The sequence below is a fragment of the Bacillus cereus group sp. BfR-BA-01408 genome (assembly GCF_022663305.1).
Classification (GTDB): Bacteria; Bacillota; Bacilli; order Bacillales; family Bacillaceae_G; genus Bacillus_A; species Bacillus_A pacificus.
Window position 1 is genome coordinate 57,672 of the sequence record NZ_JAKUFF010000007.1, and the last position, 51,203, is coordinate 108,874.

A 51,203-nucleotide genomic window follows, 5' to 3' on the forward strand; every position below is an offset into this window, starting at 1 on the left:
ATTCGGTAAGAGATAAATCAATACGGTATGGTACGAGTAGTTCTTGTACTTCTTGTGCTACTCGTCCTACTTTATCACGGAAGTATTCATAATTAATACGTTCCTGCGCAGCATGTTGGTCAATCATATATAAGCCTTTATCATTTTGAGCGAAAATATATGTTCCATGCATTTGTCCAATTGGATAAAGTGGTGGTAAGTCATTACCGTTCATTTCGATCTCTTTGATTTCCTGAACTTCTTCTTCCAATTCCTCTAATTCAAAGTCTTCATCGTTACTGTCCCACGATTTCTCTTCTCGAATCGGTTCTTCTATTATCGATTTTGTAGATGGTTGCCAACTTTGTTCTTCCCTTACGAGCGATTGTGGTGGTTGCCATTCTTGCTTCGGCGGTTGCCACAGTTGTGCTGGCTGCTTCACTGCCAGCGGTTCTTCTTGTTTTTCATCCATGCCTGTCGGTAAAATAATTTCCGGCATAGATGGCTCCTTCGGCTTCGCATGCTCAAACTTGAACTGTTCTTGCACACTTTCATCTTTTTCTTTTTTCTTCGTTGTCACACCCGCATCTGGAATGAGCTGTATTTTTTTGAATGCTGCTTGCAATGTTTCTTCGATAAGCTTTAGCAATTCTTGTTCTTTACTAAAACGAACTTCTAATTTCGCAGGATGTACGTTAACGTCAACTAGCATTGGATCCATTTCAATCGATAAGAAGCCGATTGGATATCGTCCGACTGGCAATAATGTATGGTATCCTTGCTGAATAGCTTTCATTAATACGAAATTTCGAACGTAACGACCATTTACAATCGTTGACATATAATTTCGAGATGCTCTCGTTACTTCTGGTAATGTTACATAGCCTTTAATTGTGAAATCTAAAGATTCCGCTTCAATTGGAACAAGCTTCTTCGCAACTTGAATGCTATAAATCGATGCAAGTACTTGTCTTACATCACCGTTTCCTGATGTATGAAGCAATTTCTTTTCATTATGAAATAGCTTTAACGATACTTCTGGATGTGACATTGCAATACGATATACGATATCTGTAATATTACCAAGCTCTGTATGAATGGTTTTCATATATTTAAGACGCGCTGGTGTATTAAAGAATAAGTTTTGTACTGTAATATCTGTTCCTTTTCGGCTCGCTGTTTTCTCCTGCTTTATAATGTCTCCACCTTTAATAATAAGGTGCGTACCAGGTGCATCACCTGTGCTAGTGATTAATTCTAATTCACTAACTGAGGCAATACTCGGCAATGCCTCACCGCGGAAACCGAGTGTTCTTATGCGAAACAGATCGTTTTCATCTTTAATTTTGCTCGTCGCATGTCGTTCAAAAGCGACAATACAATCTTCTTCTGCAATACCATCACCGTTATCAATGATACGAATTTTCGATAACCCAGCTTCTTCTAAGTGGATTTCAATAGATGTACTATTCGCATCGATAGAATTTTCCACAAGTTCTTTTACAACTGAGGCAGGACGCTCTACTACTTCCCCTGCCGCAATTAAGTTTGAGAGTTGGTCATCGAGTTTGCGAATTTTCCCCATCTACTTACTCATCCTTTCTTTAACTTTTTCTGTAAGCGATACAGTTCATTCATCGCTTCTAAAGGTGTCATATCAAGTAAATCAATTTTTTTAATTTGCGCAAGTACTGCCGTTTCTTTTGTATCTAGAACTGGCTTGTCTTGTTTTTTCGGGGACTGTTCTCCACCAAAGAATGATAGTTGTGATTCTTCTTCATTCTCTACCTTTGTTTCTTCTATTTCTACTGGCGCTTCTTTTACAACTACAGGTTCTGGAATTACTTCTTGCTCTTGCATTTTCACTTCTACACGCTTTGGAATAATAATTTCTTCTTGTCCTTCTAATTGCGCTAACACTTCTTTCGCACGAGCAATTAAGCTATCTGGAAGCTCCGCAAGTTGCGCAACGTGAATTCCGTAACTTTTATCTGCTGCCCCGTCTTGAATTTTATGAAGGAATACTACTTTTCCGTTCTCTTCAATAGCTGAAACGTGTACATTCTTCAGTTGATCCAAACTTTCTTCTAGCACTGTCAATTCATGATAATGTGTAGAGAATAACGTTTTTGCACCAATTTGGTCGTGAATATGTTCAATGATCGCTTGTGCAAGTGCCATACCATCATACGTAGATGTACCGCGTCCAATTTCATCGAATAAAATTAAACTTCTTTCTGATGCGTTTGCAATGGCATTTTTCGCTTCTAACATTTCGACCATAAATGTACTTTGACCTGAAATTAAATCATCTGCTGCGCCAATTCTCGTAAAGATTTGGTCAAATACAGGTAATACTGCTTCTGTTGCTGGTACGAAACAACCGATTTGCGACATAACTGTTACAAGTGCTAATTGTCTCATATACGTACTTTTACCAGACATGTTCGGTCCTGTAATTAAAAATACATCCATATTCTCTGGCATAATACAATCATTCGGTACATACAATTTCCCGTTCAATACTTTTTCTACGACAGGATGACGACCATCTTTAATAAAGATTTCGCGCTTCGTTGTTAGTACAGGTTTTACAAACTGTTCTTCTTCACTCACTGTCGCAAAACTTTGCAGTACGTCTAATTCACTGATTACTTTCGCTAGATGCTGTAATTTCGGAATAAATACTTTTACTTCTTCACGAAGTGCTGTAAATAGATCATATTCTAGTTGTACAATTTTTTCTTCTGCTTCTAAGATTAATGTTTCTTTTTCTTTTAGTTCATCTGTAATGAAACGTTCCGCATTAGCAAGCGTTTGTTTACGCTCATAGCGGCCTTCTGGTAATGCTCCAAGGTTTGCTTTCGTTACTTCAATGTAGTACCCGAAAATACGGTTGTATCCGATTTTTAACGATTTAATTCCTGTAATATCACGCTCTCGTTTTTCAAGCTCAGCAATCCACGTTTTTCCGTTTTTACTCACGTAACGATATTGATCAAGCTTGTCATTATAACCATCTTTAATAATATCTCCATCTTTAATAGAAAGTGGTGGATTTTCTTGAATACTTCTTCCTAGTAATTCTGTTAAGCTCTCACATGGATCTGCACCTTGAATTAATCTCGCTGCATACGCGTTATCTAACAAACTAATCGCTTCTAAAATAGCTGGCACTTGCAGTAACGAGCGTCTTAACTGCAATAAGTCCCGTGCATTCACATTACCAAATGCAACTTTCCCTGCTAAACGTTCTAAATCATATACTTCTTTTAACTTTTCTTTTAAATCTTCACGCAAGAAGTAATCATTTACAAACGTTTCAACCATTTCTAAACGCTCTTCAATTCGTTCCTTCTGTATAAGTGGACGTTCCATCCACTGTTTTAACATACGACCACCCATAGCAGTCTTCGTCTTATCTAATAGCCATAATAATGATCCTGTTTTTTCTTTCGTTCGAAGTGTTTCTGTCAGCTCTAAATTTCGCTTTGAATGCACATCAATCTTCATAAATTGATTCGTATAATAAATTTCCACAGGCTGCAAATGATCTAATGAACGTTTTTGCGTTCTTATTACATAGTTAAATAAGCGCCCAACTGCTTTAATTAACTTTGCTTGTGAAACATTTTTCACAAGATGTTCTAATCCTTCAGGAATTGCCGTTGCATCTTCATATGAAATCGTCATTTTTAACGTTTCAGTTAACTTGTTTAGTTCATCTTTAGAAAAGGAAGAATCTACAACAATTTCTTTCGAACCAGTTGCATACACTTCTAATAAAATATCTTCTACTGAACCAGTCAATAACGTTACTGTATTTTGCCCAGTCGTTAAATCGTTACAAGCTAACGCATATGATCCATCTTCAAAATGTGTTAACGCGGCTAAAAAGTTATTTTCTTTCTCATCAATCGTACGCCCTTCCATCATCGTTCCTGGCGTAATTAATTGTACGACTTCACGGCGCACTACACCTTTAGCTGTTTTTGGGTCTTCTACTTGCTCACAAACCGCTACTTTATATCCTTTTTCAACAAGTTGTTCAATATAGTTTTTAGCCGCATGATACGGTACACCACACATCGGTATACGTTCACTACTACCACCGTCTCGGCTCGTTAATGTAATTTCAAGTTCGTGGGCTGCTTTAACCGCATCCTCAAAGAACATTTCATAAAAATCACCTAAGCGGAAAAATAAAAAGGCATCTTGATAGTCTGCCTTAACTTTTAAATATTGCTGTATCATAGGCGTATATTGCGTCATACTTATCCTCCATAATTCTTACATAATAATCTATATTCATATATGTCACATTTCACGGACACTCTTATCTCCTATTTCAGGAGTCTTTCTTCATTATAGCACATTTCATTAGCAATCATGTTCATCTAAGCACCACTTATGTAAAGTAAAAAGCTAGGAAGAACTTCTCCCTAGCTTTCTATTACTCTTCTTCTGCATCAACGATAAAGTTCGGATCTAACTCTTCAAACTCATCATCTTCAATTTGGAAAGCATCATCTGATTCTACACAACCTTCAGGGTTTACACTTACACAAATTTTCGTTTCGCCAACTACTTCTGTTACAAATTCACGTTCTACCGTTACAACAATTTTATTACCATTTGGTGATACAAGAGCTTCTAAACAATTTGGTGGCTGAATGACACGAGCAATAATTTCTAAATCATCACCAGAAAAGTTTTTATCACGATATCCAATGCTTACTTCATCTGTGTAGTTTACACGTTCTGTTACAACTTCTGTCTTTGTATTGCCATCGAATGAATACCAAGTGTTCACATCGTAGAAACCTTCAATTTCCACATGTTTTCCATTCTTTCTTGCTTCGTACGAGTGGTTAATTACCCAGCACCCTAAAATACTTGTTGGCTCATTATTCGATTCACATGTATGCGTTGACTTTGTATACTTACGTCCTTTTCCAACCACTGCTTTTGTAATAATCTCTCTAAATTCGGACATTCGTAACCCTCCTCAATCACTATTCACTTAATCATATGCGTGACAATAGCGGAATGTGTCATTCTTTTTTTGAGAAGAACTTACGTTTAATCCACTAAAAAAAGAGATGTCAATTCGACATCTCTTTAACAACCACAATTTCCTTTTTTACTTTCTACCGCTGCGCCCGTTTCACCCTTCAATACATCGCCATTAGTTGAAATTAATATTTCATCTGTTACGTTGTTAGAAATCGTACTTGCAACTAGCTGTAGTAAGTCATTTACATATGTTTGTGAAGATTTAAATTCTTGTACAACTGGGATACTATCTAACTTATCTTGCAGGGCATCAATTTCAGCTTCTACTTTTTTCAAAGCTTCCCATTTCCCGTAATGTTGCAAGTTTACTGCTTGTTTTTGCAGTGCTTTAATTTCATCAATTGCGCGCTTCACATTTTCATTTTTATGAATTTGCGCCTCTGCTTTCTTAAAGAAATCAACTTCTTCTGTTTCAGAAATCATTTTTGCTAATTCTTTCGCTTGCTCAACAATTTCATCTTTCGAATATACTTTCATCTATTATTCCACCTCAATCGGCTCTTCAACTAATTCTCCGTTAAGAGACCAAGTTTTTGCATCCGTTACTTTTACTTTCACAAGCTGACCAATTAAAGACTTTGGAGCAACGAAATTTACAAGTTTATTCGTACGAGTATAACCTGCAAGTACTTCTGGATTATTTTTACTTTCCCCATCAACTAACACTTCTACAATTTGACCTTTATAACGATTATTCTTTTCAATTGCCAATTTATTTACTAATGCATTTAAGCGTTGCAGACGTTCTTTCTTTACTTCCATCGGTACATTGTCTTTCATTTTTGCAGCTGGTGTACCTTCACGCGGAGAATAAATAAAGGTAAAGGCAGTATCAAACCCTACTTCACGATATAACGACATCGTTTCTTCAAATTGCTCATCTGTTTCATTCGGGAAACCGACGATAATATCAGTTGTTAATACCGCATTTGGAATTGCTTCTTTAATTTTTCTTACAAGCTCTAAATAATGCTCACGTGAATATTTACGCGCCATAATTTTTAACATTTCTGTGCTTCCAGATTGAACTGGTAAGTGAATATGTTCTACTAAGTTGCCACCTTTTCCAAGCACTTCAATTAAGTGATCATCGAAATCGCGTGGATGGCTCGTTGTAAAACGAATACGGGCAATATCAACTTTACGGAGTTCGTCCATTAAATCGCCAAGACCGTATTCTATATCTTCAAAGTCTTTACCATATGCATTTACGTTCTGTCCAAGTAACGTAATTTCTTTATAACCATTCGCAGCTAAATGACGAATCTCTTGGATAATGTCTTCTGGACGTCTGCTTCGCTCTTTTCCGCGTGTATACGGTACGATACAATATGTACAGAACTTATCACAGCCATACATAATATTTACCCAAGCTTTAATATCACCACGACGTACTTTCGGAAGATTTTCAATTACGTCTCCTTCTTTGGACCAAACTTCAACTACCGTCTCCTTCGAGAACATTGCATCTTTTAGAATGTACGGTAATCTATGAATATTATGCGTTCCAAACACCATATCTACATGCTGATTTTTTTGCATAATTTTATTTACAACTGATTCCTCTTGGGACATACAACCACATACACCAATTAAAAGATCCGGATTTCTTCGTTTTAGTGCCTTTAAATGCCCTAGTTCACCGAACACTTTATTTTCAGCATTTTCACGAATAGCACAAGTATTTAATAATACTACATCTGCTTCTTCAGTTGAAAAGGTTGGTTCATATCCAAGTGCAGTGAAAATACCTGCCATTACTTCTGTATCATGCTCATTCATTTGACAACCATATGTACGAATATAGAACTTTCTTCCTGTACCGAAATTGCGAAACTCTTCAGGTAAGCCAAAATCCCGTTCAATTTTAACTTCTTCTTTCCCTCGTTTTTTCGCCTCTTTTAAGGAAGGTGGTTGGTATACACTTTCAAAGTATTTACTATAATCTTTCTCTTCTTTTTTCTTAGAGGAATTTGCTTGTTGACTTGCTAATCGTTGTTGCTCGTTCATCGGTAATCTCCTTTCACCCTTAACTATACACACTTTATAGTCCATTTTAATGCACTTAGACCCACCTCAAAAATGGTTAGATAGCTTGAGAGATAACTTGTCCTTTGAAACTTGAGTAACCAATCTAATCATCTATAAGAATGAAGTCTTCCCCACACAAATAGACATTCCCTTTTTATATTTCTTTTTGTCCTACTAAAAAGCATATTGCTTTATCCCTATAAACATTACCATAGTATGAAGCGTTTCGCCAATTTTAACAAAAAATTGGCGCTGTCTTATCTTACATTTTATTAGCAATGAACTTGCCATTTCCATACAACGATTTACATATTATTGTACCATTCTGAATTTTCTAAGTAAATAAGACTACCTTATTTTCACTCATAAAAAAAGGTTGCCAAATGGCAACCTCCTCTTCTTATATTACATAAATTCAGCAACAAGTTCATCAAACATTTTCTGATCCATATTTAAATCAGATTGCACTAAAGGCTTCTCACTATATCCTTTTACTAGTTCTTGGTATGAAGGTTGCGCTGTATTTTGATAAATTAAACCTGTTACTAATCCGTTATTTTCCATTAATGTTTGCATAGCCATCATGCGATTAGACGGATCATATCCCTCTACTGTACTTAGTTTTGTTAAATTCTCTTTAAACCAATCGTAAGTATTTACTTTATTGTAAGTAACACATGGGCTGAACACGTTAATTAATGAAAATCCTTTATGATTAATACCAGCTTCAATAATTTGTGTTAATTCTTTTAAATCACTTGAAAAGCTTTGCGCCACAAATGTCGCACCAGCTGTTAAAGCCATTTCCATAACATTTAGTGACGGTTCGATTGAACCTTGTGGTGTACTTTTCGTTTTGAATCCAGCTTCACTACGTGGTGAAGTTTGCCCTTTTGTTAATCCGTAAATTTGGTTATCCATTACGATGTACGTAATGTCAATGTTACGACGAATAGAATGGATCGTATGTCCCATACCAATCGCAAATCCATCACCGTCACCACCTGATGCGATAACTGTTAAATCACGGTTTGCCATTTTCACACCTTGCGCAATTGGAAGGGCACGACCATGAATACTATGCACACCATATGAATTAATATATCCTGAAATACGACCTGAACAGCCGATACCAGAAATAACAGCAAGTTCATCTGGATTTAGGCCAACGTTAGCTGCCGCACGTTGAATTGCAGCTTGCACTGAGAAGTCTCCGCAACCTGGGCACCAGTTTGGTTTTACACTGTTACGAAAGTCCTTAAATGTTGCCATTTAATACAACCCCTTTTTTGCATTCGTTGTAAATCTCTTTCGGCAAGAATGGGTTCCCATCATATTTTAAAAGACTAGAAATTTTCTCACCGTTACCAAGATTCATTTTCATAATGTTAGCAAGTTGACCTGTTGCATTGTTTTCTACCACTACAACACGCTTCGCATTTTTCACAAGTGGATCGATTTCAGCTGTTGGGAACGGGTGAATTAAACGCACATGAGCATGGTTTACTTTCATACCCTCTTGTTCTAAGCGTTCCATTGCTTCTTCGATCGCACCACGAGTTGAGTTAAATCCAACAAGCAATACGTCTGCTTCTTCATGCTTAACATTTTTATAAACAGGGGTATTAAACTTCAAGTTCTCCATTTTACGGAAACGTTTGTCCATTTGATCTTTACGGTTTATAGCTGATTCAGATGGTTTACCCGTTTCATCATGTTCTACACCTGTAACATGGTGAACACCATTTTTCATACCAGGTAAAACACGTGGTGAAACGCCATCTTCTGTTACTTCATAACGCTTGAAGTATGCTTTATTTTCACGTTCTGGTAATTCCGCTTCTAAATCAAGCTTACCGCGACGAATTTCCACTTTATCTAACTTAAGTGGTTCTACTGTCTGTTTCCCTAAAGAAAGCTGTAAATCTGTTAAGAAAATAACAGGTACTTGATATTCTTCAGATAAGTTAAACGCTTCTACAATATCATAGAAAGCTTCTTCCACTGTACTTGGCGCCATTACGATTTTTGGAATTTCACCGTGCGTACCGTAAATCATTGCCATTAAATCAGACTGCTCTTGTTTCGTAGGTAATCCTGTACTTGGGCCACCGCGTTGTGTATCAACAATTACTAATGGCGTTTCTGTAATACCTGCTAAACCGATTGCTTCCATCATTAAGGATAGACCTGGACCAGCAGATGCAGTTAATGTACGAACACCAGCATAGTTTGCACCGATTGCCATTGTACAAGCTGCGATTTCATCCTCAGTTTGGATTACTGTTCCGCCGACTTTTGGCAATTTTTTAATTAAGTATTCCATAATTTCTGATGCAGGTGTAATTGGATATGCAGACATAAAGCGAGCACCACCAGCTACTGCACCAAATGCAATTGCATCGTTCCCAATCATAAACATGCGTTTCTGACCATCAGCTTTTTCAAGCTGCATCATGTTTACTTTTTCACCTAGTAACTCTTTCATATATTGAGAGCCGCGCTTAATTGCGTCCATGTTTTTTTGAACGACTTGCTCTCCTTTACGACCAAAGATCTCTTCAACAACATCTAAATAAGCTGTTTCATCTAATCCTAATACCGCACTTGATGCTCCAACAGCAACCATGTTTTTCATTAATGATGTGCCTAATTCTGAAGCAATATCTGTAAACGGTATCACATATAGATTTACATCTGTATTGTCAGGTATTGTCGGATTAAATTTCGCATCTGCAACTACAATCCCACCTGGACGTAATTCGTGGAAGTTAAAATCAATTGTTTCTTGATCAAAAGCAATTAAAATATCTAAATCATCTGAGATCGCGCGTACTTCTGTTGTACTTACACGAATTTTATTATTTGTATGGCCGCCTTTTATACGTGATGAGAAGTGGCGGTAACCGTATAGGTAATATCCTAATCGGTTTAATGCAATACAGAAGATTTCTCCTGTACTTTCAATTCCTTCACCTTGTTGGCCTCCAACTTTCCATGAAAGTTGACTAATCATCTCCTACACCCCTTTTGGCTGCATTCATTGTAGTGTATTTTTTTACAGTAATAGTTTAGCATTTTTTATGCAAATAAACTACAATGGACGCAAATTATGCCTCTTCTGATTTCCCTGAATCTTTAGTATAAAGCTATTTTGTTTTTCATTCTAGTATTAGGTCTTAAAAAAAGCAATAATATCAAATGAATTAATTCTAATTTTTCTGGATTTTTAAAACAAAAATTTTAAAAGCTTATATGTTCAACAAAATTATCATATAAAAATCGCTCTACAGTAGATGCAGCATAGTGTTTACAAAGCTCGTTAATTACATTTTCATAATCTCCATACGCTGATACATCTACAACCGTTTCTAATATCCCATCAAAATCCGAACCAAATCCTATATTGTTCTCTCCCCCCAACGAACAAATATATTCGATATGTCTTATTATATCTGTTATATTCGCTTGTTTTTCACTTGTTAGGAACTGTGGTACAAAAGTAACACCAATCACGCTATTTCGCTTTATAAGAACTTTAAGTTGTTCATCATTTAAATTACGTGGATGCTGACAAAGTTTCCTACAATTTGAGTGGGAGGCAATTGGATTTCTTGCAATTTCAATCACATCCCAAAAACTTCTTTCATTCAAATGAGAAACATCAGTCCATACATGTAATGTATTAAATTCTTGTACAACATGTTTACCAAAAGTCGTTAAACCCGCCCCACGCGTCTCTAGCGCACCATCAGCTAATAAATTGGCATAATTCCATGTTAGTCCAAAAGAACGTACTCCTAGGCGATAAAACAACCGTAATTTCATTTCATCTTTTCCAAGTGCTTCGCATCCTTCTAGTGTTAATATTGCTCCAATCTCGTCCTGTTTTAACATGTTCATATCATCTTTTGTCCGAATAAACTTTACACCCGGTAGTGATAAAATTTCATTATAAAAAATATCTACCATTTGTAATGCCACTTCAAATCGTTTTTCATACGCCACTGTTTCTGGAACATATATAGCAAAACATTGTATACTTCCTTTTCTTCTCTTTAACTGTTCAAACGTAATATGTAATTGCGAATCATGTTTAAAATCCTTTTTCCCCTTCGCATTCCATAACTGAAAGAGTACATCACAATGGGCATCAAATATTTTCATTTCCATTCCTCCATTATAAAAACAACCTGTTTGCATACTGCAAACAGGTTGTTTAAACTTAACGAGGTTCTACAATTAATTTTATTGCTGTACGCTCTTCCCCATCAATCATAATATCCGTAAACGCTGGGATACAAATCAGGTCCAAACCACTAGGCGCTACAAATCCTCTTGCAATTGCTACTGCCTTTACCGCTTGGTTCAATGCACCTGCACCAATGGCTTGAATTTCTGCTGTTCCGCGTTCGCGAATAACACCTGCAAGTGCACCAGCTACAGAATTAGGGACCGACGTTGCTTTAACTTTTAATATTTCCATTCCGCGTTTCCTCCTCGTTTCTATAAAAAGTATTAGCAATTATTTCACTTTAACTTATATTCACGAGGAATGACACGTATTCCTGCTAAATTTCTGTAATTTTTCTAAAAAATTAAAAAATAATAACTTATCTAAATTTTAATGGAAATTACTCAAAAAATGGCTGATCATCATTAATTAAGATACGCTCAATTTTCTTAGCTTTTCCTGTATTAGGATCCACATCAATTAGCACTGCACTTAATTGTGTTCTACCATTTGTCACTTCAAATCGTACTGGTAAGTTTGTTAAAAACTTCTTCAATACTGCTTCTCGGTCCATACCTAAAATTCCATCGTACGGCCCTGTCATACCAACATCTGTGATATATGCCGTTCCGCTTGGTAAAATGCGATTATCTGCTGTAGGAACATGCGTATGTGTACCTACTACCGCTGTAGCACGACCATCTACATACCAACCTAACGCTTGTTTTTCGCTTGTAGTTTCCGCATGGAAATCAACAAAAATAATATTCGTACGTTTTTTCGCAATGTTAATTAATTCATCCACTTTACGGAATGGACAATCAATTGGAGGAAGGAACGTACGTCCTTGTAAGTTAATAACTGCAACTTCTGTTCCATTACAGTTCACAAAAATAAGCCCTTTTCCTGGAGTTCCTTCTGGGAAGTTAGCTGGTCTTGCAAGATATTTTGCATCATCAATAAATTCAAATACTTCACGGTTATCCCAAGCGTGATTTCCAAGTGTAACCGCTTGTGCTCCGCATTCTAAAAAGTTACGATATATTTTTTCCGTAATTCCACGTCCACCTGCTGCATTTTCTCCATTAATAATGGTTACTGTAGGTGTATATTTCTTCTTTAGTGCCGGTACGTATTGTTGAATCATACCTCTACCAGGAGATCCTACTACATCCCCAACAAATAATATTCTCATATGTCTTACCCTTCCTATGTACTACATTTTTTATTACTATAGCTTCAAGTAATTATCTTACAATATATTTATTATAAGTTTGTTTCACTTGTATGCTAGGTATAACTAATTTCCTTTATTTTAACCAATTCCAACACAAAAAAATAAAGTGGTGTTTCACCACTTTATTTTGCGTATTCCACTGCACGTGTTTCACGAATAACAGTTACTTTAATATGCCCTGGGTAATCCAGTTCATTTTCAATACGTTTTCGAATATCACGAGCTAAACGATGAGCTTCTAAATCATCAATTGTATCTGGTTTTACCAGAATACGAACTTCTCGTCCTGCTTGAATTGCGAAAGATTTTTCTACGCCTTCATAAGACTCTGAAATCTCTTCTAACTTTTCAAGACGACGAATATAGTTCTCAAGTGTTTCACTACGAGCTCCAGGTCTTGCAGCTGATAATGCATCTGCTGCTGCAACTAAAACTGCAATGATAGAAGTTGGTTCTGTGTCTCCGTGGTGAGATGCAATACTGTTTATAACTACAGGATGCTCTTTATATTTCGTTGCAAGTTCAACACCAATTTCAACGTGGCTACCTTCTACTTCATGGTCAATCGCTTTACCGATATCATGTAATAGACCAGCACGTCTTGCTAGTTTTTCATCCTCACCAAGCTCTGCCGCCATAAGTCCAGTTAAATATGCAACTTCCATAGAATGTTTTAAGACGTTTTGTCCGTAACTTGTACGGTATTTTAAACGACCTAAAATCTTAATTAAATCTGGATGTAATCCGTGAACACCCACTTCAAACGTTGTTTGCTCTCCGACTTCGCGAATATACTCGTCCACTTCACGTCTTGATTTTTCGACCATCTCTTCAATACGCGCTGGGTGAATACGTCCGTCCTGTACTAGTTTATCAAGAGCGATACGAGCTGTTTCACGACGAATTGGATCGAATCCAGAAAGGATAACCGCTTCTGGTGTATCATCGATAATTAGGTCAATACCTGTTAACGTTTCTAACGTACGAATATTTCGACCTTCACGCCCGATAATACGTCCCTTCATTTCGTCATTTGGAAGATTTACAACCGAAACGGTTGTTTCAGCAACATGATCAGCTGCACATCTCTGCATTGCAAGAGATAAAATCTCTTTTGCTTTCTTATCTGCTTCTTCTTTCGCACGAACTTCACTTTCTTTTACCATTACGGCAATTTCATGAGAAACTTCACTTTCTACTTTACCAAGAATAATTGCTTTCGCTTGTTCGCGTGTCAGATTGGAAATGCGCTCTAATTCTGTTTGTTGCTTTTGAACTAACTCTCCCACTTTGCTTTCCAACTCTTCAATCTGTTGTTGTCTCGCTACAAGAGAATCCTCTTTCTTTTCTAACTGTTGCTCGCGTTTATCGAGCGTTTCGTCTTTACGATCAAGGTTCTCTTCTTTTTGCATTAAACGATTTTCTTGTTTTTGTAATTCGCTTCTACGGTCACGAATTTCTAATTCAGCTTCTGTACGAAGTGTATGAATTTCATCCTTTGCTTCTAAAAGCGCTTCTTTCTTAAGTGCTTCAGCCTCACGATTCGCTTCGTCTAGAATACGTTTCGCTTCATTGGCTGCACCATTAATCTTCGCTTCAGCAATAGACTTTCGAACAAAAAAGCCAACAACTGCACCGACTGTTGCAAGCAAAATGGAGATGAGTATCCAAACTGTACTACTCATGATTTCACCTCCCCTTGCTATGAATGAAAAAAGACTGTCGGCATGTACATTGAATACCAACATACAGCAAAGACCGTCGTCCCGCTTTTTTAAGGGACTTTCTTCATTTCACAATTAAAATGTCATATTATTATTTCGGCAAGATTTAAGTCTTACTCCGAATATTACTTCTCTTCTTGAGAAGAGTGTTTCGTATATAAGAAAAAATATACATTCTCATTGTATCTATCGCAATTTTCATTGTCAAGCGTTGTCTACTTTTACTTTCTTTACCTTCAGCTCTAATTTATATAGGAATGTAAAAAGCAGAGAGCATATTATCCTGGAAAACCTTAGTAAATTCCAGTTTATTCATGTAAAACACGCATATATCCCTCTGTACACATAATGTTTTAGATGGATTAAATATTTTATCTCCAACGATATACAACGCTTTCATAATGATACAAAAATAAAAGACACGAAGCCGTGTCTTTTATCCCACTTTAATCAAGAAGACTTGGATCTTCCATATCTTCAGCACCTGAATCTTCGCTAATTCCGTGATGCTCACGAATAAAGAAGGCAATTTCTTCTCTTAAATCCGTATTTTCTTTTAAGAACTGCTTCGAATTTTCACGACCTTGTCCTAAGCGTTCTTCATTATAAGAGTACCAAGCACCACTCTTTTGAACGATATCAAGTTCAGAAGCCATATCTAAGATTTCACCTTCTCTTGAAATACCTTCTCCGTACATAATATCAACTTCCGCAACACGGAATGGTGGTGCCACTTTATTTTTAACTACTTTTACTTTTGTTTTATTACCAACAATGTCGTTACCTTGTTTTAATTGCTCCGCACGACGTACTTCAAGACGAACAGTTGAATAGAATTTCAACGCACGACCACCTGGAGTTGTTTCTGGCACTATCTATAGATTTTCCATCTCTATAGTCCGGACTATCTCTTCATCTCTTTACAGAGAGCCTTGCACTTCCAGCAGTAGCCTATCATCTGCCGTACCCTACTCAGTTAACTAAAAGTCCTTTTCGGTAGTCTCTACACCTTCCCCATATCACTATGGAGCTTGGCACGGTATTACCCTAAATAATGGTGGGCTTCACCGTTAGCAACTATATGAATAGTTACACCCTTAGGCAATAAGGTTCACAAGGTTTTTTAACATGCTATCACTAGCAAGGGAAACCCATGGTAAACTCCTTAATCTTTACGATTAAGCAACTTGTAGTTGATTTCCGAACATAACCCCAACTTTTTCACGAATTTGGTTAATAAAGATTGCGATTGTTTTTGATTTATTGATTGCACCTGAAAGTTTACGAAGTGCTTGAGACATTAGACGAGCTTGTAAACCTACGTGTGAGTCACCCATGTCTCCTTCAATCTCAGCTTTTGGTACAAGAGCTGCTACAGAGTCAATTACGATAATATCAACCGCACCACTTCGTACAAGTGCCTCTGCGATTTCTAAACCTTGCTCCCCTGTATCAGGTTGTGATAATAGTAATTCATCGATGTTAACACCTAATTTTTGTGCATATACAGGATCCATTGCATGCTCAGCATCGATGAATGCCGCTTGTCCACCTTGGCGCTGTACTTCTGCAATTGCATGTAATGAAACTGTTGTTTTACCTGAACTTTCAGGTCCGTAAATTTCGATAATACGGCCACGTGGGTATCCGCCTACTCCTAGTGCCACATCTAGTGCTAAAGAACCACTAGAAACCGTAGAAACTTTACGCTCTGCTTGTTCTCCTAATTTCATAATTGAACCTTTACCGAATTGCTTCTCTATTTGTTTTAACGCCATATCTAACGCTGCTTGACGATCACTCATTCAAAATTCCTCCTTAACTGAATTGCTAATCTTATTATACCTATTTTCAATTCAATTTGCCAACAAAAATCGAACATTTATTCGATTTTTTTATTTTTCATTAAATATAACCGCATTTAACCATTAAAAAAAGCTAAAAGAGACTTATATCTCTTCTAGCTTTTTATACAAATGATAAAATCCATATTTTGCTGAGCGTTCCCTAATTTGTTGACGACTTCCGCTTAAATTTAGAGGAAAGACTACAGTTGGTTCATCTTTAATCGCCAATCCAACAAATACAGTTCCCGGCTCTTTATGTTCTGAAGCATCTGGTCCTGCTACCCCAGTGAAACTAATTCCGATATCCGCTTTTAATAATTCTTTAACATTTTCAGCAAGATAACGAGCACATTCTTTACTAACTGCACCGTCAGTAGACAACACTTCCTCAGGTACATGTAATACATGTTGCTTCACATCATTATGATAACAAATGACACCGCCTTTAAATACGGAAGATACACCAGCACTTTCTGTTACTTGATTACCGAAGAGACCACCTGTTAAACTTTCCGCACACGCTAAAGTTAATCCTTTTTTCTTCAATAACTCTATCGCCTTATAATGCAGAAACTCTTGGTCATACCCGTAGAAAAACTCTCCTACTCTTTCTAAAATCAAATCTTCCACATGCTGAATGAGTTTCTCTGCTTCATCAACATTTTGATGTTTAGCAGTTAAACGTAATGTCACTTCTCCATCATTGGCAAGCGGGGCAATTGTCGGATTCGTTTGTCCATCAATTAAATCTTGAACTTTCACCTCTAATTGAGATTCCCCAATTCCGAAGAAGCGAAGCACGCGAGAATAAATGTTTTCTCCTGTTGTAAAGTTACGTAAAAAAGGCTCTACATAACTTACATACATTGGCTTCATCTCTTTCGGTGGTCCTGGTAATAAAATATAAACTTTTCCGTTCTTATTTAACCCCATACCAGGTGCCATACCGTGATCATTTGCAAATACATTTGCCCCATTCAAAACGAGTGCCTGCTTTTTATTATTTTCAGTGAACTCACGACCTGTACGCTTAAAATAATCGCTTATTAATGCTAATGCATTTTCGTCATATACAAGCTCTTCCCCTAAGCTAGACGCAATTGTTTCCTTCGTCAAATCATCTTTTGTCGGGCCTAATCCACCTGTAAAAATAAGCATGTCCGCACGCTCTTCTGCAACTTCAATCGCCTGCTGTAATCGTTTGTTATTATCTCCAACTACAGTATGGTAGTACACATTAATGCCAATTGAAGCTAACTTTTCAGATAAAAACTGGGCGTTTGTATTTGCAATTTGTCCAAGTAATAATTCTGTTCCAACCGCAATAATTTCAGCATTCATCCCAATTCCCCCATAAACTTCTATTTTGAGTTTACAAAAGCAGCTCTATTTTTCCAGAAATAATCCCATCCTGAAATAACAGTAAAAATTAATGCAATCCATATAAAAATATCAGCAACTGGAATATGGATTAAATTTAAAGGCACATCGTGTAATAAATATGCCGCAATCGCGATGATTTGTGTCCACGTCTTAATTTTCCCTAGTTGATTTGCCGCAACTACTTCCCCTGTTCCAGCAAGTACAAGACGTAAACCAGTGACCGCAAACTCACGGCTTATAATGACAATAACGATCCAAGCAGGTACGTATTGCATCTCAACTAACGTGATAAGTGCCGCTGAAACAAGTAATTTATCAGCTAACGGGTCAAGGAACTTCCCTAAATTCGTTACAAGATTATACTTTCTTGCGTAATGTCCATCAATCCAATCTGTAGCCGAAGCAACAATAAAGATAAGCGCTCCTACTAAATGTTGAATTGGTAAATCAACATCACCAATTGTGTATGAACCCCAATCAAAGGGCGCTAACATAATTACCATAAAAATTGGAATTAAGCAGATTCTAGATATTGTAATTTTATTTGGTAAATTCACAGCTATTCCTCCATCATATCAAAAACATTTGTTCATTGAAAAAAGTCATCGAAGCGATGACTGTTATTGTGCAGGTTGCTCTATCCCTAGATTTTTAATCAAGAATTTTTGATGATAATTCTCTTCTGGATTCAACGGGAATGTAACGACTTGGCCATTTAATTTAAATTCAACATTCGGTGCACTTCCTATATTAAGGTTTACCACTTTCGCTGTTGATAAATCATATTTTTGAGTTTGGCCTTCCTCTATTGTTCCACTAAAGATATCATTTCCTGCCTCATTTTTAATACCTACATAACTTGCGCCTTTTGTTGTAATTTCTAGTTCTAACGTTTTATTATTATGAATTTCCAAAGTGGATTCCTTACCAGTTGTCCCAATTACTTTGATTTCTTGTTGTCCCGTTTGTTGCGCTGGTTGTTCTTCTTTCTTTGGCTCTTCTTTTTTCGGTTCTTCTTTTTTCGGCTCTTCCGCTTTCACTTCATCTTTCTTCGTATCTAACGGAGAGTTTTCCGCTTTTTTAACTTCAATTTTCTCGCTTTGAGCATTCGGAACTTTCTCATCATCTTTTCCAGTCAACGCTTGGAAAACAAACCAAATTACTACTCCAATTGCAATAACTAACAGCGCAACTAAGATTTTTGGCATATGATCTGCAATTGGCCATGATGAAGACTTTTGCATTGTTTCTTGCGTTTTTTGTCCAGTTGATACTTGTGGAACGTCACGTTTTTCAGATTGCGGTATCGTACTCTGATATTCCACAAGCAGTTCTTCTCCATTTAATCCAACCGCATCTGCGTATTGTTTAATGAATGCACGCGCATAAAAAGCTCCTGGCAATACATCATAATTGCCTTCCTCAATCGCTACTAAATGGCGTTTTTGAATTTTTGTAATCTCATGCAGCTGATCAATAGACAAGCCTTTCGTTCCTCTTGCTTCTTTCAGCTTTTGTCCTAATTCTGTCACTACTAACACCTCAATATTTCTTTAAAAGTCAAACATAGAGAAATTATTTTGCGTACCTTGCTCAATTTCATCTACTAAATTATATTGAATCTCTTCATCATAATCGTTACGCAACTCGATAATATAATCAAAATCATCCAATGTGTATTCTGACTGACTCACAAATACGTCAGGATGTTCCACAACTTTCGTTGCAGGCAATCTCATAATTTCACGAACAAGCTGCCAATGCCTTTCGTTAGCACGCTTTGTTGACACGATTCCATCTAAGATGAAAATATTGTCGTCGCTATACTCATCTTCAATCAATTGACTACGAACAGTTTGCTTAATAAGAGTAGACGATACAAATAACCATCTTTTATTTGCACAAACACTTGCGGCAACAATGGATTCTGTTTTTCCAACACGAGGCATTCCTCGTATACCAATTAGCTTATGGCCTTCTTTTTTCATTATTTCAGCCATAAAGTCTACAAGTAACCCTAATTCATCACGCACAAACCGAAATGTCTTCTTATCATCTGCATCTCGTTGTATGTACCTACCATGTCTAACCGCTAGCTTATCTCTTAGCTTTGGCGGACGATATTTCGTTACCGTTATGTTATCCATCGTATTTAAAATTGATTCAAGTCTAGAGATTTGCTCTTGATTATCACACATAAGGAGTAATCCACGCCTTGCATTATCTACACCATTAATTGTGACAATATTAATGCCGAGCATACCGATTAACGAAGAAACGTCACCAAGCAAGCCAGGTCGGTTTTTATGTATTTCATATTCAAAATACCATTCAATCATCCAAGATCACTCCCCTTGCTTACTTTACACCTACGTACTATATTATATGATTTCACCTTAATAGGGAAGCTAAATGTATAATCTATCCCTTTCAATTATTATACAAAAAAAATAGAGAGGAGAATCTCCTCTCTATTTTTTACTTATGTTGTACAAACTTTACCATTAAGTTTGCGATTGTATGTTGCTCTTGTTCGTCAGCAACTTTCCAAAGCTCAGCTAATAGTTTCTCTTGATCGTTGCGTGCTTCTACTTCATTCGCTAAATAGTCACCAACACGAAATGCCATATCTGATACAGCACCACCATCAAGACCTTTTCCTTGCGCTTGCTCTAAACGTTCTCCTAAAAAGCTCTTCCATTGATCAAAATTATCTAAAACTGACATGTGTAAGCACCTCACTACTTAGTAATAGAATCATGCTTAATTTGTACAGTTTTTCATTTTTTATGTAAGAAATTTTTAACAATGCCAACCGCCGTTCACTCCGATAATTTGTCCCGTTATATAAGATGCACCTGGAGATACAAGAAATGACACTGTTTTTGCTACTTCTTCTGGCAATCCCAGCCTACCTAACGGAATCTCTTCTGCAATTTCATTCTTATCCTCTTCTGAAAATACGTTTAACATTTCCGTTTCAATTGCACCTGGCGCCACCGCGTTCACCCTTATTCCACTTAATGAAACTTCTTTTGCTAAAGCTTTCACATATGAATTTTGCGCACCTTTTACCATCGAGTAAAGCACTTCACATGATGCACCAATTTGTCCCCATATAGACGAAACAAGTACAATATTACCGCTTCTCCGCTGAATCATTGAAGGCAGTGCCATTGATAATAATTTATAGATACTCTTCACTTGAAGTTCTACCATATCATTCAATTCATCGTTCGTTACATCTGTTACGAGTCCAAATATACTCTTCCCAGCTGCATATACGATAACATCAAGAGGATGTTCAATTTGTTTCCACAATTGCTCTGCCCCATCAGTAGAAGCTAAATTCGCTTGAACAGGAATTACTTCATCCCATTCTTTCTGTAACTCATTCACTTTCTCTTCACTGTTATTATAATGAACATATACTGTATATCCATCTTGAATTAATTGTTTCGAAATAGCAGAGCCAATCCCTCCGCTTCCTCCAGTTACTAATGCATACTTTTTCATACTATTCCTCTCTTATCTCAAAAAATCTTTTCCCCACAAATAAATAATACCCTCATCTTACAATTTATCAATGATAAGATGAGGGTATTATTGTGAAACCTTTTATTTTTTCGGTAAAACTTGACAAACGCTCATTTTTTCTTCTGATAATAATAATTTTGCTACTTCTTGTAAATCTTGAACCGTTAAACTTTCTAATACAGTCAATGCATCAAACAGACTCGACTCATTAAACGCATATCGTGTAAATTGATTTGCAATATATTCTGGTGAATTCAAGGAGCGTAAAAAGCCACCTATTTTCTTTTTCTTTACTCGTTCTAATGCCGCCTCATCTAATTGATCATAATTTGTGTTTAATAAAATACCTTTCAAACGCTCTTCCAGTTCATCAGGTTGCTTCGTATCGCCGCCAACCATTGCAAAACCGAAGTTATTCTCTTCCGTATAATCATACGAGAACGAATCATCAATGAGTCCTTCATTATATAAAGATTCGTAATGAACAGAACTTTTCCCAAATAAATAATCTAAAAGTAACGTAAGCGCAATTTCTTGTTTTAAAAGGGCTTCTCCTTTTTCTTTTAAGTTTGTCGCTTTAATACCAACTAAACATTTCGGTGTTTGTACAGGCATTGAAATAATTTTCTTCTTTTCATTTACCTCATCTGGTTCTTCTTCGAATGAACGTACTATTTCCGGTTGATTTTTATAATCTTTTTTCGCTTGATTTTCACGTATCAAATCCATCGTTTTCTCTGGATCGATTGCACCTACAACAAACATTAACATATTACTTGGATGATAAAACGTTTCATAACATTCATATAGTAGGTCTTTCGTAATTTTACTAATAGACTCGATTGTACCCGCAATATCAATTTTAATCGGGTGCTTTACAAACAAGCTATCAATTAACCCAAAATATAAGCGCCAATCTGGATTATCTTGATACATTTGAATTTCTTGCCCAATGATACCCTTCTCTTTTTCAACTGTTTTTTCAGAAAAGTAAGGCTCTTGTACGAAATTTAACAATGTATTTAAATTTTGTTCTACATTTGATGTACATGAAAAAAGGTAAGCTGTTCTTGTGAATGATGTGAAAGCATTTGCCGATGCCCCTTGTTTACTAAACAATTGGAACGCATCGTGATCTTCTTTTTCAAATAATTTATGCTCAAGAAAATGAGCAATCCCATCCGGCACACGAATCATCTCTTCTTTACCTAGTGGTACGAATGTATTATCCACAGAACCATATTTTGTCGTAAACGTTGCAAATGTTTTATTAAATCCTTGCTTCGGTAAAATATATACATCTAATCCATTAGGAAGTTTTTCATAATAGAGTGTCTCTTTTAATTGCTCATAAACAATTTTCTCCATTTATTCTCCCTCCGTTCCTTGTAAAAAGTAAATTGTATCTAGTTCAATATTTTTAGCAACTTTCACAATCTCTTCTTTCGTCACACTTTCAATACCTGTAAGCCATTCTTCAACCGGACGCGTACGATCTGAAATAATACCATGATACAGCATTTCCACAAATCCGCGCGGTGTATCAATCGCTTCTAATATTTGATTTCGAATGACACTTTTCGTTTGATGCATCTCCTCTTCAGAAAAATCACCATTTTGCATTGCAAGCATTTGCTCTTTAATAATCTCAACCGCTTTTTCATAATTTTTCGCTTCGATTCCTGACATGACAAATAATAAACCTTTATGACTTTCAAAGCGAGATGCTGCGTAGTACGCTAAACTATTTTTTTCACGAACGTTAACGAATAACTTCGAATGAGAAAATCCTCCAAACAATCCATTGAACAATTGCAGTGCAAAATAATCTTCATCTTTATACGTAATAAACGTACGATAACCGATGTGTAATTTACTTTGTTTTAATTCTTGTTTTTCCACAACTTCTTTTTCTTCATTATTTCTCTTATGAAGAAGTACATTTCTTTCTCTCGCAGGACGCGCTGAAATAGAAAAATACTTACTTACAAGATCCACTGCGTTTTCTGAAATATCACCAATAATGTATAGATCCATTTCATCCTCTGCTAACACTTTTTGATAATATTGATACAAACTTTCATTTGTAATAGAAGAAACACTCTCTTTTTTCCCATTTGCGCTTAAACGATACGGTTCTACTTTGCACATTTCTTCAATTAAACGCTCGTTTGCATAACGCATTTTATCATCATAAGTCGCTTCAATTCGTTGCAAGAGCGCTCTCTTTTCACTTTCCACGATAGAAGGTAGAAAACCATTCCCCTCTGTCGCTGGATGCAAAACGATATCAGATAACATAGAAAGCGCTTTTTCAAATAACGGTGGTGCATCATGTAAATATACTTCATTTGCAATGTCTACATAAATAGAGATAATATGGTCTTCTCCTTTTTTACTTACATCTACTGCCAAAGAAGATCCATATAATTCTTCTAAATATTGACGAAGACGAATTACAGAAGGAAGCTTTTCTGTCGCACTTTGCAATACGTATGGCAATAGGGCACGCTCTGTCACCGTCTCCTCATTTAAAGGTGCTTTCAAACGAAATACAAATGTATTTGTTTTATATTTATCAGTTGGAATAATATGTACTCGTAAACCACCTAGCTCATGTAACTGTTGTTCCATCAGTTTCATTTATAGCCCTCCTTTACGTATATAGGAATATTCCTCTTCAATATACAGTTTTTAGAAATAAAAAATCAACTTTTCTTCCTCACTATACTTACATTAGGCCCTTTCTAAAAACTGTAATATGTAAGGAACATAGTAAAATTCCGTATTAAATATAGTCTATGTAAAAAAGCCCGCACTAATGTGCGAGCTTTTTTTATACTTATCGTTTTCCTTTTTCATAAGGAGTTCCTAATGCTTTCGGAGCTTCAGAACGACCTACAAAACCAACAAGCGCTAATATTGTGAATACATACGGTAATATCGTTAAGAATACACTTGGAATTTCTTTTAGTACTGGAATTGTACCACCTGTTATTCCTAATGATTGAGCAAATCCGAAGAACAGAGCCGCTCCAAGAGCACCGAGTGGATTCCATTTACCGAAAATCATTGCTGCTAACGCTAAGAAACCTTGTCCAGTAATTGTAGCACCTGAGAAGTTACCAGAAATCGACATAGCGAAGACCGCTCCACCAACTCCTGCAAACATTCCAGATATAGCAACTGCAATATAACGCATTTTATATACGTTAATCCCCATCGTATCCGCTGCCATTGGATGCTCACCAACCGCACGAAGACGAAGACCGAACGGCGTTTTATAAATGATATACCAAACGACAAACGCTAAAATAATAGCAATATATGATGTTAACGGTACATTAGAGAAAAAGATTTTTCCGATTACCGGAATATCCGAAAGACCCGGAACATCGATTTTTTCAATGCGGTATTGAATGAAATCAGTTTGTCCTTTGCCAAAGATTTTCTTAATCGCAAATACTGTTAAACCAAGTGCTAAGAAGTTAATTGCTACTCCGCTTACTACTTGATCTGCACGGAATGTAATGGATGCTACTGCGTGAAGAAGTGCAAACAATCCACTACCAATTGCTGCAAATAATAATGCAATCCAAGGAGTCATCGATCCCCACGTATCACCCATTAATAACGTTGTAACAATACCAATAAATGCACCAAATAACATTAAACCTTCTAACGCTATATTTACAACTCCAGAACGTTCACTGAACACTCCACCTAACGCCGTAAAAATAAGTGGCGCTGCCGTATATAACGTACCCGTCACAAGAATGGCTAAAATATCTAAAAAGCTCATTTATTTCCCCTCCTTGCTCATGCGTGTAAGTGCCCAGCGTAAAACATAACTGCACGCTACAAAGAAAATAATACATGCAATAATAACGTTAATTAACTCCGAAGGTACATCTGCTTCGAAATTCATTTGTGGTGCTGCACTTTTCAAACCACCAAACAGTAAAGCTGCTAATAGTATACCAAATGGATTATTTCCGCCTAAAAGTGCTACCGCAATCCCATCAAATCCAATACCAGTAAACGAAGACATTGCTGTCATACTTTGGAATGTCCCTAATCCTTCCATAGCTCCACCAATTCCTGCAAAAGCACCAGCAATTGTCATTGATAATACAACATTACGCGATACTTTCATTCCTGCGTATTGAGAGGCATTTTGGTTAAAACCAACCGATTTTAATTCATACCCTAACGTTGTTCTATCTAATAAGAACCACATTACAATCGCAATGATAATAGCCACAACAATTCCCCAGTGTAAACGAGATCCATCTGTCAATGAAGATAACCAATCAGAAGCTAACGAAGCACTTGCTTGTACGTCATAAGATTTTTCATTACCTTCGTGGATAAAACGTTTAATAAGATCATAGGTAACATAAAGTGCAATGTAGTTCATCATAATTGTAACAATTACTTCATTTACTTTAAGTTTCCCTTTTAAATATCCAGGTATAAAACCCCATAAACCGCCGACAATTGCTGCCACTAAAATAGATAACGGAATATGCAAAATTGCTGGTAACGACACTGCATATCCAAACCAAACAGCAGCAAGCCACCCAACTAATAATTGTCCTTCCACTCCAATATTGAAAAGACCTGTACGAAATGCAAATGCTACTGAAAGACCAGCTAATACAAGCGGAATCATTGTACGCAACGTCTCACCGATAGCTTGTGGATTGCCAACCATCCCTTCCCAAAGCGCGGCATATCCAACAATTGGATCATATCCACTAACTAACATTACAATGGCACCAACAAGTAAACCGAAAACTACGGATAACACAGGTACTAAAATATTAATTGTTCGTTCTGTTAAAAATTTTTTAGCCATTTGTGTTCACCTTCTCTTTCCCTGTCCCGCCGGCCATTAATAATCCAAGCTGTTGTTCATTTGTTTCTTTCGCATCGACAATCGCTACAATTTTCCCTTCATATATAACAGCCACTCGATCGCTTACATTTAAAATTTCATCCAGCTCTAAAGATAAAAGTAATACTGCCTTACCATTATCTCTCTGCTCAATTAATTTTTTATGAATAAATTCAATCGCACCTACATCTAAACCACGTGTTGGCTGTGCTGCAATTAATAAATCTGGATTACGATCTACCTCACGTGCAATAATTGCCTTTTGTTGGTTTCCACCAGATAGAGCGCGAGCTAACGTTTGTTCACTAGGTGTACGTACATCAAACTGTTCAATAAGTGCTTTCGCTTTTTCTGTAATTTTACTAAAATTTAAAATCCCTTTCTTTGAAAATGGATTTTTATAGTATGTTTGTAAAACAATATTGTCCCGAACAGAAAAATCGAGAACAAGTCCGTGTTTATGACGGTCTTCAGGAATATGACCAATCCCCTCTTCTGTTATTCTTCGAACAGGCCAATTCGTTATTTCTTTTCCTTTAATTGCAATAGAACCTGACTCAACTTTTCGTAAACCAGTAATCGCCTCTATTAATTCACTTTGACCATTTCCATCAATCCCTGCAATCCCAACGATTTCTCCTGCACGAACAGTTAAGTCAAGGCCTTTTACAGCAGGTAACTTGCGCGTATCATGAACAATTAGGTTTGCAATAGATAGTACTTCTTCCATTGGTTTAGCTTCTATTTTTTCTGTTTTAAAATTCACTTGACGTCCGACCATTAACTCTGCAAGTTTATGCTCATCCGTTTCCGCTACATCAACAGTACCAATCCCCTTACCTTTACGAATAATTGTACAACGATCGCAAACTTCCATAATTTCTTTCAACTTATGTGTAATAAGGATAATAGATTTCCCCTCTTGCACAAGCTTTTTCATAATTTGAATCAACTCATGAATTTCTTGAGGAGTTAACACCGCGGTTGGCTCATCAAATATTAAAATCTCAGCACCACGATAAAGAGTCTTTAATATTTCAACCCTTTGCTGCATCCCAACAGAAATATCTTCAATTTTCGCATGTGGATCAACAGCCAAACCATACTGTTCAGATAATTGCTTAATTTCTTTTGCCGCCTCTTCAACAGCAATTTTCCCGTTTTTCTTCGGCTCATTTCCAAGAATAATATTCTCTGTAACTGTAAAATTATGAACAAGCATAAAATGCTGATGGACCATCCCAATACCAAGGTCATTTGCTATATTCGGATTTGTAATTTTTACAGGTTTTCCTTTAATTTTAATTTCACCTTGTTCTGGTTGGTACAAACCAAATAGTACATTCATCAATGTGGATTTCCCTGCACCATTTTCTCCAAGTAAAGCATGTATTTCTCCCTGTTTTACTTGCAGCGTAATATCATCATTCGCTACAATGCCTGGGAATACTTTTGTAATATTGTTCATCTCAATTACGTATTCCATTTTGTTCCTCCTTTTAGCAGGGAACACTCCCTAATTACACTCTATTAAAAGTATTTATATATATGCAAAGGTTAGTTCTACGAACTAACCTTTGCTATTTCTCTATTATTATTTCTTTAGAGAAGCTTCATATGTTTTATATTCTTCGTCAGTTGCAGGGACTTTAATTTCACCGTCAGTGATTTTCTTCTCAAACTCTTCTACTTTTGTTAAGATTTCTGGATTTACTTTTTTCACATTGTCAGTAGTTTTCGCAATACCAACACCGTCATCTTTTAATCCGAATTCTTCTACTTTACCGCCTTTTAATTTACCATCTTTCGCTTCTTGTGCTACTTTTGCTACTGCAATATCAACACGTTTTACCATTGATGTTAAAGTTACGTTTTCAGGCATACCTTCTTGATTTTGGTCACGGTCAACACCGATTACCCAAACGTTTTCACCTTTTTTCTTACGGTTTTTCGCTTCTGTGAATACACCGTTACCAGTTGCACCTGAAGCATGGTAAATTACGTCAACTCCACCACCGTACATTGCTGAAGCTAATACAGAGCCTTTTTCTGGTTTATCAAACGCATCAGCATATTGTGATACGATTTCGATATTTGGATTTACTGCTTTTGCACCAGCTTTAAAGCCTGATTCAAATTTTGTAATTAATGGGCTTTTTACACCACCAACAAACCCAACTTTATTTGATTTTGTCGTCATCGCTGCTACAGCACCAACTAGGAATGAACCTTCATGGTCTTTAAATGTAATACTTGTTACGTTCGGCTTCTCTACAACTGTATCTACAATCGCAAATTGCTCTTTTGGATATTGTTCAGCTACCTTTGCAATTGATTTTTCCATTAAGTAACCAATACCAAATGTTGTGTTATAATGATCTTTCGCAAATTTCGTTAAATTCGGGATATAATCCGCATCTTTACTAGATTGAAGATAACGATATCCTTCATTTTTCTTTAAGTCATTGTCTTTACCGAACTTCGTTAAACCTTCCCAAGCTGATTGGTTAAATGATTTGTCATCAACGCCCCCAACATCTGTAACCATACCAACCTTAAACTCTTTTTTGTCGCTACTCGCTTTATCCGAGTTACCACATGCACCTAACACCGCACTTGCTGCTAATGTTAATGATAATAAAAGACCTGTTTTTTTCTTCATACTAGAAACCCCTCCTGAAATGATTTGTCTATTTTTTTATACGCCGCTGTCCCTAACTTCTTGCTGTCACCTCCCTAAAAAGGAACTCACCTACATACGTTTTCTTAATACGTGGAAGCTAAACTTGTCAGCTCTAAAGTAATTGATAGAATATAAGATTGGCTCATCATTTTGATCATAGTGCATTTGTTTTAACACTAGCAGTGCCGTTTCCGGTTCACATTCCAAAATCGGTGAGATTTTCGGATGATAGCCAATCGGCTCAATGTGAGCAACTGCGTATGTGATACGTTTGTGCGTATTGTTATGTATCACTGTAAGCAATGATTCTTCGTTGTATCCCGATAAATCTGGCAATATCTCTTTTGCAAGTTTATCGATACAATATACAACAGGTTCCCCATCTGCTGTACGCACACGCTCAATCATCACTGCATTAAAACCATCTTCACTATTAAACTTCTCTTTTTCTTCTTCTGTTAAACTTGTTGTAGATGATGATAAAAAGATAGTTCCTGGTGTTTTCCCCACACTAGAAATCATATCTGTAATACTAGAAAGTTGTTCAATCCCAGAAGAAAATAACGGCTTTGCATTTACAAATGTTCCTACACCATGTCTGCGAATGACAACATTTTCTTCTTCTAAAATACGCAGCGCTTCCCTTAAAGTCGCTCTACTTACGCCAAGTTCTTTCGCTAAATCAAACTCTGATGGTAACTTTTGTCTTTCTTTGTAAGCCCCATCTTTAATTTTTTCTTTGATGTGATCAATCACCCGTAAATATAGGTGACGACTATCGGATTTTACTGACATAAGACTCCCCCGCATTTCAATTATTCGACCTCTGATGTAAGACTTCTTTTCTCTTTTTTCAACTTACAACATAATAAAAATTGCTAAATACTAAAAACAGGCATAATTGTCGAATAAATATTAATAATTTTTTAAGATGAAATTTTCACTCTTTACTGCATAAAAAAAACTTTGCACCACAAACATTCCTCATAGCGAGAAAAAGTTCGGCACAAAGATCTCTTACATCCTTTGTTACACACTTTTCCCCTCATAGTCTAGCAATTCATGGTTGCCAGGTAGAAACTTATGGACCTTATCTCCAAGATTATATGAGGCAGTGATTCTTTTCGAAGTAATCTTACCACTTGCTCCCATACGTGTCAACAAAATTTAACAATTTTCCACATTAAATATCGAACGTTCACAAAAAACCACACCAAAGTATTCGTATTCTAAAGAATCGCCTTAAATGTAAGCCCTTTCTTTATTGCTGAATATAGTATATAACAAAACCAGCATATAAAAAAGCCTAATTGTAAAAACAATTAGGCTTTTTTTATGAACTTTTTTCTTGTACATCATTAATGAGCACTTCACGTGGTTTACTACCTTCATACGGACCTACTACACCATTCATTTCCATTGCATCAATTAAACGGGCAGCACGTGTATAACCAACTCTAAACCTACGTTGCAACATAGAAACCGATGCTGTTTGCATTTCCACTACGAGCTGAACTGCTTCATCATATAATTCATCTTCTACTTCCTGCTTCGTATCAGGAACATCTTGCGGAATCATATCTTCTTGATATTGCGCTTTTTGTTGACCAATAACATATTCTACAACTCTCTCAACTTCATCATCTGATAAAAACGCACCTTGTACACGTACGGGCTTCGATGCACCAATTGGTATAAATAGCATATCTCCACGACCTAGCAGTTTCTCTGCACCACCGCCGTCAAGAATTGTACGAGAGTCTGTTTGAGAAGATACAGCGAATGCAATACGTGATGGAATATTTGCTTTAATAACTCCCGTAATGACATCAACTGACGGACGCTGCGTTGCAATAATTAAATGAATACCGGCAGCACGAGCCATTTGCGCTAGACGCATAATCGCATCCTCTACATCCGATGAAGCAACCATCATTAAATCTGCTAACTCGTCCACAATTACGACAATATAAGGTAATTCGGGTTGTTTCGCTTCTGATTGATTATTATGCTCTTTTATATAGTCATTATATCCTTCAATATTTCGCGTGCCACTATGAGCAAATAATTCATAACGGCGCTCCATTTCACTCACAACTTTTTTCAATGCTTGCGATGCCTTTTTCGGATCCGTTACAACTGGTGTTAACAAATGAGGCACACCGTTATATACATTTAACTCTACCATTTTCGGATCAATCATCATTAATTTTACTTCATGTGGTTTTGCACGCATTAAAATACTAACAATAATACCGTTAATACATACACTTTTCCCGCTACCTGTCGCACCTGCCACTAGCAAATGGGGCATTTTATTTAAACGGGCTAATACAGCTTCACCTGTAATATCTCGTCCAAGACCTATTAACAACTTCTCTTCCGGATGATTGTTAGCTTTAGAATCAAGAACTTCTCTAAGCGTTACCATAGAGACTTCTGAGTTCGGAACTTCAATTCCTACAGCTGATTTCCCGGGAATAGGCGCTTCAATACGAATGTCTTTCGCCGCTAACGCAAGTGCTAAATCATCACTTAAACCGACGATTTTGCTTACCTTTACTCCCATATCAGGATACACTTCATATTTTGTAACTGCAGGACCTCTATGTACTTTTGTTACTTTCGCTTTCACTCCAAAACTTTGGAAAGTACGTTCTAATTTACGAGCATTCTCATAAATTTCCGCATTTTCATTTGTAACTTGCTTATTCTTTGGAAATTTCAATATATCAAGCGCAGGAAGCTTGTAATCTTTATTTTCTACATTTGAAAATTGCATAGGAGGTGCTTGTGTTTCCCCCTCTAGCGATTCAACGATTTTTTCTCCACGCTTTTTCTTCGGCTCTTCAACTGGTGGAGCCTCTTCAATAAACGGTGAAGTGACTAACTCTTCTTCCTCTACTTCAATTCGTTTATCCTCTTCTTCATTTACAGGATAATTCTCAGTGAAATTCGAAATAATCGGAGGATCAATTGAGATTTCTTCCATCGGCTCAATAATTTCTTCATGTTCTGCAGCGCGTTTGCTCCTTGTGCTTCTTGTTGTTTTTTTCTTTTCTGTTTGTTCAGCCGTTCTTTTGGCTCTCCAATCTTTATAGTCCCCTTGCATCACTTGAAATTGACTTCTAAGAATTCTGCCAACTGGAGCTAACACTTCTCCAATATGCTTATTTGTTATACAAAGTATACCGAGAATAACTAAAATAATACCAATAATATAAGCTCCTACTTCGTCAAATAAGAAGTAACAAGTCGCGAACATAAGTGCACCAAACATGCCACCACCTAAATGAACGCTATCTGGCCCTTTTTTCATTTCAAGAAAGAAATTATCTTTCGTACTTACAATAACAGAAGTATTTTGCACTGCTCCATCTTTCGTAAGAAGGTTAAATAATGTAATATGACTAAACATTAATATCGCCAATACTATTAAATAAAAACCGATTAACCGTTTATTTAAAAGGTTCGGCCATCCACGTTTTATAACGAATGAAACGGATAAAGCTATTACACCTAACACACCAATTATGTACCACTCACCAAAGAAGAAGCGAAAAAATAACACAAACGATTTTCCTACAACGCCTAGCTGTAAAATCGTAATGATTGAAAGTGCAAAAAGAGTTAAACCGACGATTTCATAATACAAAGTTGGCTTTATCGTACGTCTTGTCTTTGCCTTCGTCCCTCTTTGCTTTTGTTTTGCCATTTCTTCACCTCGTGATCTACATATAAGTAAAACTTCCTAAAAAACTCTGCTTATATGTTTGTTTTCTCTATTTTTTCAGGTCTTTATATCTTCTATTTTTACACTTCTTGTAAAATGTTAAATAAACAGAAGAAAGCAGCCCTCTCATGGCTGCTCAACCGTCTTGTTTTTTATATTATACCATAGCTTCTAAACAAAATCCTTCTTTTTGCTAAAAGGTTATTTTCTGTCCCGGCTCAAACTCTAAGTAGTGAAGCGGATCCGTACTTAACACGCGTACAATAGAATAATACCCATGTTCTTCTTCTGAAACCATTAATTCAACACCATTTATATTTACGACTTTTTGACTTTCACATTGCGAATAATCGGCTGGATACACGAGTTGCTCTGGCATAATTGTATATAAAATCATTGTAACATTGTCCCTTCTGCATGATCATCCGCGCGACCATCTATTAATTCGTTTAATTTTCGAATCGCATTTCCGATACCACCGACATCATCTATAAGACCATACTTCACTGCATCTCCACCAATTACATTCGTACCAATATCTCGCGTCAAATTCCCTTTCGCAAACATAAGCTCTTTAAAACGATCTTCCGTTACTTTCGAATGCTTCGTCACAAAGCGAATGACTCTTTCTTGCATTTTATCTAAATACTCAAATGTTTGTGGCACACCTATAACAAGACCTGTTAGACGAATCGGATGAATTGTCATCGTCGCAGTTTCTGCAATAAATGAATAGTCTGTAGAAACGGCAATCGGTACACCGATAGAATGCCCTCCGCCTAAAACTAAAGATACTGTCGGTTTTGAAAGTGAAGCGACCATCTCAGAAATTGCTAGCCCAGCTTCAACGTCACCTCCAACTGTATTTAACACTAAAAGCAAGCCTTCAATTTTCGGATTTTGTTCAATCGCAACAATTTGCGGAATAATATGCTCATATTTCGTTGTTTTATTTTGCGGTGGCAACTGAACATGACCTTCCACCTGTCCAACAATTGTTAAACAATGAATACGTGATTCATTCATTTGCGGTACATTCGTTTGTCCAAGCTGCTGAATTTTTTCCACTATTGAAGCTTCTTTTCCAGTTTCTTTCGGCTCAGCCTCTTTCTCTTCATTTGTATAACGATCACGTTCTGTCATATCGCATCCCCTTTCACTCGTATATAACTAGTATTTCTTAAGTTATAAATTTCATTCGATAGAGTGAAAAAAGAAAAAAGATCACCCATAAAGGTGATCTTTTTTATACTTCCATAATAATCGGTAAAATCATAGGTTTTCTCTTCGTCTCTTCGTACAAGAACTGTCCTAATAATTCACGAATATTTTGTTTTAACATAGACCATTCAATTGAATATTCTTTAATTGATTGCTCAACAATCATACGTACAATCTCTGTAGAACGGTCAATTAACGCTTCTGATTCACGTACATATACAAATCCACGTGAAATGATTTCTGGACCAGAGATAATTTTCTTTTCATCTTTACCCAGTGTTACAACAACTACTAATATTCCATCTTGAGATAACATTTTTCTATCTCGAAGAACGATATTACCAACATCACCTACACCTAATCCATCAATTAACACATTGCCAGCTTGCACTTTGCCAACTAAGTTCGCTTCATCGTCACCAAAACCAATTACATCGCCTTTTTCTACAATAAAGATATTTTCTCTTGCAATACCTACATCTTCAGCTAAGTATGCATGTGCTTTTTGCATACGGAACTCACCATGTACGGGTACAAAATATTTCGGTTTCATTAAATTTAACATTAATTTTAATTCTTCTTGGCTACCGTGACCTGAAACGTGAACTTTTCTTTCACCGTAATAAACAACTTCAGCTCCCGCTCTAAATAACAAATCAATAATTTTCGATACAGATATTTCATTACCTGGAATTGGAGATGCCGCGATAATAACCGTATCACCTTTACGAATTGAAATTTGTTTATGAGCTTGCTTTGCCATTCTAGAAAGGGCTGCCATCGGTTCACCTTGGCTACCTGTCGTTAAAATAGCTACCTTTTTCTCTGGGAAATTGTCTACTTCTTGTAGTGAAATAACCATACCTTCTGGAACATCTAAATAACCAAGACGTCTTGCGATATCTACCACTTTCACCATACTACGCCCTACAACCGCTACTTTTCGTCCTGTTTCAGCAGCTGCATCAAATACTTGTTGAATACGATGTACATTCGATGCAAATGAAGCAACGATAATACGTCCTTCTGCGCCGTAGAACACTTTAGAAATTTCTACACCAACTTCTTTTTCAGAACCTGTATAGCCTGGACGCTCAGCATTTGTACTATCAGATAATAAGCATAGAACGCCTTCATTTCCGATTTGAGCCATTTTCCCAAGGTCTGCTCCACTATTTCCAATTGGAGTTTGATCGAATTTAAAGTCTCCCGTATATACGATTGCACCTTTTGATGTATGGAAACAAACACCAACAGAATCTGGAATACTATGTGTTGTTCCAAAGAACGACACCGTTGTAGTATTAAACTCTACTGTTGAATTTGAATCGATTGTTTTTAAATCTACACGGCCTAACATACCCGCTTCGCCAAGTTTTTCTTGTATAAGTCCTACCGTTAATTTCGTTGCATACACTGGAATTGATAATTTACGAAGTACGTAAACAATGCCACCAATATGATCTTCATGACCGTGAGTAATAAATAAACCTTTTACTCGCTCTTGGTTTTCTACTAAATATGTAATATCAGGAATAACGATATCAATTCCAAACATTTCATCTCCTGGGAACATTAACCCTGCATCTACAATAAAGATTTCAGAATCAATTTCAACACAGTACATGTTTTTCCCGATTTCACCTACTCCACCAAGAGCAAATACTTTAACAGACTCATTCTCTTTTCTCTTCATGTTGTTGCCTGGTTTAAAAATCTTTCAAACACTGATTTCACTAAAATTGCAGAGACACCAGGGGAAACTCTACAACCACCATATATTCACCGTCCAAGACGAATGTCCTTACCGTTATGCGATATCATGTCCTTGTTTATTTTTTAAACCAGGTTTCACCTCTCTTTCATTATATAAATCAAATATCTTATTCGATATGATATGAAAATGTAATCAAATTATAATTTTTACCAATTTTGCTAAGCATACCCGTACTAAGCTACTTAGCCATATTATACCTGATACAAGAAATAGAACACAAGTTAAATCGTGCGAAAGAAAAAGGAAAAGAACGCATTCCCAACAAACTTATCGAACTGATGTCCTTTATATTTACTCCGATTTCGTACCCCATATCGTTTTGAAGAAATAGCTATAAATACTCTAAATTCATTTCATAATATAGATTTTCAAGACTTATTTTTCTAGAATTGAACAAAAAACTTATAAAATGAAGTTTTTTTATGAATTACGTCATATTTGAAGCAATTTATCCGAAAAATAGAATTGGTATTTTAATACGTTTATACAAGTGTTCATTCTATAATAACTATGACTTTTTAATTCTTTTAAAGGGTTACGATTATTTTCTTTTACATATTGCAATATATAATGAAAAACCAGTTAATGACCTTATAAAAACATATATAGGTAAGATAAGAAAAGAGAGGAAAAGACTTTCATACAAATAAAAAATGACCTAGTTCTACACTAGGTCATTTTTATTAACGAGGGATAGATTGCATAACAGATTGTAACGTTACTCTTTCTTCTTCTGTTAACGGAAGAAGTGGTAAACGTACAGAACCTACATCTAATCCAACCATTTGTAATGCTGTTTTTACTGGTGTTGGGCTTGGCGCCATAAATAATGAATCCGTTACTCTTACAAGTAATTGATGTAATTTTTGCGCCTTCTTAAATTCACCTGCTTGGAACGCTGCAATCATTTCTTGCATTTCATTTCCGATAACATGAGATGCTACAGAAACGATACCTTTCGCTCCAACTGCCATAGCTGGTAACGTTAAACCGTCATCACCGCTGTATACTGCAAAGTCGTCCGCTGTTTTTTCAATGATTTCTGTCATTGTTAACACATCGCCGCCTGCATCTTTAATCGCAACAATGTTTTCTATTTCTGATAAACGAACAACTGTATCAACGGAGATTTGTACAATAGATCGTCCCGGAACGTTATATAGCATAACCGGAAGTGGCGTGCTTTCAGCAATTGCTTTAAAGTGCTGATACATTCCTTCTTGACTCGGTTTGTTATAATACGGTGCTACTAGCATTACTGCATCAACACCAACCTCTGTTGCTTTTTTCGTTAAGTCAATAGAAGCATGCGTATTATTGCTACCTGTTCCAGCGATTACGGGCACCCTTTTATCGACAACAGATACGACATGGCGATATAACGCTACTTTTTCTTCTGAAGTTAATGTAGGAGATTCTCCTGTCGTTCCTCCTACCACGATTGCTGTTGTACCGTTATCAATTAAATAATTTACCAATTTCGTTGTCTTTGCAAAATCGATATTGCCGTTTATATCAAACGGTGTTACCATCGCGGTTGCAATTGTCCCAAAATCTATCATGGTCTCACTCCTTATTGTTCCAGTTGCTTTTCTTTTGAAAGCTCAAACGCACTATGTAATGCATTTACAGCCTCCACTAAATCAGTTTCTTTTACAAGAACCCAAATTGTCGTATGGCTATCTGCTGATTGCAGAATTTGAATACCTTTTTCAGCTAAAGCTGTAACGATTTTCGCAGTAACCCCTGGGTATCCTGCCATTCCAGCTCCTACAATAGATACTTTCGCACAATGCTCTGTCACAATTGGCTCATACCCAAGGTTTTGTAATAGTTCAACTGCACGATTTGATACATTATCACTCACCGTATAAGCTACCCCAGTAGGTGAAATGTTAATTAAATCGACACTGATTCCTTCATTCGCCATTTCTTTAAACACATGCTGCTGCAAATCATATGCTGTTTCTTTTGCAAGTACTTTAATTTGCGTCACATTTGATACATGTGCAATACCTGTAACAGGACGTTCTTCTACATCACGGCCTTTTGTAGCGCCGTCAGATGCTGAAATAAGCGTACCTTCACTATCAGAGTACGTAGAACGTACACGAAGCGGTACTTTTGCATGCATCGCAATTTCAACTGCACGTGGATGAACGACTTTTGCACCTTGGTATGCCATGTTACAAATTTCGTTATACGTTACAGTTTGAAGGTGACGTGCATCTTTTACAATGCGAGGATCTGCAGTCATCACACCTTCTACATCTGTGAAGATATCGATATATTCAGCATGAAGCGCAACACCTAAAGCTGAAGCTGAAGTATCACTACCTCCACGTCCAAGTGTTGTCGTATCACCTTTTTTCGTTTGTCCTTGGAATCCTGTCACAACGATTACATCTACATTTTCTAGCTCTTCGTGTATACGATCACAATTCATTTCAATAATCTTAGCATTTGTAAAATCATCATTTGTTACAAAACCAGCTTGTGCACCATTTAATGCCGCTGCTTTTATACCGTTCTCATTTAACATGTTAGAGAAAACGATTGCTGAGATTAATTCTCCGCATGATAATAATAAATCTTGCTCACGATTAGAAATGTGAGATTCCTCTTGATTTACAAGACTTAACAACGTATCAGTTGCATATGGTTCACCTTTACGACCCATAGCAGATACGACAGTCACTACTTTATAACCCGCATCTAGCGATTTTTTTATATGATGAAGCGCATGCTTACGTCCATTTTCATCACGTACAGATGTGCCACCAAATTTTTGAACAATAATTTTCATATTTTGCACCTTCTCTTAGCCGTTTACACTAATTGTAATTTTACTAAGCGCTCTGCAATTTGAACAGAATTCCATGCAGCGCCTTTTAATAAGTTATCAGATACGACCCAAAGATGGAATCCTTTATCGTTATTTAAATCTTTACGGATTCTTCCAACGAATACTTCGTTTTTACCTACTGCAGTAGCTGGCATTGGATATAATTGCTCTTCTGGGTTATCTTGCAGAACGATACCTTCCGCATTTGCAAGTAAGTTCTTTAATTCCTCTACTGTTACGCCCTCTTTTTCTACTTCAATGTAAACAGACTCAGAGTGACCTGATACAACTGGTAAACGTACACATGTTGCCGCTACTTCTAATTCTGGCATATGCATAATTTTTTTCGTTTCATTAATCATTTTCATTTCTTCAAACGTAAATCCATTATCTTGGAACTTATCAATCTGTGGAATCGCGTTGAAAGCAATCGGGAAATGTTTCTTATCACCTGATACAGGTAAAACATTCGCCTTTACTTCTTCACCATTTAAGATTGCTTGTGATTGTTCATGAAGTTCTTCAATCGCTGCCGCACCAGCACCTGATACAGCTTGATATGTGGAAACGATTACTCGTTTTAAACCATATTGCTGACGAACTGGCTCAAGAGCTACTACCATTTGAATTGTAGAACAGTTTGGATTTGCAATAATACCGTTATGTTCTTTTAAGTCGTTTTCATTTACTTCAGGTACAACAAGTGGCACGTTTTCTGTCATACGGAATGCACTTGTATTATCAACAACAATCGCACCGCGCTTTGCTGCTTCTGGCGCTAATTGTTTTGATACAGATCCACCAGCACTAAATAGTGCGATATCTACTCCTTCAAAACTTTCAGGAGTTGCCTCTTGAACTGTAAATTCTTCGCCTTTAAATACAAGTTTCTTACCTGCAGATCGTTTAGATGAAAGTAACGTTAACTTCCCAATTGGAAATTCTCGTTTCTCTAAAGTATTTAACATTTGTTCACCAACTGCGCCGGTTGCTCCAACTACAGCGACATGAAAAGTTTTTTGCTTTTCCATCACTATGCCCCTTTCTAGATACCAATCCTTCTATAACTTAGAATGAGAAGGAGTATACAATACCCCTTCTAATCTTAATAACGTTAATTTTATCATATTCTACAGTAAGAATGATGGTTTCATCGAAAATTGTCCGTTTTTTTTCGTTTTTTAATTCATATATCTGAATTTTTCTACGACAACCGGTTGCAATTGCTTCCCTTGCAGCGCTTCTAATACTGTATCTTCCAGTAACTCCATGCGAGCTACCATTGAATTTGGTTTTTTCTCTGGTGCATCTTGACCGAATGGGACGAAGTAGATGTTTTTTGTAGCCATTAGGCGCATGAGATTTACCCCATTAAGTCCCAACGCATCATTCGTCGAAACAGCCAATACGACGGGCTTACCATTTCTTAGCGTCGCTTTCGCTGCCATTAATACCGGAGAGTCTGTCATTGCATTAGCAAATTTACTCATAGAATTTCCTGTTAGTGGTGCAATTACCATACAATCTAGTGGAATTTTAGGTCCTAGCGGTTCTGCGCCAACGATTGAATTAATCGCTTTAAAACCTGTTACTTCTTCAATCTTTTTAATCCACTCTGCCCCTTCTCCAAATCTCGTATTTGTTGATTGAACAGTGTAAGAAACAACTGGACGCACTTCAGCTCCCTCAGCAATTAACTTTTCTAAATGAGGCATTACTTCTTCGTACGTACAATGTGAACCAGTAAAACCAAACCCTATTCTTTTCCCTTTTAAATTCATTCCCCATTCTCCTTTCTTGCGATTACATCTTCTGCTAATAACTGAGAAAGAACGTTCGCTAAAATTTGTCCTGCTGTTTTTGGAGCAACAATACCTGGTAATCCAGGTGCTAACAGCGCTTTAACTCCCCTTTTTTCCGCATATCTAAAGTCGGTACCACCTGGTTTAGAAGCTAAATCAATTACTAACGTATGAGCTGGCATTTTTGAAATGACATTCGCTGTCACAACGAGATGAGGAATTGTATTAATGACAATATCGATATCCCCTACTTCTTTCTCAATGTCCTGCATATGAAAAGGAGAAAACATCATTTCTGTAATACGTGCAATATGTTCTGATCGTCTTGCTCCAACTTTGACATGGGCTCCTAATGATTGAAATGCTCTGGCAACGCTCATCCCTGTTCTACCAAATCCTAAAACCATTACATTAGAACCATGAATTGTATAGTCGGTATGTTGAATTACCATCATTAATGTACCTTCTACAGTTGGTATAGAATTGTAGATTGCCACATCATCACGATCAAATAATTTAATTAGTTTACGGTTTGTAGTAGATACGAGATTTTCCAAGTAAGGCGTACCAATACCTGAATATATAGTAAAATGTTCTGGTGTATTTTCAATTTGTTCTTTCGTTATAGAAACTTTTTCATTTGAAAAAATAGTATCTACTTCTCCCTTGGCATTTGTACCTGCAACTGGCAAAATAATTGCATCTACAGAAGTGAAATCTAAATTTTGTATACTTTCTTTTGCTGCCCCTGTGAAGCCATGGTCTAACTGATCAAACCCTATCAATGAAAGTTTCGCATCCAATTCAACGAGCTTGCGAATTACTTCTAGCTGTCTTGCATCTCCTCCTATGACAGCAATATGCATCTCAGTCAACATTCCCTAATTCACCTTCTTTTTCTGTCATTTATAAGAAAAGTGCCTACTTTTTCTTTTTCCTCCACATCATATGTAATGTACGAGTTTTAGGTGATTGAAAAACAAAAAGCACCCATCATGTATCCCCCTATTTGTATGCAGGAAGGCCCCACCTCAAAATTCGGCGTAGGAAAAGACATTATGTTGGATTTTGCTCTGAGTAAAATGAACAAAAAAGATGACCAAAATGGCCATCTTTCACTTCGAATTTGAACGATCTGTAATATCGCAAAGAATCATATCATGACCCACTTTTTTTATTTGACTCCATGCGACTCTTATTTCTTGTGGTTCCTTTTTAAAACCTCCCCATTTCCCAGCAGGTATAATAAGAGCCTGTATTTGTCCATCCTTCTCATCAATCTCTAAATCCACATAGCCTAAAACCCCCATTTTTTCTGCTCTTTCTAAATTAACAATTTCTTTCCCACTTAGTTCACTTAATCGCATACTCTCTCCCCCTACCCAAATTATTCATTTAAGTTATCCATAATTAGTACCTATTCTATATACCCACAAAAAATAACCGTATCTCATTTAAAAGAGATACGGTTATTTTTAAATCATATATGGTAATTACAGTTTTATTCCTTTTGGAAGTTTTCCATCTGGACTAATTAATGCTGCAGAAAATTCATCTGTAAACATGTTACGAATTAACTCATCTACATTTTCTTTTGTTACCGTGTTTACACTTTCAATAATCTCATCAAGTGAACGGTGCTTACGAAGTAGCAATTCATTTTTACCATTACGGCTCATACGACTATTCGTACTTTCTAAACTTAACATTAAGTTTCCTTTTAATTGCTCTTTACTATTCATAAGCTCTCTTTCTGTAATACCTGTATTTTTTAATGTTTCTAATGTTTCTTGCATTGTTTCATACAGTGTATCTAATTGTTGGCTACCTGTTCCACCATACAGCGTTAACATACCTGTATCTTCATAAGAAGAATGGTAAGAGAATACTGAGTAAGCTAACCCGCGTTGCTCACGTACTTCTTGGAATAAACGGCTACTCATACTACCACCTAAAACGTTATTTAATACAATTAAGTTATAAATATCTTCGTGTCCCATTTGTAAGCCTTTATATCCTAAACATAAATGAGCTTGTTCTGTTTCCTTTTTACGTGCTACCTTATTAAAATGGAAAATTGGGCTATGTACTTGTTCACGGTTTGTCGTTCCTTCATAACTACCGAAATATTGCTCTACTGTTTGTAAAAAGGCTTCATCAATATTTCCTGCAATTGATACAACTACATTTTCAGGTGTGTAATGATCCTTAATATATTGACGTAGCGTATCACCTGTAAACGTATTAAGCGTTTCTTCTGTTCCTAAAATAGGGTATCCAAGCGGATGCGTTTCATATGTTGCTTTCGTTAACATATCATGCACAATATCATCTGGAGCATCTTCGTACATTTTAATTTCTTCACATACGACATTCTTCTCTTTTTTCAGTTCTTCTTCATCAAATGTTGAATTAAAGAACATATCTGCTAATACATCTAGAGCATATTTAGCATGCTCATCTAGCACTTTTGCATAGTAACAAGTGTATTCTTTTGAAGTAAAAGCATTCACTTGTCCGCCAATGCTATCAAATGATTCTGCAATTTCACGTGCACTACGTGTTTCTGTTCCTTTAAAGAACATATGCTCTAAAAAGTGAGAAATCCCGTTATTTTTTTCATTTTCATTTCTTGATCCTGCATGGATCCAAATACCAATCGCAACCGATCTTACAGTTGGTATATTCTCCATAACTATTCTTACACCATTTTTACAAGTATATTTTTTAATCAAAAACTTTCCTCCTAATGCCAGTTTCTCTAAATAAGTGCTATTATTTAATGATAACAAGTTTAAGGATGAATGTCATGCAAATGTATTTAATCCACACGTTTTTCATCCAGTAATTCTGTTATATTCCCTACTTTATATCCTTGTTCCTTCAATTTTGTAATCATTGTATCTAATGCTTCTGTTGTGGACGAAGTAGGATGCATTAATACGATAGCACCTGGATGTATTTTTCTCATTACTCTCTGCAATAGTACACCTGGCTCAGGTCGCTTCCAATCAATTGTATCAACAGTCCACATAATCGTTCCCATTTGAAAATCATCTGCAATTTTCACGACTTCATCCCGAAAACTTCCACTCGGCGGTGCAAACCATCTTACCTTTTGATTCGTAGCTGCTTCGATCATTCGATTTGTTTTTTGTAACTGATCTCTTATTTCATCAGACGATAATGTTTTCATATTAGGGTGTGTGTAAGAATGATTTCCAACTTCTTGCTTTGCATCGACAATCATTTTTGCAAATCGTAAATTTTCTTTCACCCAACGTCCTTCTAAAAAGAAGGTCGCCTTCACATCATGTTTTTTCAATATTTCTAATATACGAGGCAAATACTCATTTCCCCATGCCACATTTATTGTTAACCCGACCATCTTTTTATCCGGATGACCTCTATAAATTGGTGCTGGTGATAAATCTTCTAAGTGGACACTCGGTGATACTTCCTTGAATTCAAGATGTTTTTGATCAAACTGCTTTAATTTCTTCATATTGTTATAGGATGCTTCCATATCAACTTGTCTTCCATTATATCCTGGTGTTGCTTTCCATATCTTATCAATCATCGCATTTTGCGGTGCAATCTCATATTGTTTTGCATGCTTTTGAATTTCTTCATATAAGTGATCCTGTGCAAAAACAGAATAAGAACCTGCACTGACATATAAAAAGAATATACATATGTATGCCAATATACGAGTTTTCATATAAACCCTCCCATTAACTATATAAAAAACCATTTTCCTTCTTATCTTTGTTAATTTGAGCGTTATAATGAAAACTATACCTATACTGACATAAAAATATATGCAAATCATATTTTTACATAACAAAAAAAGCCAGTTAAACTGGCTTTTCCTTATTGCTGCTCTTGTTTGTTTTCTTCTTTAGCAGCTTCTTTTTCTTGCTCTTCTTTTAGCAATACTTTTCTAGATAAATTCACGCGACCTTGCTTGTCAATCTCGATAACTTTAACTGTAATTACATCACCGATTTTCACAACGTCTTCTACTTTACCTACACGCTCAAGTGCAAGTTCAGAAATGTGAACTAATCCATCTTTACCGCTGAATAATTCAACGAAAGCACCGAATTTCTCAACACGTTTCACTTTTCCTTCGTAGATTTCCCCTACTTGTACTTCGCGAACGATATCCTCGATAATTTTCTTAGCTTTGTCGTTCATTTCTTGATTTATTGAAGAAATGAATACTGTACCATCTTGCTCGATGTCAATTTTAACGCCAGTTTCTTCAATAATTTTATTGATTTGTTTACCGCTTGGTCCGATAACGTCACGGATTTTATCTGGGTTAATTGTCATTGTAATAATCTTTGGAGCGTACGCTGATAATTCAGTGCGTGGCTCTGCAATTACAGATAACATATGATCTAGAATGTGCATACGACCAACTTTCGCTTGTTGTAATGCCTCTTCTAAAATTTCACGAGATAGACCATCGATTTTAATGTCCATTTGTAGTGCAGTTACACCGTGTGCTGTACCTGCTACTTTAAAGTCCATATCACCTAAATGATCTTCCATACCTTGAATATCAGTTAAAATTGTGTAATGCTCACCTGATTTAACTAGGCCCATTGCAATACCTGCAACTGGAGCTTTAAGTGGAACACCAGCATCCATCATTGCTAAAGTACTACCACAAATACTCGCTTGTGAAGTAGAACCATTTGATTCTAATACTTCAGATACAAGACGGACTGTGTATGGGAAATCTTTTTCAGACGGAATTACAGGCTCAAGAGCACGTTCTCCTAGTGCACCGTGACCAATTTCACGACGACCTGGTCCACGCATTGGTCTTGTTTCACCAACACTAAATGATGGGAAATTGTAATGGTGCATAAAGCGTTTTGATTCTTCTACACCAAGGCCATCTAAAATTTGCACATCGCCTAATGCGCCTAATGTACAAATACTTAATGCTTGTGTTTGTCCACGTGTGAATAAACCAGAACCGTGTGTACGAGATAAAATGCCAACCTCTGATGCTAATGGACGGATTTCGTCACCTTTACGGCCATCTGGGCGGATTTTCTCAACTGTAATAAGACGACGTACTTCTTCTTTTACAATTTTATATAAAATCTCATTTACTTGTCCTAATGTATCAGCATCAGCTTCTTGCGCTTCGTAATGCTCAATTACACGCTTTTTCACTTCGTTAATTGCATCTTCACGTGCATGTTTCTCATGTACTTGAATTGCAGAATGCATATCCTTCTCAGCCATTTCACGTACAGATTGGTTAAGATCAGCGTCAACTTCATAAAGTTTCACTTCTGATTTCTCTTTACCTACAGCTTGTACAATCTCTTCTTGGAATGCAATTAGACGTTTAATTTCGTCATGACCAAACATAATTGCTTCTAACATTGTTTCCTCAGGCACTTGATCTGCTCCTGCTTCAACCATGTTAATTGCATCTTTCGTACCAGCTACAACAAGGTGAATATCACTTTGTTCTTGCTGTTCTACTGTTGGGTTGATAACGAATTCGCCGTTAATACGACCAACTGTTGCACCCGCGATCGGACCTTCAAATGGAATGTCTGAAATCGATAACGCTAATGAAGAACCAAGCATAGCTGCCATTTCAGAAGAACAATCTTGATCAACACTCATTACGATGCTGACAACTTGTACTTCGTTACGGAAACCATCTGCGAAAAGTGGACGAATTGGACGGTCGATTAAACGACTTGCCAAAATTGCTTTTTCACTTGGACGACCTTCACGTTTAATGAAACCGCCAGGAATTTTTCCGACTGCATATAAACGCTCTTCATAGTTTACTGTAAGTGGGAAGAAATCTACATTTTTTGCTTCTTTTGATGCAGTTGCTGTAGATAGAACCGCCGTATCGCCATATCTTACTAATACTGCTCCGTTCGCTTGCTTTGCAAGCTGACCTGTTTCAACTGTTAGCTGGCGACCAGCTAAATCTATCGAGAAGACTTGCTTTTCTTGACTCATTTAAGTACCCCTCTCAATTTAAAGTATTCAATTCTTCTATGTAAATGGATAGTATATCACAATATTCTACCTCTAGTATTACCGAAAATGAAGTAAGCTATAAAGAGTAGAAGATATATTTTTACCTAACAAAAAAGCGGGAATATTCCCGCTTCTTTGACTATCGACGTAAGCCAAGCTTTGTGATTAATTCACGGTAACGTGTGATATCGCTATTACGAAGGTAAGTTAGTAAGTTACGACGTTTACCAACCATCTTTAATAGACCACGACGTGAATGATGATCTTTCTTGTGAGTACGTAAGTGCTCGTTTAGAGTGTTAATTTGCTCCGTTAGGACAGCAATTTGAACCTCTGGAGAACCAGTATCAGTCTCATGAGTTCTAAATTGTGCAATGATTTCATTTTTACGCTCTTGTGTTAAAGCCATCCTATTTCACCTCCTATTAATTAAACCCCCGATTACCTAGCAAGCGTCGGTGAGTCGCAATGCCAAGCAATGGTTGTCATAAAGTACATAACATAGAATACTACTTTTCATTTGAAAAAGCAAGTATATTCTTTTCGTTCGCAAAATATTCTTGTGCTGTTTTCTTATCTTTAGCGATTTGTTCAACTAACTCATCGATGCCATTGAATTTCTTCTCTTCTCTTATACGCATATGCCACTCTACTGTAACATTTTGATCATATATGTCTTTGTTAAATTCAAATAAGTGCACTTCAATAGATAGTTGGCGCTCATCTTCTTTAAAGGTTGGTTTATATCCAATATTACATACACCATCGTACCATTCATCGTGAACTTTTAATCTCACTGCATAAACACCTACAGGTGGTAATAGATACTCATCACTTAAACCTACATTAGCTGTTGGGAAACCAATTTGACGTCCACGTTTATCACCGTGTACAACCGTTCCTCCTACTGTATATGCCCTACCTAAAATAGATGGAATTTGCTCCATTTCGCCATTTCGAATTAACTTTCGTAATGCCGTAGAACTTACTTTCTCTTCTTGAAATTCAACTTTTTCAATCACAGTCTGTGTAAACTCCCCTCTTGCATGAAATGGTAAAGTCTCCATCTTTCCTTTTCCTAAACGTCCATATGAATAATCAAATCCTGCTACTACATGTTTTACATTTAAACCAATAATATAATCATCTACAAATTGTTGTGGCAATAAGCCTGCAAATGATTCATCGAATTTAACAACATATAATATATCGATTCCTAAACTCTCGACTATTTTTTCTTTATCACACATTGGTGTAATATACTCCGCATGCGCTTCCTTTTTACCTAAAACAACAGATGGATGCGGATAAAATGTCATCACTGCACTTTTATATCCTCGTTCATCCGCTATTTGTTTCGCAGTTCGAATCACACATTGATGTCCTAAATGAATGCCATCAAAAAATCCTAATGCCATTACAGTAGGTGGTAATTCTAATTTATTTTGTTCATGTGGATGAGTTAAATGAATAAGTTTCACGCTTGAATTCACCTTTTTCTGTAATAATCCTTCCAATAATTCATTATAGCTTTAGTTCTTGATTATTCACAAGTACTTTCATCGGCTTTAGCATACCAGGGTGTTTTGGATGGTGCTCATAAATTGCAAGGCAACGATCGTTTTTATCAAACACTGTTATAAATGGCGCCGTTATTTGCAATTCATTTTTTAAGAACATACCATTTTTTATTTTTTCTGCTTGCTTTTCATCTACAACCATTTTCGGGAACTTACTTAACGCTTCATCAATTGAAATGAAGATAGACTCTACTGTTCCATTTTGCACGTTTTCTTCAATTTCTTCAAATGATATGCAATCTTCTAATACAAATTCACCTGAAGCCGTTCTTACAAGGTGAGACATATGTGATGGAAAACCAAGTTTTTCACCAATCATTACCGCTAATGTTCTTACATATGTGCCTTTACTACACGTTACACGGAAACGGAATGAAATATTTTCTCCTTCAAACACTTCACGTTCATCCAGTAATACAAATTCATGAATTGTAATTGTACGAACTGGACGTTCAACCTCTTGTCCTGCTCTTGCATATTCATATAATTTTTTCCCGTTAACTTTTACAGCCGAAAACATCGGAGGCATTTGCTCAATCGTACCTGTTAATGCGGCAAGAACCTCTTCCACTTCTTTACGAGTAATAACACGATCTACATGTTTCGTTTCCACAACTTCACCTGAAGCATCTTCAGTTGTTGTTGAAAACCCTAATGTTACTTCACCTTCATATGTTTTCGTTTCACTTGTTAAAAATTGTGCAATCTTCGTTGCTCGTCCAACACAAATAGGCAATACTCCTGTTACATCTGGATCTAATGTTCCTGTATGACCAATTCGTTTTTCACGCAATATCTTTCTTAATTTAAATACACAATCGTGTGATGTCATGCCTTTTGGCTTATGTAATAATACTACACCTTCCATATATGTTCACCTCATCGTAATTCTTTCATAATCATTACCTAAAACTTATTTTACATTGAAAAAATGGATAGACAAATGTCTATCCATTATTCTTCACGTTTACCTTCTTTATTAATTTCATGTAAAAGTGTATCAATTCGATGACCATATCCGATAGATTCATCAAATTCAAAGGAAATTTCAGGCGTTTTACGAAGACGAATACGTTGGCCAATTTCTGAACGAATGAAGCCTTTTGCCTTCGCTAAACCTTTTAATGTACTTTCTTTCTGTTCTTCATCACCTAAAACAGAAATATATACTGTAGCAATTTGTAAATCTCCACTCACTTGTACATCTGTTACAGTAACAAATCCGACACGTGGATCTTTAATTTTACGACTGATGATGTCGCCTAATTCTTTTTTCATTTGCTCGCCTACACGGTTTGCACGTAATTTCATAACTCTTCACCTCATTCAATACCATTCCAATTGTGTTATCGTACGTTCAATTTCAGGAAATGAATCGATATACTCAAGTACACGATTCATTTCTTTTTCACAAATAACACGATTTGAGGATACGGAAACAATCGCAATTTCTGTACGTTGCCATACATCTTGATGCCCTACTTCTGAAACAGCTACGTTATAACGCTGTTTCACACGAGTTAACACCCGTTGCAAAATTGCTCGTTTCTCTTTTAAAGAATGCACATCGTAAATCATACACTCGAATGAGAGAGAAGCGATAATCATCGCTTCACTTCTTCCATAATGTACGCTTCAATGATGTCCCCTTCTTTAAGATCGTTGTATTTCTCAATTGTAATACCACACTCATAGTTTTGAGCAACTTCTTTTACGTCGTCTTTGAAACGTTTTAACGTATCAAGTTGACCTTCATAGATTACCACACCATCACGGATAATACGCACGCCGCTATCACGTGTAATTTTACCATCTGTTACGTAACAACCTGCGATTGTTCCAACTTTTGTTACTTTAAACGTTTGACGTACTTCTGCTTGACCGATTACTTTTTCTTCAAATTCTGGATCTAGCATACCTTGCATCGCTGCTTCGATCTCTTCGATTACTTTATAAATAATGCGGTGTAAACGAATATCAACGTTCTCTAATTCAGCTGTACGCTTCGCATTTACATCTGGGCGTACGTTAAATCCAATTACAATTGCATTAGATGCAGAAGCTAAAATAATATCAGATTCTGTAATCGCACCTACGCCTGTATGGATAATTTTAACTTTAACACCTTCAACATCAATTTTACGTAGTGATGCTGCCATTGCTTCTACAGAACCTTGTACGTCCGCTTTCACAATTAAGTTAATTTCTTTTACATCGCCCTCTTGGATTTGTTGGAATAAATCTTCAAGGCTTAATTTAGATTTCTCACCACGTTGAGCAAGTAGCGCTTCTTGTGCACGTGATTCACCGATTTGACGAGCTTTCTTCTCATCAGCGAATGCCATGAAACGATCTCCTGCTTGTGGTACTTCGTTTAAACCTGTAATTTCAACAGGAGTTGATGGACCAGCAACTTTTACACGACGACCAATATCACTTACCATTGCACGAACACGACCGAATGTAGTTCCAACAACGATTGGATCTCCTACTCGAAGCGTACCGTTTTGAACAAGTAATGTCGCGATAGTTCCTTTACCTTTATCAAGTTGGGCTTCAATTACAGTACCAGTTGCATAGCGGTTTGGATTTGCTTTATACTCTTCTACTTCACTTACAAGAAGAATCATTTCTAGTAAATTGTCAATTCCTTCACCTTGAATCGCAGAAATTGGTACGAAAATTGTGTCTCCGCCCCATGCTTCTGGAACTAATTCATATTCTGTTAGTTCTTGCATTACGCGATCAGGGTTCGCAGCTGGTTTATCCATTTTATTCACAGCAACAATAATTGGTACTCCTGCTGCTTTCGCATGGTTAATTGCTTCAACTGTTTGTGGCATAACACCGTCATCAGCTGCAACAACAAGGATTGTAATATCCGTTACTTGTGCACCACGAGCACGCATCGTTGTAAACGCCGCGTGACCAGGTGTATCTAAGAATGTAATTTTCTTGTCATTTACTTCAACTTGGTATGCACCAATATGCTGAGTAATTCCACCCGCTTCACCAGCAGTTACTTTAGAGTTACGGATAGAGTCAAGCAATGTTGTTTTACCATGGTCAACGTGTCCCATGATTGTAACTACAGCTGGACGCTCTTTTAAGTTCTCTTCATCATCTTGCTCATCGATGAATGTTTCAAACTCAGTTTCGCTTACAATTACTTCTTCTTCTACTTCAATACCGTAGTCGTTAGCAATTAACTCAATTGTATCTTTATCTAAGTCTTGGTTAATTGTTGCCATAATTCCAAGCATGAAGAGCTTTTTAATAATTTCAGATGGCTCTTTACTTAATTTCTTAGCAAGATCACCTACTGTAAGACTTCCAGAGAAAGTAATTTTATCTGGTGTTTCTACAGTTTGTGTTTGTTGTCTTCCAGCAAAGTTCTCTTGACGCTTGTCTTCGTTTCCTTTGCCTTTTTTCTTTTTCTTATTGCTGTTCTTTTTACTACGAACAACTTTTTCTTCTACTTCAAACTCATCTGCAACAGAAGGTTTTTCAGTTTGATACTCATTATCTAATTTGTTTACTACTTCATCGTCTAACATTGTCATATGATTCGAAACCTCGAT

Annotated in this window: 43 protein-coding genes, 2 pseudogenes and 1 riboswitch (1 of these 46 only partly in view); all 45 genes and pseudogenes read right to left on the bottom strand. The window is 36.6% G+C overall.

Annotated features, from left to right (window positions below; all coding sequences use genetic code 11):
- Positions 1-1,564 carry the 5' portion of a DNA mismatch repair endonuclease MutL gene (gene mutL / locus MR083_RS06090; RefSeq protein WP_000516452.1) on the bottom strand. Its footprint begins 380 nt before the window's first position, so only the first 1,564 of its 1,944 coding nucleotides appear in the window; it begins with the start codon at positions 1,562-1,564; its stop codon lies off the left edge, out of view.
- A gap of 8 nt (positions 1,565-1,572) precedes the next feature.
- Positions 1,573-4,251, bottom strand: a complete 2,679-nt coding sequence (gene mutS / locus MR083_RS06095; protein ID WP_000196017.1) for a DNA mismatch repair protein MutS — start codon at positions 4,249-4,251, stop codon at positions 1,573-1,575.
- A 181-nt stretch (positions 4,252-4,432) separates the two neighbouring features.
- Positions 4,433-4,975, bottom strand: a complete 543-nt coding sequence (gene cotE / locus MR083_RS06100; RefSeq protein ID WP_001288798.1) for an outer spore coat protein CotE — start codon at positions 4,973-4,975, stop codon at positions 4,433-4,435.
- Positions 4,976-5,100: 125 nt separating this feature from the next.
- A complete protein-coding gene (locus MR083_RS06105; protein WP_000870462.1) occupies positions 5,101-5,532 on the bottom strand; it encodes a YlbF/YmcA family competence regulator in 432 nt (143 codons plus the stop codon).
- 3 nt (positions 5,533-5,535) lie between these two features.
- Positions 5,536-7,065 carry a tRNA (N6-isopentenyl adenosine(37)-C2)-methylthiotransferase MiaB gene (gene miaB / locus MR083_RS06110; RefSeq protein ID WP_001005374.1) on the bottom strand — a complete coding sequence of 510 codons (1,530 nt, stop codon included), beginning with the start codon at positions 7,063-7,065 and terminating at the stop codon, positions 5,536-5,538.
- Between the two features lie 426 nt (positions 7,066-7,491).
- On the bottom strand, positions 7,492-8,358 hold the full coding sequence (locus tag MR083_RS06115) for a 2-oxoacid:ferredoxin oxidoreductase subunit beta (protein ID WP_000190154.1): 867 nt from the start codon (positions 8,356-8,358) through the stop codon (positions 7,492-7,494).
- Positions 8,345-10,102: a 2-oxoacid:acceptor oxidoreductase subunit alpha gene (locus MR083_RS06120; protein ID WP_000625421.1), complete on the bottom strand. Its 1,758-nt coding sequence runs from the start codon at positions 10,100-10,102 to the stop codon at positions 8,345-8,347. The genes MR083_RS06115 and MR083_RS06120 overlap by 14 nt, the downstream gene beginning before the upstream one ends.
- Positions 10,103-10,329: 227 nt before the next feature.
- Positions 10,330-11,253: a dipeptidase gene (locus MR083_RS06125; protein ID WP_000688010.1), complete on the bottom strand. Its 924-nt coding sequence runs from the start codon at positions 11,251-11,253 to the stop codon at positions 10,330-10,332.
- Positions 11,254-11,311: 58 nt separating this feature from the next.
- On the bottom strand, positions 11,312-11,572 hold the full coding sequence (spoVS, locus tag MR083_RS06130) for a stage V sporulation protein SpoVS (RefSeq protein WP_000404341.1): 261 nt from the start codon (positions 11,570-11,572) through the stop codon (positions 11,312-11,314).
- Positions 11,573-11,720: 148 nt separating this feature from the next.
- A complete protein-coding gene (locus MR083_RS06135) occupies positions 11,721-12,515 on the bottom strand; it encodes a TIGR00282 family metallophosphoesterase (protein ID WP_001221095.1) in 795 nt (264 codons plus the stop codon).
- Between the two features lie 164 nt (positions 12,516-12,679).
- Positions 12,680-14,242 carry a ribonuclease Y gene (gene rny, locus MR083_RS06140; protein WP_000099774.1) on the bottom strand — a complete coding sequence of 521 codons (1,563 nt, stop codon included), beginning with the start codon at positions 14,240-14,242 and terminating at the stop codon, positions 12,680-12,682.
- A gap of 485 nt (positions 14,243-14,727) precedes the next feature.
- Positions 14,728-15,150: pseudogene (locus MR083_RS06145) on the bottom strand (recombinase RecA family protein); the annotation flags it as partial.
- A gap of 327 nt (positions 15,151-15,477) precedes the next feature.
- Positions 15,478-16,086, bottom strand: a pseudogene (recA, locus tag MR083_RS06150) (recombinase RecA); the annotation flags it as partial.
- Positions 16,087-16,230: 144 nt separating this feature from the next.
- On the bottom strand, positions 16,231-17,469 hold the full coding sequence (cinA, locus tag MR083_RS06155; RefSeq protein ID WP_000990722.1) for a competence/damage-inducible protein CinA: 1,239 nt from the start codon (positions 17,467-17,469) through the stop codon (positions 16,231-16,233).
- Positions 17,470-17,489: 20 nt separating this feature from the next.
- Positions 17,490-18,068 carry a CDP-diacylglycerol--glycerol-3-phosphate 3-phosphatidyltransferase gene (gene pgsA, locus MR083_RS06160; protein ID WP_001052965.1) on the bottom strand — a complete coding sequence of 193 codons (579 nt, stop codon included), beginning with the start codon at positions 18,066-18,068 and terminating at the stop codon, positions 17,490-17,492.
- 63 nt (positions 18,069-18,131) lie between these two features.
- Positions 18,132-19,043, bottom strand: coding sequence for a helix-turn-helix domain-containing protein (locus MR083_RS06165; protein WP_000137481.1), 912 nt, complete (start codon positions 19,041-19,043; stop codon positions 18,132-18,134).
- 21 nt (positions 19,044-19,064) lie between these two features.
- The gene (locus MR083_RS06170) at positions 19,065-19,850 is read right to left on the bottom strand and encodes a DUF3388 domain-containing protein (protein ID WP_000574107.1); all 786 of its coding nucleotides are present in this window, start codon (positions 19,848-19,850) and stop codon (positions 19,065-19,067) included.
- Positions 19,851-19,989: 139 nt separating this feature from the next.
- Entirely contained in the window at positions 19,990-20,238 is a 249-nt protein-coding gene (locus MR083_RS06175) for a DUF3243 domain-containing protein (RefSeq protein ID WP_000114454.1), read from the bottom strand.
- Positions 20,239-20,313: 75 nt separating this feature from the next.
- Positions 20,314-21,027, bottom strand: coding sequence for an elongation factor P 5-aminopentanone reductase (gene ymfI, locus MR083_RS06180; RefSeq protein WP_000759611.1), 714 nt, complete (start codon positions 21,025-21,027; stop codon positions 20,314-20,316).
- Between the two features lie 102 nt (positions 21,028-21,129).
- Complete coding sequence (gene yfmH, locus MR083_RS06185) at positions 21,130-22,416, bottom strand: EF-P 5-aminopentanol modification-associated protein YfmH (RefSeq protein ID WP_000411947.1); 1,287 nt, start codon at positions 22,414-22,416, stop codon at positions 21,130-21,132.
- Entirely contained in the window at positions 22,417-23,691 is a 1,275-nt protein-coding gene (yfmF, locus tag MR083_RS06190; protein ID WP_000772435.1) for an EF-P 5-aminopentanol modification-associated protein YfmF, read from the bottom strand.
- 199 nt (positions 23,692-23,890) lie between these two features.
- Entirely contained in the window at positions 23,891-24,850 is a 960-nt protein-coding gene (locus MR083_RS06195) for an ABC transporter permease (protein ID WP_000008842.1), read from the bottom strand.
- Positions 24,851-25,909, bottom strand: a complete 1,059-nt coding sequence (locus MR083_RS06200; protein WP_001074499.1) for an ABC transporter permease — start codon at positions 25,907-25,909, stop codon at positions 24,851-24,853.
- On the bottom strand, positions 25,902-27,434 hold the full coding sequence (locus MR083_RS06205; RefSeq protein ID WP_000456919.1) for an ABC transporter ATP-binding protein: 1,533 nt from the start codon (positions 27,432-27,434) through the stop codon (positions 25,902-25,904). Before MR083_RS06205 ends, MR083_RS06200 begins: the two co-directional genes overlap by 8 nt.
- A 108-nt stretch (positions 27,435-27,542) precedes the next feature.
- Positions 27,543-28,610, bottom strand: coding sequence for a BMP family lipoprotein (locus MR083_RS06210; RefSeq protein WP_000730592.1), 1,068 nt, complete (start codon positions 28,608-28,610; stop codon positions 27,543-27,545).
- Between the two features lie 90 nt (positions 28,611-28,700).
- Positions 28,701-29,426: a GntR family transcriptional regulator gene (locus MR083_RS06215; RefSeq protein ID WP_000114176.1), complete on the bottom strand. Its 726-nt coding sequence runs from the start codon at positions 29,424-29,426 to the stop codon at positions 28,701-28,703.
- Between the two features lie 233 nt (positions 29,427-29,659).
- A riboswitch (purine riboswitch) is annotated at positions 29,660-29,761 on the bottom strand.
- Between the two features lie 203 nt (positions 29,762-29,964).
- Complete coding sequence (locus MR083_RS06220) at positions 29,965-32,346, bottom strand: DNA translocase FtsK (protein WP_001118801.1); 2,382 nt, start codon at positions 32,344-32,346, stop codon at positions 29,965-29,967.
- Between the two features lie 211 nt (positions 32,347-32,557).
- Positions 32,558-32,761 (bottom strand): YlzJ-like family protein, encoded by a 204-nt coding sequence (locus MR083_RS06225; RefSeq protein WP_000605027.1) that lies wholly within the window; start codon positions 32,759-32,761, stop codon positions 32,558-32,560.
- Positions 32,758-33,507, bottom strand: coding sequence for a translocation-enhancing protein TepA (gene tepA / locus MR083_RS06230; protein WP_000139814.1), 750 nt, complete (start codon positions 33,505-33,507; stop codon positions 32,758-32,760). The genes MR083_RS06225 and tepA overlap by 4 nt, the downstream gene beginning before the upstream one ends.
- 103 nt (positions 33,508-33,610) lie before the next feature.
- A complete protein-coding gene (locus MR083_RS06235) occupies positions 33,611-35,281 on the bottom strand; it encodes a ribonuclease J (protein WP_000823085.1) in 1,671 nt (556 codons plus the stop codon).
- A gap of 764 nt (positions 35,282-36,045) precedes the next feature.
- Positions 36,046-36,924: a 4-hydroxy-tetrahydrodipicolinate synthase gene (gene dapA, locus MR083_RS06240; RefSeq protein WP_000564761.1), complete on the bottom strand. Its 879-nt coding sequence runs from the start codon at positions 36,922-36,924 to the stop codon at positions 36,046-36,048.
- 11 nt (positions 36,925-36,935) lie between these two features.
- Positions 36,936-38,168: an aspartate kinase gene (gene dapG, locus MR083_RS06245; RefSeq protein WP_000692473.1), complete on the bottom strand. Its 1,233-nt coding sequence runs from the start codon at positions 38,166-38,168 to the stop codon at positions 36,936-36,938.
- A 23-nt stretch (positions 38,169-38,191) separates the two neighbouring features.
- On the bottom strand, positions 38,192-39,238 hold the full coding sequence (gene asd, locus MR083_RS06250) for an aspartate-semialdehyde dehydrogenase (RefSeq protein WP_000414848.1): 1,047 nt from the start codon (positions 39,236-39,238) through the stop codon (positions 38,192-38,194).
- Between the two features lie 150 nt (positions 39,239-39,388).
- Complete coding sequence (gene dpaB / locus MR083_RS06255; RefSeq protein WP_001049480.1) at positions 39,389-39,988, bottom strand: dipicolinate synthase subunit B; 600 nt, start codon at positions 39,986-39,988, stop codon at positions 39,389-39,391.
- Positions 39,985-40,887: a dipicolinic acid synthetase subunit A gene (gene dpaA, locus MR083_RS06260; RefSeq protein WP_000954733.1), complete on the bottom strand. Its 903-nt coding sequence runs from the start codon at positions 40,885-40,887 to the stop codon at positions 39,985-39,987. The genes dpaB and dpaA overlap by 4 nt, the downstream gene beginning before the upstream one ends.
- 237 nt (positions 40,888-41,124) lie before the next feature.
- Complete coding sequence (locus tag MR083_RS06265; RefSeq protein ID WP_001239750.1) at positions 41,125-41,376, bottom strand: YlmC/YmxH family sporulation protein; 252 nt, start codon at positions 41,374-41,376, stop codon at positions 41,125-41,127.
- Between the two features lie 126 nt (positions 41,377-41,502).
- Positions 41,503-42,744 carry a M16 family metallopeptidase gene (locus tag MR083_RS06270; RefSeq protein ID WP_000592997.1) on the bottom strand — a complete coding sequence of 414 codons (1,242 nt, stop codon included), beginning with the start codon at positions 42,742-42,744 and terminating at the stop codon, positions 41,503-41,505.
- Between the two features lie 86 nt (positions 42,745-42,830).
- On the bottom strand, positions 42,831-43,730 hold the full coding sequence (locus tag MR083_RS06275; protein ID WP_000857420.1) for a polysaccharide deacetylase family protein: 900 nt from the start codon (positions 43,728-43,730) through the stop codon (positions 42,831-42,833).
- A gap of 152 nt (positions 43,731-43,882) precedes the next feature.
- Positions 43,883-46,021 carry a polyribonucleotide nucleotidyltransferase gene (gene pnp / locus MR083_RS06280; protein ID WP_000076751.1) on the bottom strand — a complete coding sequence of 713 codons (2,139 nt, stop codon included), beginning with the start codon at positions 46,019-46,021 and terminating at the stop codon, positions 43,883-43,885.
- 160 nt (positions 46,022-46,181) lie between these two features.
- The gene (rpsO, locus tag MR083_RS06285) at positions 46,182-46,451 is read right to left on the bottom strand and encodes a 30S ribosomal protein S15 (protein ID WP_001229392.1); all 270 of its coding nucleotides are present in this window, start codon (positions 46,449-46,451) and stop codon (positions 46,182-46,184) included.
- Between the two features lie 100 nt (positions 46,452-46,551).
- Positions 46,552-47,523: a bifunctional riboflavin kinase/FAD synthetase gene (ribF, locus tag MR083_RS06290; RefSeq protein WP_000766721.1), complete on the bottom strand. Its 972-nt coding sequence runs from the start codon at positions 47,521-47,523 to the stop codon at positions 46,552-46,554.
- Positions 47,524-47,566: 43 nt separating this feature from the next.
- Positions 47,567-48,490, bottom strand: coding sequence for a tRNA pseudouridine(55) synthase TruB (gene truB, locus MR083_RS06295; RefSeq protein ID WP_000399343.1), 924 nt, complete (start codon positions 48,488-48,490; stop codon positions 47,567-47,569).
- 86 nt (positions 48,491-48,576) lie between these two features.
- Positions 48,577-48,933 (bottom strand): 30S ribosome-binding factor RbfA, encoded by a 357-nt coding sequence (gene rbfA / locus MR083_RS06300; protein WP_000776443.1) that lies wholly within the window; start codon positions 48,931-48,933, stop codon positions 48,577-48,579.
- Between the two features lie 15 nt (positions 48,934-48,948).
- Entirely contained in the window at positions 48,949-49,230 is a 282-nt protein-coding gene (locus tag MR083_RS06305; RefSeq protein WP_000582364.1) for a DUF503 domain-containing protein, read from the bottom strand.
- Positions 49,227-51,203, bottom strand: a 1,977-nt coding sequence (infB, locus tag MR083_RS06310; RefSeq protein ID WP_242268735.1) for a translation initiation factor IF-2, incomplete at its 5' end; no start/stop codon positions are given. The genes MR083_RS06305 and infB, both read right to left, overlap by 4 nt.

Bases quoted from the DNA above. Each gene is read 5' to 3' on its own strand.
- rpsO (WP_001229392.1), bottom strand. From the start codon at position 46,451: ATGGCTTTAACACAAGAGCGTAAAAATGAAATCATTGCACAATTTAGA.
- MR083_RS06175 (WP_000114454.1), bottom strand. From the start codon at position 20,238: ATGTCAGTTTTAGATAATTTTGATCAATGGAAGAGCTTTTTAGGAGAA.
- MR083_RS06105 (WP_000870462.1), bottom strand. From the start codon at position 5,532: ATGAAAGTATATTCGAAAGATGAAATTGTTGAGCAAGCGAAAGAATTA.
- rny (WP_000099774.1), bottom strand. From the start codon at position 14,242: ATGAGTAGTACAGTTTGGATACTCATCTCCATTTTGCTTGCAACAGTC.
- tepA (WP_000139814.1), bottom strand. From the start codon at position 33,507: ATGACAGAACGTGATCGTTATACAAATGAAGAGAAAGAGGCTGAGCCG.
- MR083_RS06305 (WP_000582364.1), bottom strand. From the start codon at position 49,230: ATGATTATCGCTTCTCTCTCATTCGAGTGTATGATTTACGATGTGCAT.
- dpaB (WP_001049480.1), bottom strand. From the start codon at position 39,988: ATGAATTTAAAAGGGAAAAGAATAGGGTTTGGTTTTACTGGTTCACAT.
- MR083_RS06215 (WP_000114176.1), bottom strand. From the start codon at position 29,426: ATGTCAGTAAAATCCGATAGTCGTCACCTATATTTACGGGTGATTGAT.
- miaB (WP_001005374.1), bottom strand. From the start codon at position 7,065: ATGAACGAGCAACAACGATTAGCAAGTCAACAAGCAAATTCCTCTAAG.
- pnp (WP_000076751.1), bottom strand. From the start codon at position 46,021: ATGAGTCAAGAAAAGCAAGTCTTCTCGATAGATTTAGCTGGTCGCCAG.
- yfmH (WP_000411947.1), bottom strand. From the start codon at position 22,416: ATGGAGAAAATTGTTTATGAGCAATTAAAAGAGACACTCTATTATGAA.
- asd (WP_000414848.1), bottom strand. From the start codon at position 39,238: ATGGAAAAGCAAAAAACTTTTCATGTCGCTGTAGTTGGAGCAACCGGC.
- yfmF (WP_000772435.1), bottom strand. From the start codon at position 23,691: ATGAAACTGATGGAACAACAGTTACATGAGCTAGGTGGTTTACGAGTA.
- MR083_RS06225 (WP_000605027.1), bottom strand. From the start codon at position 32,761: ATGATTTTATATACAATTATGCCAGAGCAACTCGTGTATCCAGCCGAT.
- MR083_RS06235 (WP_000823085.1), bottom strand. From the start codon at position 35,281: ATGAAGAGAAAAGAGAATGAGTCTGTTAAAGTATTTGCTCTTGGTGGA.
- dpaA (WP_000954733.1), bottom strand. From the start codon at position 40,887: ATGTTGACTGAGATGCATATTGCTGTCATAGGAGGAGATGCAAGACAG.
- MR083_RS06115 (WP_000190154.1), bottom strand. From the start codon at position 8,358: ATGGCAACATTTAAGGACTTTCGTAACAGTGTAAAACCAAACTGGTGC.
- MR083_RS06265 (WP_001239750.1), bottom strand. From the start codon at position 41,376: ATGCGATTAAGTGAACTAAGTGGGAAAGAAATTGTTAATTTAGAAAGA.
- spoVS (WP_000404341.1), bottom strand. From the start codon at position 11,572: ATGGAAATATTAAAAGTTAAAGCAACGTCGGTCCCTAATTCTGTAGCT.
- MR083_RS06220 (WP_001118801.1), bottom strand. From the start codon at position 32,346: ATGGCAAAACAAAAGCAAAGAGGGACGAAGGCAAAGACAAGACGTACG.
- MR083_RS06200 (WP_001074499.1), bottom strand. From the start codon at position 25,909: ATGGCTAAAAAATTTTTAACAGAACGAACAATTAATATTTTAGTACCT.
- mutS (WP_000196017.1), bottom strand. From the start codon at position 4,251: ATGACGCAATATACGCCTATGATACAGCAATATTTAAAAGTTAAGGCA.
- MR083_RS06275 (WP_000857420.1), bottom strand. From the start codon at position 43,730: ATGAAAACTCGTATATTGGCATACATATGTATATTCTTTTTATATGTC.
- MR083_RS06210 (WP_000730592.1), bottom strand. From the start codon at position 28,610: ATGAAGAAAAAAACAGGTCTTTTATTATCATTAACATTAGCAGCAAGT.
- ymfI (WP_000759611.1), bottom strand. From the start codon at position 21,027: ATGAAAAAGTATGCATTAGTAACTGGAGGAAGCGGAGGGATTGGCTCT.
- cinA (WP_000990722.1), bottom strand. From the start codon at position 17,469: ATGAATGCTGAAATTATTGCGGTTGGAACAGAATTATTACTTGGACAA.
- MR083_RS06195 (WP_000008842.1), bottom strand. From the start codon at position 24,850: ATGAGCTTTTTAGATATTTTAGCCATTCTTGTGACGGGTACGTTATAT.
- dapG (WP_000692473.1), bottom strand. From the start codon at position 38,168: ATGAAAATTATTGTTCAAAAATTTGGTGGCACATCTGTACGTGATGAA.
- MR083_RS06125 (WP_000688010.1), bottom strand. From the start codon at position 11,253: ATGAAAATATTTGATGCCCATTGTGATGTACTCTTTCAGTTATGGAAT.
- cotE (WP_001288798.1), bottom strand. From the start codon at position 4,975: ATGTCCGAATTTAGAGAGATTATTACAAAAGCAGTGGTTGGAAAAGGA.
- truB (WP_000399343.1), bottom strand. From the start codon at position 48,490: ATGGAAGGTGTAGTATTATTACATAAGCCAAAAGGCATGACATCACAC.
- MR083_RS06205 (WP_000456919.1), bottom strand. From the start codon at position 27,434: ATGGAATACGTAATTGAGATGAACAATATTACAAAAGTATTCCCAGGC.
- MR083_RS06135 (WP_001221095.1), bottom strand. From the start codon at position 12,515: ATGAGAATATTATTTGTTGGGGATGTAGTAGGATCTCCTGGTAGAGGT.
- dapA (WP_000564761.1), bottom strand. From the start codon at position 36,924: ATGATAGATTTTGGGACAATTGCAACCGCGATGGTAACACCGTTTGAT.
- MR083_RS06120 (WP_000625421.1), bottom strand. From the start codon at position 10,102: ATGATTAGTCAACTTTCATGGAAAGTTGGAGGCCAACAAGGTGAAGGA.
- rbfA (WP_000776443.1), bottom strand. From the start codon at position 48,933: ATGAAATTACGTGCAAACCGTGTAGGCGAGCAAATGAAAAAAGAATTA.
- MR083_RS06170 (WP_000574107.1), bottom strand. From the start codon at position 19,850: ATGATTGAATGGTATTTTGAATATGAAATACATAAAAACCGACCTGGC.